Below are 55996 nucleotides of genomic sequence, written 5' to 3' on the forward strand. Positions count from 1 at the left end.
CAGCGGTGCGCCTGGCAACGTGATGATGCGGGTGGTCCAGAACCGCCCCAGCGTGGCGATCACCCAAACCCGCCCGGCCTGCAGCAGCACGAACAGAGCGAGCAACCAGCCGTTGATCGGCTCGTCCGCCGGCACGACGGCGAACAGCAGCGCCAGCCACCCCGCATGCAGCCCGACGAACAGCGGGTAATGGGCGGCCCCGACTTCCTGGGCGCCCTCGGCCAGCAGACGGCGCGTGTTGCGCTGGGCGACAACAAGTTCGCCAAGCCGCTGGGCCGCGACCAGCAGCAGGATGACGTGGGGCCAGCCCAGTGGCAGCGTCTCCATTCCAAGCGCTCCTAAAGGTCGATTTGGGCCAGCGCGGCGGTGAAGCCGGGGCCGAGCGCGCTCATCAGGTGGGGCCCGCGGGCACCGGACGTGATGCGTCGCTCCAGCACGAACATCACGCTCGCCGCCGACATGTTGCCGCAACGGCGCAGCACCGCCCAGGCGTCGTCCAGCCCGGCGCACACCGGCGCGCAGACCTCCTCCAGGGCATTCAGAACTTTGGCGCCGCCAGGGTGGCAGATCAGCCCGGCGAGGTCGCCGCGAGCCAGCCGCCGCCGCTCCAGGAATCCGTCGAGCACCGGCTCCAACCGGTTGCGGATCAGCGCCGGGATGCTCTGGCTGAAGATCACGCCGAGCCCGTCGTCCTCGACCCGCCAGCCCATCACGTCCTGCGTTCCCGGCCAGGTGTGCTCCGCGCCATCGACAAGGCGCGATCCTTCCCCGTCATCATCGGCGCGCAGAACCGCCGCGGCGGCGCCGTCCGCGAACAGGGCGCTGGCGACGACGTTGGTCGGGGTCGCCTCCGCCGAGCGGAAGGCCAGCGTACAGAGTTCCACCACCAGGAACAGCACCGTCCGGCCCGCCATGGCCTGGGCGATCTGCCCGGCGCGGGTCAGCCCCAGCACGCCGCCGGCGCAGCCCAGACCGAACAGCGGCAGCCGCACCGTGTCGGGACGGAAGCCCATGCGTTCCAGCAGAAGCGCCTCCAGGCTGGGCGTGGCGATGCCGGTGGTCGAGGCGCAGACGATAGCGTCCACGTCCTGCGGCCGCAGGCCGGCACGGGCCAGCGCCTGCCCCGCCGCCTCTTCCAGCAGGGACAGGGCACCGTCGCGGAAGGCGGCGGTGCGCTCCGGCCAGCCGCGCGGTTCCATATACCAATCGATGGGCATGACGGCATGGCGCGTCTCGATGCCGGTGTTGGCGAAGACCGGCACCAGCCGCTCGAAGTCGCGCATTCGCGGCCCGAAAACCGCCCGCGCGACGTCGAGCGCCTCGTTCTGGCTGAGACGATGGGGCGGCAGGGCCGTGGCGAGCGAGAGGATGCGGGGGGTATGGTTCATCCTCAGCGATGTGATGCGCGCGGGGGTGGCGGACCAGCCCCCCGGAGGGAGTTCCTTCGCTTGCTCTCCCGCGACTCTTTCCTGCCGTCCGATACGTCGATGTGGATTGAGCAGGAGCCATGTCCTGTATCACTATACCGGGCGGCGGATTTGCAGGGGTGGGACGGTGGATCGGAACGAGCAGGACAGCCAGAGCACGGTGGACGAAAGCACGTCCCACCGGCCCGCCGGCATCGGCCTGATGGGGCGGCTGCGCGCCTATTTCCTGGCGGGCGTTCTGGTGACGGCGCCGATCGCGGTCACGGTCTATCTCGGCTGGTGGCTGCTGGCCTTCATCGACGGGCATGTGCGCCCGCTGATCCCCTCCGCCTACAACCCGGAAAACTACCTGCCCTTCTCCATCCCCGGCATCGGGGTGCTGACGCTGATCATCGTGCTGACCCTGATCGGCGCCTTCGCCGCCGGCTATGTCGGGCGGCTGGTGGTGCGCATCGGCGAAGGCGTGGTGGAGCGCATGCCGGTCGTGCGCTCCGTCTACGGGGCGGTGAAGCAGATCGTCGAGACGGTGCTCGCCAAGAAGTCCAAGGCCTTCCGCGAGGTGGTCCTGGTGGAGTTCCCGCGCCACGGCATGTGGTCGCTGGGCTTCATCACTGGCGGCGCCCATCCGGAGATCCAGAAGATCTCCGAGGAGGAGATGGTGCACGTCTTCATCCCCTGCGCCCCGCCGACCGCCGGCTATCTGGCGATCCTGCCACGGCGCGAGGTGACCGTTCTGGACATGACGGTGGAGGACGGGCTGAAGCTGGTGATGTCCGGCGGCATCGTCACCCCGCCCGACCGCAAGCCCCCGCCGCAGCTTCACAAGCTGGATCGGGAGCGCAAAAGCGCCTGACGATCACCAGCACCCTCAACCCGCTCAGTAGCTCACACGGATGCCTTCACGGTATTGCTGAGCGGATTTCGCGTCCTCGAAGGCACCAATTCCGCCCTTCTGCATCGCTTCCCACGCCGCCATGACCTCTTCGCGCAATTGAACCCGCTGGCCCATCACCGGAGCGTCCGTCCTGGCTTGCGATGCAGGAAGGGAGATCGAGGGAAACAACGAATCGTCCGACGTGAATTCACGGTCCTGCGCAACCGTATGGGAGGATGGCTGCCCCGTCCGCTCGGCAATCAGAGAAGCCGCATCACGCTCTCCGAGGGAGCGAAGGGCCTTGTCGATGGACGACAGGTCAACCCCGGCATCCTTCAACTTGTAAGCCGCATCGGCTTCCTTGCGTGTGTACGCCATCCGCGAATCGGCGGGCTGCGTGATGCTGAAGCCTTGGAAGGTATCCAGAATCATACGCTGGTTACCGGATTGAGCAAGCAACAGCGCCGGGTTGGTGCCCTGCGCCATCAGTGAGGTCGATATCTCCCCATACTGCTCTGACGCTCCCTGACCACGCTGATCCAGCAGGGACAGCTTTCCCATAAGCTCCTCTCGCTTTGCGCTGGTCGCGCTGAGAGCCTTTCTGAAATCATCCGACGTGGTGTCGTCGCTGGAGAAAAGCCCCGCATTATCATTGTGAGCCATGCGAAACGTCGCCGAGTACGCCGTGAGACGGGACTCTTTAAGCCGCTGTTTGAGCGCATTATGGACGTCTTCGCCGGTCAGCTTGCCGCTGTCGACCAACGACGACAACTGCGTCCGTGTTTCAGCAGACAGCGCATTGAACGCGGTCAAAGACTCATCGCGCAGAGAAGAGGCCAGAGGGCTCAACGACACACTGTCCGCAATCCCTCCGGTGGTCCCACCGATCGCCCGCCCTGTTCCGCCTCCTGACGCCGACGAAGCGGACGGAGACGGAACGGAAGACGATGTGCGTTGGATTGATCCGCCCAGTTGTGAGGAGACATCGGAAATGCTCATCGCCGGATTCCTCGCCAGTTAGGAAAAGTGGCATTGTACTAATTATAAACAAAAATGATCATGAAGACACCATTCATGCGCAAATTCACATGCATATGCGTTAATAAACTCAGGCCATATTTCGCCAAACTCAAACATTGATCAACGCCCAGCCGACAAGGCGTTTTGCATTTCTCACGCGACCTGCGTATGAGCGTTGATCAATATTGTTGATATTCAATTACTCTCTTCCAAGAATCACTCAGGTGAACAGGCTGTTCCATGACGAGTGCGCGAGAGCGCCCCAGCCGCTGACGAGCGATCCGTTGACTGCGGCTCCCTCAATGGTACCAACACCATCGTTTCCGAGATTCGTCAGCATTCCGCGAATCATGATACCATTGTCGAAGCTGCCATCGTTAAGCTCGCCACTCTGGTAAATGTAAAATGTGGATCGATCATCGCCCCAAGTCACCGTGAGCGAAGTGGCATTCACCATGTAAAGAAAGTCAAAATTATTGAACTCATTCCCTGAGAGATCATCAACAACGGTAATTCCGCCAAGAGAAAAGTCGTGATAGTACAAATCATCACCAGAGCCGCCGTATAGCGTATCGGCATTGCTCAATCCGGAAGCTGTTCCTCCGCCGAGGAGCGTATCGTTGCCGTTGTTCCCGTAAACACGATCCCGTCCCCAGCCGCCATCAGCATAATCGTTTCCATCATCGGCGTAGATCCAGTCATCTCCGCTGCCGCCGTATATTTCGTCGTTTCCTTGAAGGCCAACAATACTATCATCACCGGCGGTTCCAGGAAGATAATCTGCGCCCGCCGTTCCAATAATCACAGCCATGACGAACTTCTTGTTCAATTTATTATTCCATTGATGAGAGTTCATGATTAGCCGACAGGACGACAATTCTCAATAGAAAAATATAAAAATGCACTAACCCTTAGTTATCTAATCATTAGATACCAATACAAATTTTTTGAATATTTTCATATGCATTGCATTTCGTTGAAGGAGTGTAGGCGAGCATTTCCCTGCCGACTTGGCAGCGGTGATGCACTGAAAAAGAGGCACTCTTTGGGGATCCGGCGACGGGCAGGCTCGCGCGAAAAAGCGCGCGCACCTCAGGCTTGAGAAGCTTGCCGGAGAACAGACTTGGTGCGCCGATCAAGATTTTGATCGGACCGGGCAAAATCAATGGTTTGCGCCCATGAAAACAGGGTCTTGTTCTGCGCTCCTACCCCGATCGCAACGTCTTTGCGGCGGCATCCCGCTCGAACAGGTACAGCAGGGTGCGCAGCGCCTGACCGCGCTCGCCGGCCAAGTCCGGATCGCGGTCCACGATCAGCTTCGCGTCGTCGCGGGCGGCGGCCAGCAGATCGCCGTGCACCGCAAGATCGGCCATGCGGAACTCGGGCAGGCCCGATTGGCGGGTGCCCAGCACCTCGCCCGCGCCGCGCAGCCGCAAATCCTCCTCGGCGATGACGAAGCCGTCCTCGGTGTCGCGCATCGTCTTCAGGCGGGCGCGCGCCGTTTCCGTCAGTTGCGGGTCGAACATCAGCAGGCAACTGGACGGCTTCTCTCCGCGTCCCACCCGGCCGCGGAGCTGGTGAAGCTGGGCGAGGCCGAAGCGCTCGGCGTGCTCGATCACCATGACGGTGGCTTCGGGCACGTTCACGCCGACCTCGATGACCGTGGTGGCGACCAGAACATCCAGGTTGCCGGCCTGGAAGGCCGCCATCACCGCGTCCTTGTCCGGCCCGCGCATCTTGCCGTGCACCAGCCCCACCCGGTCGCCGAAGGTGGCGCGCAGGAAGGCGTGGCGCTCCGTCGCGGCGGCGAGGTCGGTCTGTTCCGATTCGTCCACCAGCGGGCAGACCCAATAGACCCGCGCGCCCTCCTGCACTTTGCGGTGGATTCCGTGCACCACCTCTTCCAGCCGGTCGAGCGCGATGGTTACGGTCTGGATCGGCTTGCGCCCCGCCGGCTTCTCGGTCAGGCGCGACACGTCCATGTCACCGTAGGCGGTCAGGGTCAGCGTGCGCGGGATCGGCGTTGCCGTCATCACCAGCACGTCCACCGCCCGCCCCTTGGCGGAAAGCTGGAGCCGCTGGTGGACGCCGAAGCGGTGCTGCTCGTCGATCACCGCCAGCGCGAGGTCCTTGAAGGCGACGTCCTCCTGGAACAGCGCGTGGGTGCCGACCAGCAGCGGCAGCTCGCCCGAGGCCAGCCGGTCCAGCACGGCCTGCCGCGCCTTGCCCTTGTCGCGCCCGGTCAGCAGGGCGAGGTCCACCCCCGCCGCCTTGCACAGCGGGGCGAGGCTTTCGGCGTGCTGGCGGGCGAGGATCTCGGTCGGCGCCATCAGGGCGGCCTGATGGCCGGCCTCCACCGCGTTGAGCATCGCCATCAGCGCGACGACCGTCTTGCCGCTGCCGACGTCGCCCTGGAGCAGGCGCAGCATCCGCCGCTCCGCCGCCATGTCCTCGTAGATTTCCTCCAGCGAGCCGGCCTGGGACTTGGTCAGGGAAAAGGGCAGCGCCGCGGCCACCCTGGCGCGCAGCCGCCCGTCTCCCAGGATGACGCGGCCCGACAGGCGGCGCTGCTGCATGCGGACCAGCGTCAGGGCGAGTTGGTTCGACAGCAGCTCGTCATAGGCCAGCCTTCGGCGGATCGGGTTGGTCGGGGCGAGGTCGGCCTCGTCCTCCGGCGTGTGGGCGCCGCGGATCGACTCGTGCCAGGTCGGCCAGCCGTTGCGGGAACGCCACGCGGCGTCCTGCCATTCCGGCAGTTCCGGCACGTCGTTCAGCATGGCCCGCACGGCCTTGCGCAGCGTCTTGGCCGGAAGCCCGGCGGTCATCGGATAGACCGGCTCCACCGCCTCGATCTCGTCTTTCAACTCCAGCGGGACCACGGCATCAGGGTGGGTGATCTGCGGCGTGTCGTGGAACCACTCCACCTTGCCGGACACCACCACCGTCTTGCCGACCGGCATCTGCCGTTCCAGCCAATCGCCCTTCACATGGAAGTAGATCAGCTCCAGCACGCCCGTCTCGTCGGTGCAGCGCACCTTGTAGGGATGGCGGGAATTGTGCGGGGCGGCGTGCGAATCGATGCGCACCGTCATGGTGGCGATCCGCCCATTCGGCGCCTCGGCGATTTTCGGGGCGTAGCGGCGGTCGATGACACCGCAAGGCAGGTGCCACAGCAGGTCCACGACCTGCGGACCGGCAAGCTTTTCGACGAGCTTGCCCAGCCGGGGACCGAGGCCGGGGAGCGCCGTCACCGGGCGGAACAGGGGGAAGAGAACGACGGGACGCACGGGAATGGAGTCTCGGCAGCGGGGATACGGGGCCTGTGGCACCCATTCAAGCCCGCCGAGGGGGCTCCGCGTCAAGCGCGGCGGCTTCCGAATAGGCTGGGTGGGGAAAAGAAGACGGCGGTGTGCAAGGGGTTTGGGGGGAAGCCTGGGCGGGGGACGCCGATCCAAGGCTAAAACCCGATGCACACCGCCGCAAGAAACGATCCGAGGGTATGCGGGAACATTCCGGATCGTGTGTGGCCGGCGGCGGGAACCGCCGGTGGATGACTCGCCAGTAATCAAACGTCGTCAATGACTGTAGTTCTAGCGCCCACCGTCTGACCCCAGCGTTGCGGGATCATGAAATCGGTTTCATGAATCGCCCTTCAGCGCGCCGCGGCCAGCAGGGCGTCGATGTCCACATGCTCCTCCAGCCGGGCGGCGATGCGGTCGAGCGCCTGTTCCACCGTCGCGGCGTAGGATTGGCCGGACGCCGTTCCCCCCAGCCCCGTCAGGAAGGCGGCGCGGAATCCGTCCGCCCCGAACAGGCCGTGCAGGTAGCAGCCCATCACCCGCCCGTCGACGGACACCGCGCCGTCCGTCCGCCCGTTCGCCAGGGCCAGCATCGGGCGGGCGCGGTCCGGCCCCTCCGTGCGGCCCATGTGCATCTCGTAGCCGGCGACCGCAGCCCCCGTGGCGTTGTCCGTGCCGGCCGCCTCCTCCAGCACCTTCGGCCCCTTCAGGACGGTGTCCACCTCCAGCAGCCCCAGCCCCTCGGCCTCGCCCGGCGGCCCCTCGATGCCGTCCGGGTCGGCGATGCGGCGGCCGAGCATCTGATAGCCGCCGCAGATGCCCAGCACCCGCCCGCCGCGGCGGCGGTGCGCCGCCAAGTCAATGTCCCAGCCCTGGGCGCGCAGCACCGCCAGATCGGCGATGGTCGCCTTGCTGCCCGGCAGGATGACCAGATCGGCGTCACCCGGCAGGGGCTGGCCGCGCGGCACCATGGACAGGGCGACGTCCGGCTCCTGCGCCAGCGGGTCGAAATCGTCAAAGTTGGCGATGCGCGACAGCATCGGCACCGCGACGCGGAGCCGCCCCCCGGACCGGGTCTTCCAGGTGTCCAGCGCCACCGCGTCCTCCGCCGGCAGCAAGGCGGCGTCGGCCAGCCAGGGCACGACGCCGAAGCTCGGCCAGCCCGTGCGCTCCGCGACGACCGACAGGCCGCCGTCGAACAGCCGCACGTCGCCGCGGAACTTGTTGATGAGGAAGCCCGCCACCAGCGCCCGCTCCTCCGGCGGGATCAGGGCGTGGGTGCCGACGAGGCTGGCGATCACCCCGCCGCGGTCGATGTCACCGACCAGCACCACCGGAACGCCCGCCGCCGTGGCGAATCCCATGTTGGCGATGTCGCCAGCCCTGAGATTGACCTCAGCCGGGCTGCCCGCCCCCTCGACCACCACCATGTCGGCTTCGGCCTTCAGCCGCGCGAAGCTGTCGAGCACGGTCGGGAGAAGCTGCCCCTTGCGCGCCTGGTAGTCGCCCGCCCGCGCCGTGCCCGCCACGACGCCGCGCACCACCACCTGGGACCCGACGTCCGACTGCGGCTTCAGCAGCACCGGGTTCATGTGGACGGACGGCACCACCCCGCAGGCCCGCGCCTGCAACGCCTGGGCGCGCCCGATCTCACCGCCGTCGGCGGTGACGGCGGCGTTGTTGGACATGTTCTGCGGCTTGAAGGGCCGCACGGTCAGGCCGCGGCGGACCAGCGCCCGGCACAGCCCGGCCACCAGCAGCGACTTGCCGACGTCGGAGCCGGTGCCCTGCAACATGATCGCGCGCGGCATGGCTCAGAACTCGATGCCCGGCTGGGCCTTGATGCCCGCCTGGAAGGGGTGCTTGACCAGCGTCATCTCGGTCACGAGGTCGGCGGCCTCGATCAGCTCCGGCTTGGCGGTGCGGCCGGTGACCAGCACATGCAAGCCCTCGCGCCGCCCGGTCAGCACGGGAAGCACCTCCTCCACCGGCAGATAGCCCATGCGCAGGACGATGTTCAGCTCGTCCAGCACGACGAGCCCGTATTTGGGGTCGGCCAACAGTTCCTGCGCCTTTGCCCAGGCGGCCTTGGCGGCAGCGATGTCGCGCTCGCGGTCCTGGGTCTCCCAGGTAAAGCCCTCGCCCATCGTGTAGAAGTCCACGAGGTCGTCGAAGCGCTCCAGCGCCACCGTCTCGCCGGTGGACCAGGCGCCCTTGACGAACTGCACCACGCCCACCCGCATGCCGTGCCCGGCAGCGCGCAGGATCAGGCCGAAGGCGGCGGTGGATTTGCCCTTGCCGTTGCCGGTGTTGACCATCAGCAGGCCCTTCTCCTGGGTCTTGCTGGCCATCACCCGGTCGTGCAGTGCCTTGCGCCGCTTCATCTTCTCGGCGTGGCGGGCGTTCTGATCGGCATCGTTCCGGTCGGCGTCTTCGGTCATGGTGTCTCTCCCTTCAGCAGCAGCGGCAGCCCGGCGGCGACGAAGGCCACCCGCTGGGCCATGGCGGCGATATCCTGATGCAGCCGCCCCGCATGGTCGCGGAAGCGGCGGGCCAGCGCGTTGTCCGGCACGATGCCCAGCCCCACCTCGTTGGAAACCAGCACCACCCGCCCCTCCACCGCCGCCAGGGCGGCCAGCAGCTCGGCGGAGCGGGCGGGCACGTCGGCATCGGCCATCATCAGGTTGGACAGCCACAGCGTCAGGCAGTCGACCAGCACGCCCGTCCCGACACCGGCGTGGCGACGCAGCGCGCCGGGCAGGTCGAGCGGTTCCTCCACCGTCGTCCAGCCAGGGCCGCGGTCCTCCTTGTGGCGGGCGACGCGGTCGGCCATCTCGGAGTCCCAGATCTGGGCGGTGGCGATGTAGACCCGCGGGCCGGGCGATGCGGTCACCAGCCCCTCGGCGTAGCGGCTCTTGCCGGAGCGGGCGCCGCCCAGGACGAGGGTGATGTCGGTGCTCATGACGGTCGGGCCACCTTGACGCTTGCGAGATGGACGCTTGCACGGAACCGGATGGTTAGCGCAGTTGGCGCCCCGGCGCAAACCGCCATGCCGGTTGTCCTCCCCCGCCACCCTCCCGTACCATCCGCCCGCCACCTTTCCTCCCGAACGAACCCGGAGCCGCCGACCGTGACCGCCCCCAACCGGCCCCGCCCGGCCCTGGCCCGCGCCGCAGCGTTTCTCCGCCGTCTCACCGGCAAGCTGTTCCGCCGCGGCGCGCCCGTCCCTCCGCCCCCGCCGAAACCGGTGCCGGTAACAGAGCGGATGGAATCCGGGGTCTTCACCGGCGACTCCGGCTCGCTCGCCTACCGCCTGTTCGTGCCGAAGGGAGCGGCGGCGGGACCGCGCCCGCTGCTGGTCATGCTGCACGGCTGCACCCAGTCGCCGGAGGACTTCGCCGTCGGAACCCGCATGAACCGGCTGGCCGAGGAGGCCGGCTGCCTCGTCCTCTACCCGGAGCAGGCCCCCGCGGCGAACGACAAGAAGTGCTGGAACTGGTTCAACCCCGACCACCAGCGCCGCGACCGCGGCGAACCGGCGCTGATCGCCGGAGCCACCCGGCAGGTCCTGGCGAAGCAGGGGGCCGACCCGCAGCGCGTCTACGTCGCCGGAATTTCGGCGGGCGGCTCCGCCGCGATGGTGTTGGCGACGACGCACCCCGACCTGTTCGCCGCGGTGGGCGTCCATTCCGGCCTGCCCTACGGCTCGGCCAGCGGCGTGCCCTCCGCCCTGCTGGCGATGAAGGCCGGCTCCTCGCCCGGTCAGCGCCCGGCGGCGGGGGCTCCGGTGGTTCCGGCCATCGTCTTCCACGGCGACGCGGACAAGGTCGTGCATCCGCGCAACGGCGACCATGTGATGGCCCAGGCCACCACCAACGCGGAGGGGCTGACCGCGCAGACCGAGGACGGACAGGCACCCGGCGGGCGCGGCTTCAAGCGCACCATGCACAAGGACCGCGATGGAGCGACGCTGTTCGAGCAGTGGATCGTCCACGGCAGCGGCCACGCCTGGTCCGGCGGCAGCCCGGACGGCACCTACACCGACCCACAGGGACCGGACGCCGCGCGGGAAATGCTGCGCTTCTTCCTGTCCCACCGGCACGCCGAGCCCGCAAAAAGCGCGTGAGTCCGTGGTTACCACTTTTGCACAGCCGAATTCGCACCACCCGTGCCATAAACTTCCTCAGCACCCACCAGCCCACCGATCCGCCCATGCGCGTCACCGCCCCCCGCCTCGCCGCTCTCGGTGCCCTCGCGTTGTGCCTGTCGGCGTCACCGACGGCCCAGGCCGCCAACGTCTCCGCCGGACAGGCCGAGGCGAAGGAGGCCGCCAAGTCGCTGGGCAACTGCACGCCTGCCAAGGTGGAGGTGATGAGCTACGTCACCGGCCGATCCGGCCAGACCGTGTTCAAGGTGGGCTGCACGGAGGACAAGGACACCTTCGTACTGGTGCAGTGCCGGTCGCGAATCTGCACGCTGCTGCGCTGATTCACGGCTTTTTAATGAGGTTCGCCTGGAATCGGACTCGAACACGGGACGGGGTGCAAGGGGTGATGAGGCTCGCTCAGTCAATCGCGATGGTGGCGCTGGCGGCCCTTCCGCTGGGCGCCTGCGGCGGGCCGATGATGGTTGCCAGCATCGGCGCCGATCTCGCCTCCGTCACCAGCACCAAGAAAACGCTCGGCGATCATGTGGTGTCCGCGGCGACCGGGCGCGACTGCTCGTCCGTGTCCTTCTCGGAAACCGGACAGTATTGCCCGGAGAAGGTCTACGTCGACCGCTCCCGCCTCTATTGCTACAAGACGCTGGCCGACGTGGATTGCCACCATATCCCCGATCCGCACCGCAACGGCCACACCGCCCTGGCGAGCCCGCCGCCGGACATCCGGCCGGAACCGCGGCAGCCGGGCTGGATCGAACGGATGATGACCGCGGCGGAGCAATAAGCCCGGCACTGCAAATCCGCGCGCCGGGCCTCAGCGCATCTTCTTCGCCACGAAGGCCTTGGCGAGGGTCATCATCGCCTTTTCATGGGTAACGCCGCCCTGCCCGCCCTTGCCGGCGGGAACCACCATGGTGGCTGACTTGACCGGAGCGGGCGACGCGGCGCGGCCGCGCGGCGCCGGCGCATCCTCACCGGGATCGCGGCCCAGGCGGCTCAGCACGTCGGCCAGCGCCTCCTTGCTCAGCGCCGAATCCGCGGAACCACGGGACCGGCCCGGCTGCGCGGGCGCCGACTGGCTTGGCGCCGAGGGGCGGATGCCCCGCTCGATCGCCGCGGCGGCGATGGCTTTCAGGAAAGGCTGCGAGATGCCCAGCAGGAGCTGCGGGTCCTCGGCCGCCCAGGCCATCAGCAGCTTCTGCGCGGTCGCCCGGCTCCCCTTGGCCGCCACCAGCGCGTCGCGCACCTTGCCGTCCACATAGGAATTCGCCATCGCCACACGCCTCCGACCGCCGCGGACACCCATCCGCGCAACAGGGCGACTCTCCGGCGGCAAGGGTTAACAAAGGGTTGCAAAGGCGGCTCTCCGAACGCGGCGGGACGCCCAACGGGCAGGGCGGTTGCGCGGCGGGGCGGGAATGGGGGATAGTGGGCCTATGCTGATCGAAACCTACGCCGACCTGATCTGCCCCTGGTGCTACATCGGAAAGCGGCGGCTCGCCCGCGCGCTGGCCGACCGGCCCCGCGTCCAGGTGGAATTGCGCTGGCAGCCCTTCCAGCTCAACCCGGACATGGCGCCGGGCGGCATGGAGCGCAGCGCCTATCTGGCGGCCAAGTTCGGCGGCACGGAGCGGGCCCGCCAGATTCATCTGGTGGTCGAGGAAACGGCGGAGCGCGACGGCCTGCCGCTGCGGCTGGATCGCATCCGGCGCACGCCCAACAGCTTCGACGGGCATCGGCTGATCCGCATCGCCGCCCGCCACGGGCTGGGCGACCGGATGGCCGACGCACTGTTCCACGCCTACTTCGTGGACGGTCTGGACATCGGCGACCGCGACACGCTGGCCGCGACCGCCGCCGGCCTGGGCTTCGATTTCGCAGAGATCAAAAATCTATTGAACGGCGATGCGGAGACCACGGCGGTCTTCAACGCCGACGCCACGGCGCGTCAGCTCGGCCTTCAGGCGGTGCCCTGCTACATCTTCAACCGGCGTTACGCGCTGTCCGGCGCGCAGGAGCCCGCCAGCTTCCTCCCGCTTCTCGACCTCGGGGTGGAGGAGCAGGAAGGCGTGACCGCGGCGGCCGATTGATGATCCGCGTGACTCCCCGCATCAGCCTGGACGAGAGCGAGCTTCAGGAAAGCTTCATCCGCGCCTCGGGCCCCGGCGGCCAGCACGTCAACAAGACGGACAGCGCGGTCCAGTTGCGCTTCGACGTGGCGGCCTCGCCGAACATCCCCGACGACGTGAAGGCACGGCTGGTCCGGCTGGCCGGTTCGCGCATGACGGCGGCGGGCGTGCTGATCATCGTCGGCGACACCTACCGCAGCCAACTGCGCAACCGCGAGGACGTGCGCGAGCGTCTGATCGACCTGATCCGCGACGCGACGGTGGTGCCGAAGAGCCGTCGCCCGACCAAGCCGACCCTTGGCTCCAAGAAGCGTCGCCTGGAGGCCAAGGGTCAGCGGTCCGACATCAAGCGTCTGCGCTCCGGCAAGCCGGAGGATTGACGCCGCTTAATACGTGGTCTTCTGCCTATTCAGCGAGATCATGTTCCCGCCATACTGGAACTCCGGCAGGTTGGCGAACTGGTCCTTGGTGAGCTGGGTCGCCACGAGGGCGTCCTGCTGCTGGTTGTAGCGGACGTTGTCGATGTCGAGCGCCACGTTCCGCCCGCCGATGCCCATGATGCCGCCGGTGGAGACCACGAGTTGGCTCGGACGGTTGCTGCGGTTGAACAGCACGTCCTCGACCTGCCCCACCTTCTGCCCGTCATAGGCGACGACCGACTTACCCAGCATGGCCTGCGGCTCGATCCGCGAGGCGGTCTGGAGCGATTGCTCGGACATCGGGCGGGATGCCTGCTCGCTTCCCCCACCGAACCAGCTCGACGTCTCGGCGCAGCCTCCCAAAGCCAAAAGCGCGACCGCCGACAGGACCGGAACAGCAACCTTACGCATAGCCCCCTCCTTCTGACGAGATAACCACGCGGGTTTAAACAGGCCGTCGACCGCAATCGTCACGGTGTCTTGCGGCGATCGCACCCGGTGCGCCGGAACGCGCCGCGTCCGGCCGCGTTCTGCACTCTCTCAACTCTCCCCCGAGGCTCCGCAGATCATGGCCGAAGACACCGCCCGCCGGTTGCAGGCCCGCCCCATTCCGGTGCCGAAGGCCGCCCCGCCCGCCTCCACCCAGACGACGCTGCTGGTCATCGCGCTGGTGGTGGCGACCCTGTATCTGGGAAGCGACATCCTGGTCCCCATCGCGCTGGCGGTGCTGCTGACCTTCGTCCTGGCGCCCATCGTCAGCCGGCTGGAGCGGCTGCGTCTGGGCCGGGTGCCCTCGGTGCTGGCGGTGGTGGTTCTGGTCTTCGCGGGCATCGCCGGCTTCGGCATGGTGGTCGGCGGGCAGATCGCCGACTTGGCCAATAACCTGCCCAGCTATCAGCAGAATGTGCATGCCAAGCTGGCCTCGCTGCGCTCCAGCGCCGCGTCGGCGGGCAGCGGCGGCGTCGTCCAGCAGGCCACCGAAGCCTTCCGCGACCTGAAGCAGGGGCTGGACCAAGTGACCGGCGATGGCGCGCCCGCCGCGCCCGCCAACGCCCTGCCCGCCCCCGGCGCCGCTCGGGAGCCGGTGCCGGTGCGGATCGAGCAGGACGGCTCCGACGCTCTGACCATCATCAGCGACGTGCTGGGGCCGGCCATGGCGCCGGTCGCCACGGCGGGCATGGTGCTGGTCTTCACCATCTTCATGCTGCTGCAACGGGAGGATCTGCGCGACCGGCTGATCCGGCTGGCCGGGTCCGGCGACCTCAGCCGCACGACGGAGGCGATGAACGACGCGGGCGAGCGGGTCAGCCGCTACCTGCTGATGCAATGCGTGGTCAACGTCACCTACGGCCTGCCCATCGGGATCGGGCTATGGCTGCTCGGCGTGCCCAACCCGCTGCTCTGGGGGATGCTGGCGACGGTGCTGCGCTTCATCCCTTTCCTGGGACCGGCGATCGCCGCGGCCTTCCCGATCCTGCTGTCCTTCGCGGTCGATGCGGGATGGACCCTGCCGCTGCTCTGCATCGCCCTGTTCGTGGCGGTGGAGCTGTTCTCCAACAACGTGGTGGAGCCCTGGCTCTACGGCTCCGCCACCGGCCTGTCGTCGCTGGCGATCATCGTGGCGGCGGTGTTCTGGACCACGCTGTGGGGACCGGTGGGCCTGCTGCTGGCGACGCCGCTGACCGTCTGCCTCGTGGTGCTGGGGCGGCACGTGCCGCAGCTTCATTTTCTGGAGGTGATGCTGGGCGACCGCCCGGTCCTGCCCGACGAGGCCAAGCTGTACCAGCGCCTGCTCGCCCGCGACCCCATCGAGGCCATGGAGATCGCTGAGGAGAGGATGAGCAAGGGCGGGCTGGTCGAGGCCGGTCACGGCCTGCTGATCCCCACACTGTCGCTGGCCGAACAGGATCGCCAGCGCAACCGCCTGAACCCGGAGGGACGGCAGGCGGTGGCCGAGGGCATGGTGGCGTTGCTGGACGAAATGATGGAAGCCTCCCCGCCTGCCGCGGAGGACACGCCGCTGGTGCTGTGCATCGGCGCCCGCAACGACCTGGACGAGGCGGCGGCGGCGCTGCTCGGCCATCTGCTGCGCCCGCGCGGGCTGCGCGCCGACGTGCTCCCCTGCGAGAAGGTGTCCGTCCGCTCCATCGCCGCGCTGGCGCCGACCGGGGTGTCGGCGGTGGTGCTGTCCTACCTGAACCCGTCCGCCCTGTCGCACGCCCGCCGGCTGGTGCGCCGGTTGCGCCTGCATTTCGGCCCCAACGTGCCCGTCCTCCTCTGCCTGTGGAGCGCCCACCCCGAAGCCGACGCGCCGGAGCACGCCGTCGCGCAGACCTCGGCCGACCGCGTCGCCACCAGCCTGACCGGCGCCGTCACGCAGTTGGAGGAGCTGGGCGTGCTCGCCGCCGTCGATGCGGAGAAGGCCCCGCAGGCGTGACGGTCAGGAGGACGCCACGACGGTGCAGACGCGCTTCAGCGCGTCGGCCGCGCGCTCCACATCCTCGTCGCGCACCAGCACGTAATCGGTGTCGTAGGTGGACATGGCGAAGATCGGCACCCGCGCCTGGGCCAGCGGCACTGCGATACGCGCCAGCACGCCGAACAGCGAGAAGTCCAGCGGCCCTTCCACCTTGAAGGCGCGCCAGCCGCGCTCCGCCGTCACGCCGTCCGGTACGCGGGACTCGCGGCAGAGGATCGACAGCTCCTCGCCCGTGCGGGTGGCGCTGACCAACGGGTCGGTCCAGTCGAGCCAGCCGGGCATCCCATCCCCCGGCGCCAGCCGCGCCACCGCCAGCCGGTCGGGCAGCACCGACAGGGTCAGCGGCTTGGTCTCCGGCAGCAGGGCGGCGTCCAGCGTGGCGCGGTCCACCTCGAACGGCTTGAGGATGCGCTTGGCCCTGGCTGCCAGCGACGGGATGCGCGAGCGCATGGCGCGACCCAGCATGTCCGCCGCGACCGGGCGAAGCTCCGGATCGTCCGCCGCCAGATCGACCATCGCCTGAAGCGCGGCGCTCTGCACGATCCGGCTGGCCCGGTTTTCGAACCAGCCCTCCAGAAGCGCCACCACCCGCTCGCGCTGCTCCCCGGTCAGGGTCAGGCGCGGCAGGATCGCCGCCAGATGCCAGCGCACCTCGGCCTGCTCGATCGCCGCCCCCTCGGTCAGCAGCCGGTCGGCGAAGGCGTCCAGCGGGCGGGCGTCGCCGCGCGACAGCCGGTCCAGGGCGTCGGCGGCGCGCATCCGCACCCCGGCGTCGCCGTCGAACAGGCAGGCGACCAGCTCCGGCAGGCGGGCGGGATCGGCGGCCACCGCCTCCGCCACCGTCGGAATGTTGCCGAAGGCCCGCCGGTCGCCACCGAGCGCCAGGGCCTTCGCCAGGCCCTTGTCCTTGGGCCCGATGTCCTTCGGACCGCTCTCCGTGCTCATCGCCTCAACGCCGCCCGAAGGGACGCGAGGGGATGTTCCGTCCGAACTTCGACCCGACCTTCAGCGCACTGGGGCGCGGCGGCGGAGGCGGCGGCGGAGGTGGAGGCGCCTCGCCCTTCGGCACGGCGCCGCCGCCGGCCATCTGAGCGAGATCGCTCATCAGCCGGTTGACGCCGCGCACCCGCTGGGCCTCGTCGGCCCATTCGCGGGTGTAGACCAGCTTGTGGTCGGGCCGCAGCTTCATCAGGCTGATCTGCTGGCTGATGTAGGTCAGCAGCTTGGCCGGTTCGGCGTAGCTGTTGTTGCGGAAGGTCAGCACGGCGCCCTTCGGCCCGGCGTCCACCCGCTCCACACCCGCCTGCCGGCAGAGCTGCTTGATGGTCACCACGTCCAGCAGGTTCTCCACCTCGCCCGGCAGCTTGCCGAAGCGGTCGATCAGCTCCGCCGCGAAGCCGTCGATCTCCGCCCGGTCTACCAGATCGGCGATGCGGCGGTAGAGCGACAGGCGCACCGTCAGGTCGGGGACATACTCCTCCGGGATCAGCACCGGCGTGCCAAGGTTGATCTGCGGGGTCCAGGGCTGGTCCTCCGCGCCGCTCGGCACCTGCCCGTCCATGTTGGCGCGGGCGTTGGCGACGGCCTCCTCCAGCATGTGCTGGTAGAGTTCCACGCCGACCTCCTTGACGTGGCCCGACTGCTCCTCGCCCAGAAGGTTGCCGGCGCCGCGGATGTCCATGTCGTGGCTGGCGAGCTGGAAGCCGGCGCCCAGGGAATCCAGCGTCTCGATGACGTGCAGCCGCTGCTGCGCCGTGCCGGTCAGCGGCTTGTTCGGCGCGTAGGTGAGGTAGGCGTAGCCGCGCACCTTCGACCGGCCGACACGCCCGCGGATCTGGTAGAGCTGGGCCAGGCCGAACATGTCCGCCCGGTGCACGATCAGCGTGTTGGCGTTGGGGATGTCGATGCCGCTCTCGATGATGTTGGTGGCGAGCAGCACCTCGAACTTGCCCTCGTCGAAGGCGGTCATCACCTCCTCCAGCTCGCTGGCCGGCATCTGGCCGTGGGCGGTGACGATCTTGACCTCGGGCACCAGCTCGCGCACCCGCTCGGCGACCTTGGGCAGGTCCTCGACACGGGGGCAGACGTAGAAGGTCTGGCCGCCCCGGTAATGCTCGCGCAGGATGGCCTCGCGCACCACCACGGGATCGTAGGGCAACACGAAGGTGCGCACCGCCAGACGGTCCACCGGCGGGGTGGCGATCAGCGACAGCTCGCGCACGCCGGACAGCGCCATCTGGAGCGTGCGCGGGATCGGCGTGGCGGTCAGCGTCAGGACGTGCACATCGGCGCGCAGCTCCTTCAGCCGCTCCTTCTGCTTCACGCCGAAATGCTGCTCCTCGTCGACGATGACCATGCCGAGCTGCTTGAACTGCACGCCCTTGCCGAGCAGCGCGTGGGTGCCGATCACGATGTCGGCGGTGCCCTCCGTCAGCTCCTGCTTGACCTTGGTCTGCTCCTTGGGCGTCACCATGCGGGAGAGCTGGACGATGCGCAACGGCAGCCCCGCGAAGCGGGTCGTGAAGGTCTTGAAATGCTGGCGCGCCAGAAGCGTGGTCGGCACCACCACGGCGACCTGCTGGCCGCTCATGGCGACGAGGAAGGCGGCGCGCAGCGCCACCTCGGTCTTGCCGAAGCCGACGTCGCCGCAGACCAGCCGGTCCATCGGGCGGCCCGAGCCGAGATCGGTGAAGACCTCCTCGATGACCTTCAACTGGTCGTCGGTCTCCGGGTAGGGGAAGCGGGCGGCGAACTCCTGATAGACGCCCTCCGGCGTGTAGACCGGGTCGGCCTTCTTCAGCATGCGCTCGGCGGCGATCTTCAGCAGCGCCTCGGCCATGTCCTTCAGGCGCTTCTTGACGCGGGCCTTGCGGCCCTGCCAGCCGGCCCCGCCCAGCTTGTCGAGCTGAGCGTGCGCGTCCTCCGACCCGTAGCGGGTCAGCACCTCGATGTTCTCGACGGGGACGTAGAGCTTGTCGCCGCCCTCGTAGATCAGCCGCAGGCAGTCGTGGGGGGCACCGGACACCTCAAGCGTCTCCAGCCCGTCGTAGCGCCCGATGCCGTGGTCCATGTGCACCACGAGGTCGCCCGAGGCCAGCGCCGTGTATTCGGCGATGAAGTTGGCGGCCTTGCGCTTCTTCTTCGCCGCCGGGCGGACGAGGCGGTCGCCGAGGATGTCCTGCTCGGTGATGACGGCCATGTCGGCGGAGGTGAAGCCGTGCTCCATCCCCAGCACGATCATGCCGATGATGTTGCGGTCGAAGCGGCGGACGTCCTCGATGCTCTCCGCCGGCTCCAGCCCCGGAATGCCGTGGTCGCCCAGCACCGTCATCAGACGGTCGCGGGAGCCCGCGGAATAGCCGGCCACCAGCACGCGCCGCCCGTCGGCCCGCAGGGCGCGGATGTGATCCTTCACCGCCTCGAAGACGTTGACGTCGGGCCGCGCCCGCTCCTCGGCGAAGTCGTGTCCGCGCCGACCGCCGGCGTCCAGCGTGCCCTTGATGCCCGGCGGCGTGCCGAAGGGCTGGAGCTGCGCCACGGCGTGGGCGGCGAACAGGTCGTCCCAGGCCTGCGCGTCGAGGAACATCATGCCGACCGGCACCGGCTTGTAGACCGGCGAGCCCGTCCGCTTCTCGATGACGATCATGCTCTCGCGGGAGGCGTGGAAGTCCACCACCTGCGCGATGCGCGAATCGCGCGCCTCCGTCGCCTGATGGTCCAGCGACAGGATGGCCTTGGGCATGTAGGCCAGCAGCGATTCCATCGTCTCGTGGAACAGCGGCAGCCAATGCTCCATGCCGCCGTACTTGCGCCCGGCGCTGATCGCCTCGTAGAGCGGGTCGTCGTCGGTGACGGCGCCGAACAGCTCGCGGTAGCCGGAGCGGAAACGGGCGATGCCGGCCTCGTCCAGGAAGACCTCGGACATCGGCTTCAGGTCGATGCCGTCGCGCTTGTCCGTGGTGCGCTGCGACATGGGGTCGAAGCTGCGCACGGCCTCCAGCTCGTCGCCGAACAGGTCGAGGCGCAGCGGCTCGTCGGTGCCCGGCGGGAACAGGTCAACGATGCCGCCGCGCACGGCGAACTCGCCCGGCTCGCGCACCGTCTGGGCGCGGGTGTAGCCGTTGCCGGCCAGATAGCGCTGAAGCTTCTCCAGGTCGATCCGGTCCCGCAGCTTCGCCGAGAACACCGCGTCGCGGAAGGCGGCGCGGGGCGGCACCTTCTGCACCATGGCGTTGACGGTGGTCAGCACGACCAGCGGCGCGGCGTCCGCCTTACGCGCGAGCAGGCGGGTCAGCGTGTCGATGCGCTTCGCCACGATGCCGCCGTTGGGCGACACCCGGTCGTAGGGCAGGCAGTCCCAGGCCGGGAAGACCTGCACCTCCAACGACGGCGCGAAGAAGGCCAGCGCCTCCGCCAACTGGGCGGCGCGGGTGTCGTCGAGCGCGACGTGGAGAAGTCCGGCGCTCCCCGCCCGCTTGGCGAGGTCGGCGAGGACGCGGGCGTCATGGCCGGCGGGGGCGCCGCCGACCAGAAGGCGGCCGGAGCGTCCCGGCTGCAACTGTTCGAAGCTGGGCAAGGATCGGGCCTCAGGACCCCTGACGGGGCGTGTAGCGGAACTTGGTCAACAGTTGCATGACGTCGGTGTCATGCTCGGCGGGCAACGGCTCGCGCCCGGCGTACCAGTTGTAGAGGTCGGGGTCGCTGAGTTCGAGCAGCGCCTCGTAGCGGTCGAGCTGCGCGTGGTCGAAATCCGGGACATGGGCGTCGGCGAAGCTGCCGATCAGCAGGTCCATCTCGCGCATGCCGCGGTGCCACGACCGGAAGCGCAGCCGCTTGCGCCGGTTTTCCAGGGATTCGCCGCTCTCGGACAGGGTGTTCTCGTCGCTCATGCCATCCACGCCAAAAAGCCCCGGCCCCGGAAGATAGGGGGCGGAGCGGTCCACATCCACCCCCGCATCCTGCACACCGGCACGCCCCCGCGCAAACCGAAATGCCGGACGATCCCCCGGAAGGAGCGTGATTCAGCGCGCCAGCCACGCCTCCAACCCGTCGCGCAGGTCGGCCCCCGGCGCCAGCCGGGCGAAGCGCTCGGTCTCCACCGCAAGCCCTTCGCCGATGGTCATGTTCAGCCCGCGCGTGACCGCCCCCAGGATGCCGGACACCGCCGCCGGGGAATGCCGGACGATCCGCCCGGCCAGTTCGAAGGCCGTCGGCAGCAGCGCGTCGTGGGGCACCACTTGGTTGACCAGCCCCACCGCCAGCGCCGTCGCCGGCGGGAAGGCGTCGCCGGTCAGCAGCCATTCTAGAGCCCGCTTGCGCCCGGCGTTGCGGGGAAGCCGCTGCGTCCCGCCGAAGGTCGGCATCATGCCGAGCTTGATTTCCGCCTTTGAGAAACTCGCCCGCTCGCTGGCAACCGCGAGGTGGGCGGCCTCCAGAATCTCGCAACCGCCGCCGTAGCAGATGCCGTTGACCGCGACGATGATGGGCTTGGGGAAGGACTCGATCCGCGCGCACAGGGTCTGGCCGGGCCGGAAGGCGCGCACCGCCGCCTCCGGTCCCCGCCGGACGGCCGGGGTGAACTCCGCGATGTCCGCCCCGGCGGAGAAGGCCCGCTCCCCGGCGCCGGTGACGATGATGGCCCGCACCGCCGCGTCGGCCTCCAGCGCGTCCAGCGTGTCGAGCATCGCGGCGGCCAGCGCCGTGCTGATGGCGTTCAGCTTGGCGGGGCGGTTCAGGGTGAGGGTGGCGATTCCCCCGGCGGTGACGCACAGCACTGGGTTGGGCACGGGGTTGGCGGGGTCGGCGTGTTTGGTCGTCAGGGGCATGGCGCGGTCCTTTGCCTTGCGTTTGGGATGCCCCACTGTCGAGCCCGAGCCACGCCCCTGACAAACGAGTACGCCGCGTTTTCGAGTGAGCAACGCTCACCTGAAACCTCGCCCCCGCCACGTCAAAGCGTCACCTTGACAGAATCGCGACAGTTGGTACACTGAACAGTCCCAGCCACTTTCGGTGGAGGTCGCCATGACCGACGGTTCGATCGGACGCCCAGAGCCTCTGATCCGCTCGGCCGGCGTGGTGGAGCGCACCGGCAGCGCGACCGACCGCAAGAAGCGGCGGCAGAATCGGCAGGACCTGCAACAGCAGGAGCGCGAGCAGCAAGAGCGCCGCGACCAGGACGAGGCCAACCACAAGCGCCGGCGCCTCTACGACCTGCTGTTCGACGAAATCGACGAGTTGGACACGCTGAACGCCGGGCAGCGGGCGCGCATCAAGCAGAATCTGCGCGCGCAGCTCGCCAACCGCCGCCCTCCGCCCCACCTCGCCCCCAACCTCGCCCAGCCGCCGCCGGCGGATGAGGACATCGAACGCATCGCGGCGGCGCTCCTCGAAAAGGCCGTCGCGGCCCAGTCGGTCGACCATGACCACATCGTCGGCATGGCGGTGCCGACGCACCCGGCGCTTCCGCCGGGGCAGAGCGCGGAGAATGTGGCCCTCGCCAATCAGCTCCGCGACTGCCTGGAACAGCGCACGACGACATCGCGGCGCGTTGCCGTGTATCTGCGCCTGCTTCTGACGCTTGAAGGCGCCTTCCGTCCGCATCTGGTGGTGGACGCCTGACCACAGTCCCACCGCGGGCGCGATGCGCGAATTCGGAGAAAGCCCCCCTCCGATGCGCCACTCAGGATGGTTGGACCATGCGGCACAATGGGCCTGTTGTTTCTCCGGCGGAGTCCGGGCGCGTTCCCGCGCCGTTCCCGCCGCGGAAAACCCGCTCCCGCAGGGAGGTTCCCCCGTGCCCGACACCCATCTCGCCACGCACGCCCAGCCGTCCGGCGACGCCCTTCGCCAAGCGCTCTCCACCCGTTTCCAGAAGATCCGCGCCCGCACCGCCGAACTCGCCGCCCCCCTGTCGCCGGAGGACCTGATGGTCCAGTCGGTCGCCGACGGCGCGCCGGCCAAATGGCACCTCGCCCACACGACGTGGCTGTTCGAAACCACCGTCCTGGTGCCCTGCAACCCCGGCTACCGCCCCTTCGATCCGGCTTTCCTGACCGTGTTCGCCGCGCGCGACGACCGCTTCGGCAGCCACCAGCTTCCCTCCCCCACCCTGCGCCTGCTCTCCCGGCCCAACGCGGCGGAGGTGATGCGCTACCGCGACCATGTGAACGCCGCGGTGCTGCATCTGCTGAACCAGGCCGACGAGGCGGAACTGCCGGAGATCGCCGACCGTGTGATCGTCGGCATCACCCACGAGCGGCGCCACCAGGAACGGCTGCTGACCCACATCAAGCACGCCTTCTGGAGCAACCCGCTGCGCCCCGCCTACGACCAGCCGCCGCAGGCCACGCCGGCCCCGCCGCAACCGGAACGCTGGGTCGAGCATGAGGGTGGCCTCGTCGCGATCGGGCGGACCGAGGCCGGCGCCGGTTTCGACCATGAGGGACCGCGCCACCGCGTCCATCTGGAGCCCTTCCGCCTCGCCGCCCTGCCGGTGTCCTGCGGCGCCTTTCGCGAGTTCATCGAGGACGGCGGATACGCCAAGCGCTCGCTCTGGCTCGCCGACGGCTGGGAGGCGGTGCAGACCGAGGGGTGGCAGGCCCCGCTCTACTGGGAGTGGCGCGACGGCGCGTGGCAGATCTTCACACTCTACGGTATGCGCGCGCTCGATCCCGCCGAACCGGTCTGCCATGTCAGCTGGTTCGAGGCCGACGCCTTCGCCCGCTGGGCCGGCAAACGCCTGCCGGACGAGGCCGAATGGGAAGCGCTCGCCTCCCGCTGCGACAGCATCGGCAACCTGCTGGGCACCGGCCACCGCCACCCGCGCCCCAGCACCTGCCACGGCGACGGCCCCTGGCAGCTGTTCGGCGACGTGTGGGAATGGACGCGCAGCCCCTTCACCCCCTATCCCGGCTACCGCTTGCCGGACGGGGTGGACGAAGCCGTCCATGGCCGCTTCATGATCAACCGCATGGTGCTGCGGGGCGGCAGCTGCGTCACCCCCTTCGACCACGCCAACCCGACGACCCGGCATTATCTGCGGCCGGAATCCCGCCTGTCCTTCACCGGCCTGCGGCTGGCCGAGGACAGCTGAGACATTGGAATCGTTTTAAACGGTGGCGCTGCACCGCAACAGGCTTTATAACCATAATTAAATTATGGCTTATGGAGCCTTTGATGTCCCTCGATTTGCCCCCGGTGTTCCGCCACCACGTCTTTTGTTGCGCCCAGCAGCGCCCGCCCGGCCACCCGCGCGGGAGCTGCGCGGCGAAGAACGCCCATCCGCTGTGGGAGCAGCTCGGCCAGCGCATCCAGGCCAAGGGGCTGCTCGACGTCGGCATGGCCTGGACCGGCTGCCTCGGCTTCTGCTCCGCCGGGCCGCTGATGGTGGTCTATCCGGAGGGGCTGTGGTACCGCCCGGAAACGCCCGCCGACATCGATGAGATCGTCGACTCGCACCTCGTCAACGACACACCGGTCGAACGGCTGGTGATGGTGCTGACCCGCTAAACGCAAAAGCCCCTCCGCGGCTCGGCCGGCGGAGGGGCTTTTTTTGGTGCGGAACGACGATGCTACTTGCGGAACAGGAACTCGCGGCCGACTTTCACGCGCTTCTCGCCGTCGTACTCGATGATGTCGGCGGTGGCGTAGGTCTCGGTCCAGCGCTCCGGCAGATAGCTGCCGGTGCCGATGATGTCGACGGGGGCGTTGGCCTCCGCCATCAGGCGGCACTTGGCCGGGCCGAAGCCGGAGCTGGCGACGATCTTCACCGCCGGGAATCCGGCCTCGTCCAGCTTCTCGCGCATGAAATGGATCGCCGCCGCCGACACGCCGGTGCCGATCAGATAGCGGAGCTGCGTCTCGTCGCGGTAGCCGCGGATGGAATGGGGCGCGTGCCGCTCCAGCACCGCGTAGGAGCCCGGCGGGTCCAGCCCCTCCAGGAAGCGCCCGCCGGGCGTGTCGAGCCGCACCGCCAGCTTGCCCTGCGCGGCGAGGCCGGGGAAGCGGCGGCAGACCTCCATCGCGTCGGTCACCTCGCGCCCGAAGTAATCGACCAGGACGGTCAGCGGCAGTTCGGGGAAGGTCTCGTGGAACATCTCCGCCGCCCGCACGGTCGATCCGGCGTAGCCGATCAGCGCGTGCGGCATCGTCCCCATGCCCTTCTTCTGGCCGAAGAAATGGGCGGTGGCGTCGGTGGCGTTGCCGATGAAGCCCTTGGCGCCGACCTTGCGCTTCGCCCGGTCCGACCCGACCGAGGCGGCGTAGGCCATCATCTCCTCCATCTCCGTGCCGGCGCAGTGGCGCGCCTCCATGGCGAGGAAGGCGGTCTTCGGCAGGTCGGCGCACATGGTGAAGGCGTTGTAGGCGCCGACGCAGGCGGGGCCGAGCTTCTGCAGGATGATCGTCTCGGTGTCGACCAGATGGTAGAAGGAGCCGGTGATGTAGAGGATCGGCTCGCCCGCGCCGACCCACTTTCCTTCCGGATAGTTCAGGACGATGTCGAGGTCAAACCCGCGCTCCCGCGCCACCGCCTCCAGCCATTCGATGGCGAGTCGCGGCGCGCAGACCACCGGGCGGCGCATGAAGATGGCGTAGGTGACCTTCTTGTCACCGAATTTCCCGACCGCCTCCTTGGTCCGCTTGAAGTAGGTGTCGGTCCATTCGGTGATGGCCGACGCGGGCGGATGGCTGGCGGGCGCGTGACTGGCCGGCGGCTGGTTCCTGGTCTCGTCCATGGCGATGTCCTTGTCTTCCCGCTCTTGCCCTTCGCGACGGTCACGTCCAGAGGCCGCCCCCACCGCGGGAACGGCGATCCGATAGAGAAACCAGCATTATACGCCCCGGCCCTCCGGTGGAAGAGGCTTCATCCGTCGGGGCCAACCGCCGCAAGCAACGGTGATTTACCAAAAATACGCTACGAAATCCGGCGCATTTCAAACACAAAGAAGCTGAGAAGAGATGCGCAGTTCCTTGCTGTAATGCGCTCTCACCAAAAAGTATAAAATACCTGTATTTGACGCCTTCCTTTTATCCATCCACCATACAGCCAAGAACAGGCGCCACTCCCCTTCGGCGCCGGAAAAAGCGACGAGGTCGGCATGAGCCGGACAATCCGCCAGAACACGCCGAACATTGCGGCGGCCCCCGCGACGGCAGGCCCCTCGACGCTCGACCGTCTCGGCCGCCGGGTGGTGGTCGGGCTTCTCTGCACCATGGCCGGCCTGGCCGCCGCGGGCACCGGCGGGGCCTTCCTGCTGAAGCCCGGCACGGCGCAGGCCGGGCGCGTGGTCGGTGATACGCTGCGGACCGCCGCCAACTACGCGCGCCTGCCGGCGATGATCTTCACGCTGAGCGACGGCGACCGGCTGCGCGAACTGCGGGTCCGCGTGGTGCTGGACATGGAGCCGACCGCCCCCGCCAAGACGGTGGAGAGCTACGGGCCGCGCATCGCCAGCGCCATGACCAACGTGATGCTGGACACCGACCCCGGCGAACTGCGCGGGCGCAACGGCGCCTTCTACGTCAAGGACGCGGTGATGCGCACCGCGAGCAAGGAACTCGGCGCGATGAAGATCCGGCAGGTGCTGGTCCAGGAACTCGTCATGCGCTGACCGAAGGCCAGCCCGCCGCCCCGATCCGGCGCCTCGGCGAACGCTCGACAGGCGTGCCGGAATGGGGAACACTCCTGTCCCGTTCGGATCGTGGGCCGCTAAGGCTCTTGGGATTGCAAGGAGACGGCCGTGGCCGAGTTCGATTTCGACCTTTTCACCATCGGTGCCGGCTCAGGCGGCGTCGCGGCCAGCCGGCGGGCCGCGTCCATGGGGGCCAAGGTCGCCATCTGCGAAGGCAGCCGGGTCGGCGGCACCTGCGTCATCCGCGGCTGTGTGCCCAAGAAGCTGCTGGTCTACGCCGCCCAGTTCCGCGACGCCTTCGAGGACTCCTGTTCCTACGGGTGGTCCACCACCACCCCGGCCTTCGACTGGGCGACGCTGATCGGCCGCAAGGACGCCGAGATCGACCGGCTGAACGGCATCTACATCAAGATGCTGGAGAACTCCGGGGTCACCCTGCACACCGGCTTCGGGCGGCTGATCGACCGCCACACGGTGGAGGTGGCGAACCAGCGCTACACCGCGAAGAACATCCTGGTCGCCACCGGCGGCTGGCCATCGCTGCCCAAGATTCCGGGGATCGAGCACGCCGTGACCTCCAACGAGGCGTTGCAGCTCGGCACCCTGCCCCACTCCGTCATCATCCTCGGCGGCGGTTACATCGCCGTGGAGTTCGCCGGGATCTTCCGGGGCCTGGGGGCCGAGGTCACAATCATGATCCGCGGTGAGGAGCTGCTGAACGGCTTCGACGACGACATCCGCGTCGCGCTGGCCCAGGAGATGCGCAAGCGCGGCATCACCATCCTCACCCGCACCCAGCCGGTGAAGGTCGAGGAGGGCCCCGGCGGCTTCACCGTCACCGACCAGCTCGGGCGGGAGCATTCCGCCGGCCTCGTCATGGCGGCGACCGGGCGCCGTCCGAACACGCGCGACCTCGGGCTGGAAGCCGCCGGCGTCGCGCTGGACGACGCCGGGGCGATCCGGGTGGACGAGTATTCGCGCACCAGCGTGGACAACATCTTCGCCGTCGGCGACGTGACCGACCGGATGGCCCTGACCCCCGTCGCCATCGCCGAGGGGCGCGCCTTCGTGGAGACGCTGTTCAACGACAACCCGACCAGCATCAGCTACGCCAACATCCCGACCGCCGTCTTCTCCATACCGCCGCTTGGCACCGTCGGCCTGACCGAGGCGGAGGCGCGGGCGAAATTCGCGACGGTGGACATCTACAAGGCCGGTTTCCGACCGATGAAGCACACCATGTCCGGCCGCGACGAGCGCGTCCTGATGAAGCTGGTCGTGGACGGCGAGAGCCAGCGCGTGCTCGGCTGCCACATGATGGGCATGGATGCGCCGGAAATCGTCCAGGGGCTGGGCATCGCCCTGAACTGCGGCGCCACAAAGAGAGATTTCGACCGCACCATCGCCCTCCACCCCTCTACCGCGGAAGAGTTCGTCCTGATGCGCGAGAAGGTGTCCTGACGATCGGACCTAAAACCAAAGGTCAGGAGCCTGATTTCCTGGAACGCTTCTAAGAAGCCTGTGTTGAGGGCACACGACGATGGCGGCGGCGATCACGGCGGCGGTCCAGCACCACCGCGGAAGCCGCCGCCTCCCATCCTTCATCCAGGCTCCGGGAGGGCTCCTACGCATGTTCATGCACAACAAGAACCTGATGTACACGGTCCGCGTCGCTGAACCGGACCCGAAGCTGGCCAGCCTGATGCTGGAACAGTTCGGCGGTCCCCAGGGCGAATTGGCGGCGGCCTTGCGCTACTTCACGCAGGGCCTTTCCGACGAGGACCCGGGCCGCAAGGACATGCTGATCGACATCGCGACCGAGGAACTGAGCCATCTGGAGATCATCGGCAGCATCGTCGCCATGCTGACCAAGGGCGTGAAGGGCAAGCTGGCCGAAGGCGCGGAGGAGGTCACCGACCTCTACGCCGACATCGCCAAGGGCAACGGCAGCCACACGCTGGCCCTGCTCTACGGCGGCGGCCCGGCGCTGACCAACTCCGCGGGACAGCTGTGGACCGGCGGCTACATCGACAGCATCGGCGAGCCGACCGCCGACCTGCGCTCCAACATCGCCGCGGAATCGCGGGCCAAGATCATCTATGAGCGCCTCATCAACATCACCCCGGACCCGGGCGTGAAGGACGCGCTGACCTTCCTGATGACCCGCGAGGTCGCCCACCAGAAGATGTTCGAGAAGGCGCTCTACTCGATCGAGAACAACTTCCCGCCGGGCAAGCTGCCGGGCAACCCGGAATACACCGACAAGTACTACAACATGAGCCAGGGCGACGGCGACATGCGCGGCCCGTGGAACCAGGGCGAGCAGTGGGAGTTCGTCAACGTCACCCCCGACCAGGCCCCGGTCAGCGGCGGCGACGGCAACCCCTCGGTCCGGCTGGCGGCGGAGGAGATGAAGGCCGTCAACGAGGCCGCCAAGCGCACCATGTCGCGCACCGACGTGAACCCGGTGACGGGTGCCGACCTCGGCGCCGGCCCCGGTTCCGGCAAGATGACCCCGGTCAAGTAACCCCTACCGCCCGATTCCCCTCCCCCGCCCAGCGGGGGAGGGTCAGGGTGGGGGCACGTGTCACGTTCCGGCCTTCACCACCGCCTCGTCCCGCCTTGGCCGCGTCATCAGCCACAGCAGAACCAGCAACCCCGGCACCGCCCCGCCGGTGGACAGCAGGAAGAAGCTGCTCCAGTCCATCCGTTCCGCAAGCCAGCCCGACGACGCGCCGAACAGGTCCCCGCCCAGCTTGTAGAAACTGCTGAGCAGCGCGTATTGCGTGGCCGTGTAGGCGGTGTTGCACAGGCTCGACAGGTAAGCGACGAAGGCCGCCGTCGCGATGCCGCCGCAGACATTCTCCAGCGCCACCGTCACCGCCAGCGCCGACAGGTCGTGCCCGACCTGCGCCAGCATGACGTAGCCGAGGTTCGACAGCATCTGCATCAGCCCGCCGACCAGCAGCCCGCGCAGCACGCCGATGCGCCCGACCAGCACGCCGCCGATCAGCCCGCCGATGATCGTCGCCCACAGGCCGAACAGCTTGGTGACGTTGGCGATCTCCGTCTTCTCGAAGCCGAGATCGACGTAGAAGGGCGCCGACATCACCCCCGCCAGCACGTCCCCCAGCTTGTAGCAGGCGATGAACAGCAGGATCGCGGCCCAGGCCGGACGCGTCATGAACTCCACGAAGGGCGCCACGACGGCGCCGTAGACCCAGGCCAGCAGGTCCGCCTTCCAACCCGTCAGGTGCGGGCGCGCGGCCAGCCAGTCGGCCACATGCCGCTCCCGCGCCTTGGACTCCGCGGTGTCCGCGACCTTCGGCTCGCGGTTCAGCAGGATCGTCACCATGCCGACCGCGACCAGCCCGGCCATGACGTAGTAGGCGACGTGCCAGCCGAAGAACTCCGCCAAGTACAAGGCCCCTGCCCCCGCCGCCAGCATGCCGAAGCGGTAGCCGAGCACGAGGATGGCGGCACCGGCGGCCTGCTGGTGCTCCTCCAGAACCTCGACGCGGTAGGCGTCGACCACGATGTCCTGGCTGGCCGAGAAGAAGGCGACGACCACGGCCAGCATGGCGGTCCACCACAGGTCGGTGACCGGGTTGGTGCTGCCCAGCCCGATCAGGGCCGCCATCAGCCCGGCCTGCGCCACCAGCGCCCAGCCGCGCCGCCGCCCGAACAGACGGGTCATCACCGGCAGGCGCAGCCGGTCGATCAGCGGCGCCCAGACGAACTTGAGCGCGTAGGGCATGGTGACCAGAGCGAACAGGCCGATGGCCGTCTTGCTGACGCCGCCCTCGCGCAGCCAGATCGACAGGGTGGACCCGGTCAGCGCCAGCGGCAGCCCTTCGGCAAAACCGAGGAACAGAATGGCCAGAACACGCCGGTCAAGATAGACGGAGACCGCCTGACCCCAGGAGGATGGTTTCACCCGCTCAACCCTTCCACACACCTGCGTAACCGTCTGTATAAGCCCCGGCCGGACGCCCCGGCCAGCGCGCTTTTTCGGGCGCCGTGCCGCATCATCCATTGCGGAAGTTGCGGTCGAAACTATGGAAAAATTTCCCGGCGACCGCTATACAGAGTACCCCTCCAGCCGTCATCCGGCCGGCCGGGGAACCCTTAGCACAAGGAAAGAGCGGGCGTCATGGTTGAGCGTTGGTCCCCCGACAGCTGGAGGTCGAAGCCGGCGAAGCAGCTTCCGACCTATCCGGACCCGTCCAAGGTCGAAGCGGTCGAGCAGCGCCTGTCCTCCTATCCCCCGTTGGTCTTTGCGGGCGAGGCACGCCGGCTGAAGGACAGCCTCGCCGCCGCCGCCGCCGGCAACGCCTTCCTGCTGCAGGGCGGCGACTGCGCGGAGAGCTTCGCGGAGTTCCACCCGAACAACATCCGCGACACCTTCCGCGTGCTGCTGCAGATGGCCGTCGTGCTGACCTTCGGCGCCGCCATCCCGGTGGTGAAGGTTGGCCGCATGGCCGGGCAGTTCGCCAAGCCGCGCTCCGCCGACACCGAGGTGCTGGAGGGGATCGAGCTTCCGTCCTACCGCGGCGACATCATCAACGGCTTCGACTTCACGCCGGACGCCCGCGTTCCCGACCCGGAGCGCATGATGCAGGCCTACACCCAGGCCGCCGCCACGCTCAACCTGCTGCGCGCCTTCTCCCAGGGCGGCTACGCCGACCTGCACAAGGTCCATCAGTGGACGCTGGGCTTCGTCGAGCGCTCCCCCGCCGGTGAGCAGTTCCGCGAGATCGCCAACCGGCTGGACGAGACGCTGGGCTTCATGGCGGCCTGCGGCATCACCGCCCAGACCACCCCGCAGATCCGCGAGACCGAGTTCTTCACCAGCCACGAGGCGCTCCTGCTGCCGTTCGAGCAGGCGATGACCCGCGTCGACAGCACCACCGGCGACTGGTACGACGTGTCGGCCCACATGCTGTGGATCGGCGACCGCACCCGCCAGCCGGACGGCGCGCATGTCGAATTCCTGCGCGGCGTGAAGAACCCTATCGGCCTGAAGTGCGGCCCGACGACCGACCCGGACGAGCTGATCCGCCTGATCGACCTGCTCAACCCGACCAACGAGCCGGGCCGCCTGACCCTGATCGTCCGCATGGGCGCCGACAAGGTGGCGGAGAAGTTCCCGCCCCTGCTGCGCAAGGTGCAGCGCGAGGGCCGTGTCGTCGTCTGGTCGAGCGACCCGATGCACGGCAACACCGTCAAGTCCTCCAGCGGCTACAAGACCCGCCCGGTGGAGAAGGTGCTGTCGGAGGCGCGCGACTTCTTTGCGGTCCACGAGGCCGAGGGCACCCACGCCGGCGGCGTCCATTTCGAGCTGACCGGCCAGGACGTGACGGAGTGCACGGGCGGCGCCCAGGCGATCACCGATCACAAGCTGGCGCTGCGCTACCACACCGCCTGCGACCCGCGGCTGAACGCCAGCCAAGCGCTGGAGTTGGCCTTCCTGCTGGCCGAGGAGTTGAAGCGCGCCCGCCTGAAGCGCGACGCCGACCGCCGCGCGGCGGCGGAGTAAGGCGTTTCCCTGGGGGTCCGACTGCCCCCACCCTGACCCTCCCCCGCTGTCGCAGGGGAGGGAACTGCCGCTTCGCGATAAGCACCCTCCCCTGCAAAGCGGAGGAGGGCCGGGGTGGGGGCAAGCGGCGCCAGCAGCCTCCTACCGCACCACCATCCGCTCCAGCAGCACCTCGCGCACCCGGACGGCCTGCGCCTCCCGCTTCATCACGCTCGCCACGGTGCTCTTGATCAGATTGGCGCCCTCGGCCCCGCTCAGCTGGCTTGGCTCGATCTGGCGCAGCCGATCGGCCATCTGGTCGGCAATGCGGGGGACGAAGGGCGTGGCCGGGTTCGGGGCACCGGTGGGCTCGATCTCCAGCAGCACGCGGATGTCCACTTGGCGCGCGTCGCTGCCGCCCAGCGTGAAGGTCATCGTCGGCAAGGACGCGTAGGTCTTCTGCGCCTTGCGGTCGCCGCCGCTTCGGGCGCCGGGCTTGCCGGACACCACGGTCCAGGTGCCCAGGGCGGCAAGCAGGACCAGGGCCACCGCGACGAGGACAGGCATCAACGACACCGATTCCCCATCGGAGCGCCGCAGCAGGAACCGCACCGGGCCGCCTTTCCCCCATCATTCCCCTGATGGGGCATGGGCATATTTAACGATGATTTATCCTAGATAAAAAAACGGGGCCGGTCAAAGCGCGTCGCGCGACCAGCCCCGCTTTTTTACTTGAAATCAGCGTCCGGCCTTCAGCCGCCGATGCCGCCCATGCACAAATACTTGATTTCCAAGTAATCCTCGATGCCGTACTTGGAACCCTCGCGGCCGATGCCGCTTTCCTTCATGCCGCCGAAGGGGGCGACCTCGGTGGAGATGATGCCCTCGTTGATGCCGACGATGCCATATTCCAGCGCCTCCGCCACCCGCCAGACGCGGCCGATGTCGCGGCTGTAGAAGTAGGCGGCCAAACCGAACTCGGTGGCGTTGGCCATGCGCACGGCCTCCTCCTCCGTCTCGAAGCGGAACAGTGGGGCAACCGGGCCGAAGGTCTCCTCGCGCGCCACCTTCATCGCCGGGGTGACGTCGGCAAGGATGGTCGGCTCGAAGAAGCTGCCGCCCAGCTCATGCCGCTTGCCGCCCAGCACCACGCGGGCACCCTTCTCCGTGGCGTCGCGGATGTGGTCCTCGACCTTCTCCACCGCGGCCATGTCGATCAGCGGCCCCTGCTGCGCCCCTTCCGTGGTCAGGCCGGGGCCGACCTTCAGCGCCTTCACCGCCTCGGCCAGCTTGGCCGCGAAGGCATCGTAGACTCCGGACTGCACCAGCAGCCGGTTCGCACAGACGCAGGTCTGGCCCGTGTTGCGGTACTTCGACGCGATGGCGCCCTTCACCGCCTCGTCGAGGTCGGCGTCGTCGAAGACCAGGAAGGGCGCGTTGCCGCCCAGCTCCAGAGACACCTTCTTCACCGTGCCGGCGCATTGGGCCATCAGCTCCTTGCCGATCTCGGTGGAGCCGGTGAAGGTCAGCTTGCGCACCGTCGGGTTGCCGGTCATCTCGCCGCCGATGGCGCGGGCGGAGCCGGTGACGACGCTGAGGATGCCCGCCGGAATGCCCGCCCGCTCCGCAAGCACCGCCATGGCCAGCGCGGTCAGCGGGGTGGCGGTCGCCGGCTTGATGACCATCGGGCAGCCGGCGGCCAGCGCCGGACCGGCCTTGCGGGTGATCATCGCCGCCGGGAAGTTCCACGGCGTGATGGCGGCGGTGACGCCGATCGGCTCCTTCGTCACGACGATGCGGCGGCCCGGCAGATGCTGCGGGATGGTGTCGCCGTAGACGCGCTTGCCCTCCTCGGCGAACCATTCGATGAAGGACGCGGCGTAGGCCACCTCGCCCCGCGCCTCGGCGAGCGGCTTGCCCTGCTCCGCCGTCATGATGCGGGCGAGATCCTCCTGGTTCGCCATCATCAGGTCGAACCATGTCCGCAGAATCTTCGCGCGCTCCTTGGCGGTCAGGGCGCTCCAAGCCGGCCAAGCGCGCTCGGCGGCGTCGATCGCCCGGCGCGTCTCGTCCGCGCCCATCATCGGCACGCTGCCCAGGACGCTGCCGTCGGCGGGGTTGGTCACCTCCACGGACTTGCCGCTGTCGGCGTCGATCCACCGGCCATCGACAAAGCCCTGGAATCGCAGCAGCTCGGCGTCCTTCAGCCCAAGGCGGCGGGCGGTGTCCACGGAATCATACGGCATGGTGCCTTCCTTCCCTCGTTTCTTGCGCGCGGCCGCGCGTCCGGCCGCGTGTGCGGCAGAGAGTATAGGACACCATGCCCGCTCTGCGATCCTTCGCGTGGCGGGGGCAGACGTGCGGACCGGGGATGGAACGCCGGCGGTTAGGCCGGAAGGACCGGCACGTTGTCGATCAGGCGGGCCTTGCCCATCCAGGCGGCGGCCAGAAGGCGCGCCGGACGCTCCGCCCGGGCCACCGGTTCCAGCGTGTCGGCGTCGCGCAGCTCGACATAGTCGATGGAGCCGAATCCGGCGGCGGTGATGCGCGCCCGAACCGACTCCAGCACCGCGGCGGCCTCCGCGCCACCGGCCAGCCCCGCCGCGGCCTCAAGGAGCGCGCGGTTCAGCTCCGGGGCGCGGGCGCGCTCGTCGGCGGACAGGTAGGCGTTGCGCGAGGACATGGCGAGCCCGTCGGCCTCGCGCACCGTCGGCAGCCCCTCCACCCGCACCGGGATGTCGAGGTCGCGGGCGAAGCGGCGGATGACCATGAGCTGCTGATAGTCCTTCTCCCCGAACACCGCCACGTCGGGTTGGGCCTGGAGGAACAGCTTCGTCACGACCAGCGCGACGCCGCCGAACATCTGGGGCCGGAAGGTGCCGCACAGCCCCTCCGCCGGGCCGCCGACCGAAATGGCCGTGGCGAAGCCCTCCGGGTACATCGCGCGCACCGTGGGGGCATAGAGCAGATGGCAGCCCGCCGAGGCGAGCTTGCGCGAATCCCCGGCCTCGTCGCGCGGGTAGCGGTCGAAGTCCTCGTGCGGCGCGAATTGGGTCGGGTTGACGAAGACGCTGGCGACCACCCGGTCGGCCAGTTCACGCGCGCGGCGCACCAAAGCGAGATGGCCGTCGTGCAGCGCCCCCATGGTCGGCACCAGGGCCACCGTCCTGCCGTCGCGATGCCAGGCGGCAACCTGGGCGCGGAGGTCGTCCACGCTGCGGACGACCGGCAGGGGCTGTTCCGACTCCGGCAGGCGGGCGGCGGCGAGGGAGGTCATGGCGGGTGCTCCACAGGCGTCATAAACGGCGCTGGGATAAACCGCCGGGCCGGCGCTGTCCAGTCATGGAATTAACCGGACGAGCCCGAATTTGAAATTTTTCCATCCTGCGGGTGTGCCTGCGGGCGGGTCGGACCGTGCGGTCCCCCCGCCCGCGGGCGGGGTCAGCGCATCAGCGTGACGACGACCAGATAGGTCAGGTTCACCCAGGCGCCGAGCGTGGCCAAGAGGACCAGGGTGGCCGGAGACAGCACCACCGAACCGAGGATCACGACGAGCGCCACGACCAGCAGGCCGAGGGCGAGGAGGGTCACGCGCGTATCTTCCATGTCACTGCTTCCAGGTGATTGAAAAAAATCGGATGCTGGAAGCGATAAACGAAAACCCCACACGCTGTAGCTGATCTGAATCAACTGCGGTGGTGTTCGTCTCAAAAAGGCACGCGCGACTGGGCTAAGGTACTTTGTGGTGTTACGTCCAGGCACAGGGCCACGCGACCGTCGCAGCGACCCATTACTGGCGAATTCCAACGATGTCTGGAAGAGGAGACGGTGTTTGGGATGGTGGGCGCAGTAGGGATTGAACCTACGACCCCACCCGTGTGAAGGGTGTGCTCTCCCGCTGAGCTATGCGCCCATCCCAAAGAAACAAACGTTGACACACCGCGGAGACGGCAACGCGAGGCCCGTTGGACCCCGATCTTGACCGGCTCTCGTGGTGGAGGGGATGGTACCATCCGCAAAGCCCATGAACCACCGGACTTTGGGATGGTGGGCGCAGTAGGGATTGAACCTACGACCCCACCCGTGTGAAGGGTGTGCTCTCCCGCTGAGCTATGCGCCCATCCCAGTAAAACCACGTCGGCATCAGGCTCGTTTCGCTGTCGCGTCGTCGCCGCCGTTGCGGTGAGGCGGGTTTCTAAAGGCCCCGCCCTCTCCTGTCAAGCGCCTGTTTCACACCAATATCAAAGAAGCCCTTCCGCCCCGGAGCCCCCGATGAGCCAATGGACATGACGCACCGGACCGCGCTTCCCGCCAAACGTCCCTCCGCCGCCCTCCTCGCCGGTCTATGCGCGGCGCTCGCCGGGTTGTTCTCCCTGCCCGCCCAAGCGCAGCGCTGGCAGTTGGACTACCGCGTCCATGTCGGCGGCGTGGCCGTGCTCGACGCGCGGGCGGAACTGACCCTGACCGAGGACCGCTACAGCGTCCAGGTCAACGCCGCGACGGACGGTTTTTTGGGACGCCTGTTTCCCTGGGAAACACAATCGCTCAGCGTCGGCGCGCTCCGGTCCGACGGCGTCGCTCCGATCCGCCACACCCAGTCCGGCGTCCTGCGCGGTTCCCCGCGGACCGTCACTTTGGACTACGCCCCGGACGGCAGCGTCCGCACCCAGGTCTCCCCGCCTCCGGAGGAGGAGGACCGCGATCCCGTTCCCGACGAGCTGACCCGGCAGACCCGCGACCCGTTGAGCGGCGTCTTGGACATGCTGTTGGCCGGGTTGCATGGCGAGGGATGCCAGCCCACGGTGCCGATCTATGACGGGCGCCGCCGCTATGACATGCTCTTTACGGACCGGGGAATGACCATGGTCGGGGCATCGCGCCACTCAATCTTCTCGGGCGCGGCGCGGCAATGCCGGGTGTCGCACAAGCCGATCGCCGGCTACGAGCGCTCAACGCGCCAGCCCTTCTGGCAACGCGGAGGAAACCGCGAGGAACGGCCGCCCGTCGATCTCTGGATCGCTCCGGTGGAGGGAGGCGGCCTGCCCCTGCCCGTCCGGTTGGAGACCGACAGCGGATTCGGCGGGGTGGTCGTCCACCTCACCGCCGCCCGCAAGACCGAACGGACGGCGGTGCGTTCCGCCGAGCCGGCGCCGTCACAGCTTCGTTAAAGGATCAGGCGCGCCCGACGCTGCCGCAGCCGGCGGTGGGATGATACAGCAGTTCGGCCATGGGCCGCTCGGCCAGCGCCTGCTCGCACAGGCGGTTGAATTCCGCCATCTTGCGTTGCAGGTCGCTGTGGTGGGCCATCATCCGGTCGAAGTCGGCGGTGGCCGAGTCGATCTGGCTGTTGGCCGGGTTGCGGGCGACGGTGTGGGCTTCGATGGACAGAGCGTCAGCGGACAGGGCGTCGGCGGACAGGGTCTTGCCGGTCTGGGTCTTACCGGGGAAGGCAAGGATCTGGGCCATCGGGTGTCTCCTTCGCTCACCACCATTCGATGCACCCATCCAACAACATTTACCTTTCGTTAGCCACTGTTAATCTCTCGTTAACCATGACAAGAAGGAGACCTACGGCGAAGCCCCCGCTGGCCCTGGCAGCAGGGCCGGCCAGTCAGCCGCCCAGACGCCGCAGGGCATCCGGCAGGTCGGCGATGCGGTCGAGCAGGACATCGGCGCCCAGTTCCTGCACGGGCATGCGGGGATAACCGTAAGTCATCGCCACCACCGGCACCCCGGCGGCGCGTGCGGCCGCCACGTCGTTGCGGTTGTCCCCCACCATCGCGGCGCTGCCGCCGCCCAGCGCCTCGACCACCCAGGACAGATGCCGCCCGTCCGGCTTTTTCACCGGCAGCGTGTCGCCACCGGCCAGCGCGGAGAACAGGGGCGACAGACCCAGCCTGTCCAGCAGTTTGCGGGTGATTCGCTCCGGCTTGTTGGTGCACAGCCCCAGCCTCACACCGTTTTCCGCCAGTGCCGCCAGGGTGTCCGACACACCGGGATAGAGCAGCGGGGGCTCGTCGTCACGGAAATAGGCGTCGAGATAGTCCGCCAGGGCCGTCTTCAGCGCCTCTTCGTTCAAGGCGTCACCAGTCGCGGAAAAGGCCTGCCGGACGAGGGCGGCCGACCCGTCGCCCACCATGCCGCGCACCTGCGCCTCGGTCAGGCTGGGCCGCGCGAAGCGGGACAGGGTGCGGTTCAGGACGCGGGTCATGTCCCGCGCGCTGTCGATCAGCGTGCCGTCCAGGTCGAAGACGACCGCGGAGAAGGGAATGGGGGCGGGCGCAGCGGACATCGGCAGAAGTCCCATGACAAGTCGAAGACGGGCGGATACCCCTTTCGATAGCACGGCCTTCCCCCAGCGGCGAGCCCCTGTCACGCAATCCACCGCCGGCATAGGCCCTTCGGTGCCGGCGGCGCGGGGTGCGTACACCCTCGGGCCGCGATTTGTGTATGTCAGATTGACACAAAAGTTGACTTGGGGTCCCGGCACCGGATGTGGCACTGAATGGCTGAAGACAGACGTTTTGTCCGGATTTTGATGCGCACGTTTTTCCGCCCGTCCGCCATAACCCGTTTCCAATACTGCAGGGATATCCGATGACTCCGCACCGCCCGCTCGCCTGCGTCATTCTCGCCGCCGGCAAAGGCACCCGCATGAAGTCGGACCTGCCGAAGGTCCTGCACCGGGTCGCCGGCCAACCGATGGTCGGCCATGTGCTGTCCGCGGTGAGAGCGCTCGACCCCGACCATGTCGTCGTCGTGGTCGGCCCCGGCATGGACAATGTGGCCGATGCCGTCGCCCCCTACCCCACCGCCGTCCAGCACGAGCAGCGCGGCACCGCCGACGCCGTGCGCGCCGCCTTCGGCCTGTTGGAAGGATTTGACGGCGACGTGGTGGTGCTCTACGGCGACACGCCGCTGGTCACGCCGGACACGCTGCGCGCCATGGTCGCCGCGCGGCGCCAGGCGAGCGACCCGGCGGTCGTCGTGCTGGGCATGCGCCCCGACGATCCCGGCGCCTACGGCCGCCTGATCCTGAACGCCCGCGGCGGACTGGAGAAGATTGTCGAGTATCTCGACGCCTCGGAGGAGGAGCGCCAGGTCACCCTGTGCAACGCCGGGCTGATGGCCTTCGACGGCGCGCGGATGTTCGACCTGATCAGCCGCATCGGCAACAGCAACGCCAAGAGCGAATACTACCTCACCGACGTGGTGCAGATCGCCCGCAGCAACGGCATGGCCTGCGCGGTGGTCGAGGCCGCCCCGGCGGAGGTCGTCGGCGTCAACTCCCGCGCCGAACTGTCGGAGGTGGAGAAGCTGATCCAGCGCCGCCTGCGCAAGGCGGCCATGGACAACGGCGCCACCCTGACCGATCCGGACAGCGTCACCTTCTGCGTGGACACCCGCCTCGGCCGCGACGTGATCGTCGGCCCGCATGTGGTGTTCGGCCCCGGCGTTGTCGTCGCCGACCGGGTGGAGATCAAGGCCTTCAGCCACCTGGAGCAGGTGCGGGTGGACAGCGGCGCCCAGGTCGGCCCCTACGCCCGCCTGCGCCCGGGGGCGGAGATCGGCCCGGACGCCCACATCGGCAACTTCGTCGAGATCAAGAACGCGAAGATCGAGGCCGGCGCCAAGGTCAACCACCTCACCTACATCGGCGACGCGCGGGTGGGGGCTAAGGCCAACATCGGCGCCGGCACGATCACCTGCAACTACGACGGCTACGCCAAGAGCCACACCGACATCGGCGCCGGGGCCTTCATCGGTTCCAACACCGCGCTGGTCGCTCCGGTCAAGGTGGGCGACGGCGCGATCGTCGGCGCGGGCAGTGTGGTCACCACCGACGTGGAGGGCGACGCCCTGGCCGTTGCGCGCGGGCGCCAGCAGGCTTACACCGGCTGGGCCAAGCGTTTCCGCGAACGGAAGCAAAACGAGAAAGCGAAAAAGGCGTAAGATTGCCCCGGTTGACCGTTCACCCGGCCCCGGCCATCATTCAGGAGTTGCAGGTTCATGTGTGGCATCATCGGCATCATCGGCACGCATGACGCGGCCCCCCGTCTCGTCGAGGGTCTCCGCCGCCTCGAATACCGTGGTTACGACAGCGCCGGCGTCGCCACGCTGGTCAAGGGCGGCATCGAGCGCCGCCGCGCCGAGGGCAAGCTGATCAACCTCGACGCCAAGCTGCGCGAGGCCCCGCTGCCGGGCGTGATCGGCATCGGCCACACCCGCTGGGCCACCCATGGCGGCCCGACCGAGAACAACGCCCACCCGCACGCCACCCACCGCGTGGCCGTGGTGCACAACGGCATCATCGAGAATTACCAGGAGCTGAAGACCGAGCTGATCGAGCACGGCTATGTCTTCGAGAGCGCCACCGACACCGAGGTGATCGCTCATCTCGTCACCTATTACATGGAGAAGGAAGGGCTGGGTCCGGTCGAAGCCGCCTCCGCCTCCTTCAAGCGCTTCACCGGCGCCTTCTCCCTGGTGCTGCTGTTCTCCGGCCAGGAGGACATGCTGATCGGCGCCCGCCACGGCACGCCGCTGGCCGTCGGCTACGGAGAGGGGGAGATGTATTTCGCCTCCGACGCCTTCGCGCTGGCGCCGCTGACCAACCGCATCTGCTATCTGGAGGACGGCGACTGGGTGGAACTGACCCGCACCGCCGCCGTGATCCACGACGCCAGCGACGCGGTGGTGGAGCGTCCGGTCAAGACCACCGCCCTGTCCGGCGCGCTGATCGGCAAGGACGGCTACCGGCACTACATGCTCAAGGAGATCTACGAGCAGCCGCAGGTCATCGGCGATACGCTGAACGCCTACATCAACCCGGAGACCGGCCGCGTCACCCTGCCGGAAACCAGCTTCGACATCGCCAAGGCGACGAAGCTGACCATCGTCGCCTGCGGCACCGCCTATTACGCCGGCGTGGTGGCAAAGTACTGGTTCGAGACGCTGGCCCGCCTGCCGGTCGAGGTCGACATAGCCTCGGAGTTCCGCTACCGCGAGGCGCCGATGCCCGAGGGCGGCGTGGCGCTGTTCATCAGCCAGTCGGGCGAGACGCTGGATACGCTGGAGGCTCTGCGCTACTGCAAGCGCCAGGGCCAGAAGATCCTGTCCATCGTCAACGTGCCGGAAAGCACCATCGCGCGCGAATCCGACGCGGTGCTCTACACCATGGCCGGTCCGGAGATCGGCGTCGCCTCGACCAAGGCCTTCACGACGCAGTTGACCACGCTGGCCTGTCTGGCGGTCACGGTCGGTCACGACCGCGGCGTCATCCCGGCGGAGCGGATGCAGCAGATCGCCCAGGCCCTGCGCGAGGTGCCGGCCCGCGCCGCCGACGTTCTGGCCCACGACGAGCGCCTGCACGAGCTGGCCCAGGAGGTCGCGGAGGCCCGCGACGTGCTCTATCTGGGCCGCGGCGCGATGTACCCGCTGGCTCTGGAAGGCGCGCTGAAACTGAAGGAAATCAGCTACATCCACGCCGAAGGTTACGCGGCGGGTGAACTGAAGCACGGCCCCATCGCGCTGATCGACGAGAGCGTGCCGGTGATCGTCCTGGTGCCGTCGGACAACCTGTTCGAAAAGACCGTGTCCAACGTGCAGGAAGTCTGCGCGCGGTCGGGCAAGGTGCTGCTGATCGCCGACAAGAAGGGCATCGACAAGCTGTCCGACAAGGTCCGCTGGTCGCTGGAGCTTCCGGCTTGCGACCCGCTGGTCGCCCCGCTGCTCTACGCCATCCCGGTGCAGTTGCTGGCCTATCACGTCGCCGTGCTGAAGGGCACCGACGTCGACCAGCCGCGCAACCTCGCCAAGTCGGTCACCGTCGAGTAAAGGGACCGATCGAAGACGGCTCAGCGAATGAAAAAGCCCCCGTCCACGCGGCGGGGGCTTTTTTCATTGTCCTTGCGGGGCCGGCTAGGAGGCCCACTGCCGCTTCGGGCCGACGTCGACATGAACGAAATTGCTGTCCGGGTAATAGCCCACCCCACCCCCGCGCAGGCTGAGCGCCGCGCGCTGCAGCGTGCGCAGCGGCAGGCCGGGCACCCGCAGGTCGATGGCCTTGCCCTGCATGTGGAAGCTGTTCTGGGCAACGCCGCTGCCGTCCTGTTCGCGCAGCCAGGCGTTGGATTCGGGGGAGCGATAGCCGGAAATGATGTGCACCGGCGTCTTGCTGCCGACCTTGCGGGTCAGGGCGTGCAGCAGATCGAGCAGCTTCGGGTCGATGGGGTGCACGGCCCCGGTGCGATGGTCGCGCAGCAGATGGTTGATCTCGCGCAGGCCGTCGCGCTGGTAGCGGCCCTTGGACCAGTATTCCGCCCGTACCCGCTCGCCGGTGTGGAGGTTGAGCAGGACCAACTGCCGCGGCGGGGCGCGCAACGCCGCCTCCGACACCTCCGGGGCCATCACCATCCCGGCGGCGGCCGTCGCCAGACCGATGCGCAACAGTTCCCTCCGGCCGAGCGTGGCTGCTGGGGTCGGTTGGAATTTGGCCTCGGTCATCATGCCTCCATGGGGTCCCGAACGGGGTGGCGTATGAAGCGCCCGCTTTTTGTCCGGAGCCTTTTGGCGGCAGAGCCCCCGCTTCTGTCAAGAAACCAATGGTTAACGTCTTTAAAACGCCCGTACTTCCTGGGCTTGCCGGAACGGCCATGCGACGGCCGGCAGGGCCGCGGGGTGCGTTACAGGGATGAAACACAGCGGGCAGCGTCCCCGATTCGCCCGAGTCTTCGCAGCGACCGGTCGTGACAAGCTCAAGGCAAAAAACGGCAACCATAAGGGGTACTGCCGAGACCTTTACCGTTTAGCCTTCGGTAAGGAATCTACCCCCATAGTTTGGATAGCGAAAACAACTCCCGCCAGAATCCTGCCCGTGCCCCCCGTCGCCACAGCCCCAGCGCCGGCACCCTCCTATCTTCGGCCCGATCAGTTGGCCGAAGTCCTGGACCGGCACGCCCGTTGGATCAAGGGCCAGCCAGGCGGTGCGCGCGCCAACCTGGCGCTGGCGGACCTGGAGGGCGCGGATCTGTCGCAGCGCGATCTGCGCGGCGCCCGGCTTGTCGGAGCAAAGCTGGCGCGCTGCCGGCTCAGCGGCACCAACCTGGCCGGCGCCGACCTGTTCGGCGTGGACCTGCGCGACGCCGACATCTCCCGCGCCAACCTGATGCAGACGGATCTGCGCGGCGCGCGGCTGCGCTCCGCCGATTTCTCCAACGCCAACCTGCGCGACGCCGACCTGCGCGCCGGCACGCTGGAGCCGGGGGGCTCCGCCCGCCGCGGCACCGCCTCGGAGGCCCATCTGGACCCCCAAGACGCCGAGGCCACCCGGCAGACCCACCGCACCGCCCTGGCCCGGCTTCAGGGCGGAGTCACGGTGGAGGGCGGCATACCGACCGACCTGACCGGAGCCGTCCTGGCCGGGGCCAACCTGACGGACGCCGATCTGAGCGGGGCGGTGCTTCAGAACGCCGACCTGACCGGCGCGGTGCTGACCGACGCCAACCTGTCGGGGGCGCGGCTGAACGGAGCGAACCTGACCGGCGCCCTGCTGGACGGCTGCACCTTCAACAACGCCGATCTGGTCGGCACGCGGATGGTCGATTGCGACCTCTCCCAGGCCAAGCTCGGCTCCGCCTGTATGACCCGCCCGATCGACAGCATAGGGTCGGAAATCCAGCGGGCGATCTTCGATCATGAGCGCTGGATCGACAGTGTCGGCCAGCGCGGGGAGCGCGCCGATCTGGACGGCACCGACCTCAGCCGCGCCGACCTGCGCGGCGTCAATCTCAGCGCGGCCTCGCTGCGCGGCGCCAACCTGTCCGACGCAGCGCTCACCGGCGCCCGGCTGATGATGGCCGACCTTTCGGGCGCCAATCTGGAGCGCGCCAACCTGATGGGCGCCGACCTGTCCGGCGCCAACCTCAGCTTCGCCCGGCTGACCGGGGCCGACCTGACGCGGGTCAACCTGGGACCGGCGGAAATCAAGGACCCCAGCGGGCGTCCCACCGGCCGCTCATGGGCCGCCAATCTGATGGGCGCCGACCTGCGGCAGGCCATGCTCACCGATTCCCGCATGGTGCAGGCCAATCTGACCGACGCCGATCTGGAGAACGCCGACCTGGACGGGGCTGATCTGGCCGGCGCGAAGCTGCAGCGCGCGCATCTCAAGGGCAAGGCGCCACGACGGCGCTGACCCGGCCCCCTTCGCTCCACCACCGTCATCATCCCGCAAAGGACCACGGGGCATAGTGCGGCTCCTCAATTTGCCGGACGGACCGCCATGCCCACCCTTCTCCACTTCCTTCAGCGGCGTGGTGCCTTACGCCTGCTTCCTGCCGTCATCCTGGCCCTGTTTGTCCGCCCTACGCGGGCCGAGGACCCGCGCCTGTCCGAAATCTGGCGGTGCGGCGGCGGCGACTGCCCGGGCTACGAGTACCACCCCCGCGACGGCGATCCGGAACACGGCGCGCCGGCGGGCACCGCTTTCCAGGACCTGCCGGCGGATTGGTTCTGCCCGCGCTGTGGCGCCGGAAAGCCGGATTTCCGCCGACTGGGTGACTAGGTGAAAATTACTATTGTATCTCCGCATCTTTTCAGGAATTATTGCGGCCATGGACGATACAGACCGCAAAATCATCGCACACATCCAGGCCGACGGGCGGGCTTCCTACGCCGACATCGGGACGGCGGCCGGACTGTCGGTGTCCGCCGTGAACGAGCGGCTGAAGAAGCTGCAGGCCAACGGCGTGATCCAGGGCTGGGGGGCGCGCCTGTCCCCGAAGGCCGCCGGGCTGGACGTGCTGGCCTTCGTCGAGGTGCTGCTCGACCGGCCGGAGCATGACGCGCCCTTCCGCGACGCCATGCGCGCCACGCCGGCGGTCCAGGAATGCCACCATGTCACCGGGGACTGGTCCTATCTGCTCAAGGTGCGCGTGGCTGACACGGAAGCGCTGGAGCGGTTCCTCTCCGACCGGCTGAAGGCGCTGCCCGGCGTCGTGCGCTCCCACACCGTGATCGCGCTCTCCTCGGTCAAGGAGACGCCGATCCTTCCCATCGAGTCAGACTGAAGCCTTTGGAGCATTCGCCATGGACGCCCTGCCCGCCCTGCTGAAGGGCCTGATCATCGGATTCAGCATCGCCGCCCCGGTCGGGCCGATCGGGCTTCTGTGCATCCGGCGCACCCTGGCCGACGGGCCGGCCCACGGCTTCGTCAGCGGGCTGGGTGCGGCCAGCGCTGACGCGGTCTATGGCGCCATCGCCGGCTTCGGGGTGGCCCTGGTCACCGACGCGCTGCTCGGCGCCCAGGTGGCGTTGAAGCTGGTGGGCGGGCTGATGCTGCTGTGGCTGGGCTGGAGCACCCTGCGCGCCCGTCCGGCGGAGCGCGCCGCGGACGCCCGCGGCGGCGGTGGTCTGGCCGGGGCCTACGCCTCCACCTTCGCGCTGACCCTCGCCAACCCGGCGACGATCCTCAGCTTCGCCGCGGTGTTCGGCGGGCTGGGCGTGTCAGCCGGAGACGGGAGCAGCACCGGAGTGGCCGCCCTGCTCGTCGCGGGCGTCTTCATTGGGTCGGCGATGTGGTGGTTGGGGCTCAGCGCCTCGGTCGGGGCGTTCCGGCGCCGGGTCACGCCCGCCGCCATGCTGTGGATCAACCGCGCCTCGGGCGCGGTGCTGGGAGGGTTCGGGATCGCGGCCCTCGCCTCCCTCTTGTGAAGAGGCGGGATGCGCCGGTCACCCGGAGCAACTCAGAGCAGAATGGTCACCGGGCCGCCCAGCGCGACCGCGGCGACGATCAGGATGGCCACCGCCGTCAGCTTCTCCGCCGCCGACCAGCGCTGCCAATCCTTCTTGAAACTCTTGAATTCCTGGGCCATGGCAACCTCCGCCATCCCTGACTGTCCGTGTTGAGAGCGACATTGGACGCTTCCAGTTGATGTTTGGTTAACGTCGCCCGGAAACTCTTTCATCCATCGCAATGCCACAGGTAATCGGAAGAAAAACTGATGCAAGTCAAATAGAGGGCAAAAGCGGGTACAATTTTCGGCATCCCCCATGCGGAGGCCCCCGGGCGCGTTCCGCGTCCTCCGGATGGAAGGGTTTCCACCGACGGTCCGATGCCCCAAATCCCTTTGGACACCCATCGACGCGTCGGCGCCGGACAAGCCTGACCAAGCCCACAAGACACGAGGTGCTGGCGGTGAGCGGACTGAAGATCGGATTGGCCCTGGGCAGCGGGGCGGCGCGCGGCTGGGCGCACATCGGCGTGCTGCGCGCGTTGGAGGAGATCGGGGTCGAGCCCGACGTGATCTGCGGAACCTCGATCGGCGCGGTGGTCGGCGCGGCCTACCTGACGGACCAGCTGGACGAGTTGCAGGCCTGGGCGCAGAGCATGGGCTGGCTCGGCATGCTCGGCATCATCGACCTGACCTTCCGCCGCGGCGGGCTGCTGGCCGCCGACCGCACCTTCGATCGCTTCCGCAACCACCGCACCGAAGTCACCATCGATCAGCTGCGCAAGCCCTTCGCCGCGGTCGCCACCGACCTTGGCACCGGGCGGGAGATCTGGCTGCGCGACGGGCCGATGCTCAGCGCGGTGCAGGCGTCGGCCGCCATGCCCGGCCTGTTTCCGGCGGTGCGGCGCGACGACCATTGGCTGGTGGACGGCGCGCTGGTCAACCCGGTGCCGGTGTCGCTCTGCCGCGCGCTGGGCGCGGACGTGGTGATCGCGGTCAACCTGAACAGCGAATTGTCGCCGCTGAGCCGCCCCTCGGGTCGCGGCGCCGCGAAGCTGCGCAAGGCGGCGGAGGCGAAGCCGGCCCAGATGCAGGCGTCTCAGATGCAGGAGGCCCGAATGCAGCAGGCCCAGCCCGTGCCGGAGGTGGCGATGGCTCCGGCGGGGGATGCGACCTCCCCCGTCTTCTCCACCCTGACGTCGCAGATCGCCTCCTGGATGGGGCGGCGGCCGGCGGCGCGCACGCGCTTCCTCGCCGACCAGCTGACGCGCGCTCCGGCCTCCAACGTTCCGCCCAATGTGATGGACGTGATGGCCGGGTCCATCGACATCATGCAGGACCGCATCACCCGCTCCCGCCTGGCCGGCGAGCCGCCGGACGTGCTGATCGCCCCCCGCCTCGCCCACATCGGCATCCTGGAGTTCGACCGCGCGGAGGAGGTGGTGGAGATCGGCTACGGCGCTGCCTCGATCCTCAAGCCGGCGCTGGAACTGGCCCTGCGCCGGGCGTAGCCGCGCTCAGACGGAAGCCGCCGGCCACATCCAGGTCAGCTCGTGCTTGTTGTGGTTCAGGTGCAGCACCCGCCCGCCGGGGATGGCGGCGAAGGCGCGGGCCGTCTCGTGGTCGGTCTCGGCCTGGAACTTCAGCGTGCAGATGAAACGCTTGGCCAGCCCGCTCTCCATCCACTGGTTCACCAGCCGCAGCAGGCGCGTGGGGTAGCAGATCACGTCGCAGCACAGCCAATCCACCGGACCGACGTCCTGCGGCTTCAGGCCGAAGGCGCTCTCCTGGCGGAACTCGATGCGCGGCAGGGCGGCGATGGCCGGGTCGAGCGGTGCCTTGTCGACGCTGACCACGCTGGCACCCAGCTCGTGCAGCACCCAGCTCCAGCCGCCGGGACAGGCGCCGAGGTCGATGCAGCGGTCGCCCGGCCCCGGCTGTTCGCCGAACAGGGTCAGCGCTTCCCACAGCTTCAGATAGGCGCGGTTGGGCGGCACCGTCCGGTTCTCGACGAAGGTGACCTCGCCGTGGCGGTAGGGGCTGGAGCAGCGCGCCGCCGCGACGATGGTGTTTTCGTCCAGCAGCGTCCAGGAGCCCAGCGGCGCCGTCGGCAGCGGCGACGGGAAGACCACCGGCTTGGCCGAGACATGGGGCAGGTTGTCCTGGATCAGGCTGGCCCGACGGTGATGGCGCAGCGTCCAGAGCGCCCAGTTGCGCTGGATGGAGCGGAGCGCCCGCGCGCCCTCCTTGATCGACGCGAACTCGATCCGCACCGGGTCGTGCCAGATGTTCTGTGCCCAGGCCGCCGGACGCGCCGGCCCATCGGCGAAGACCAGCCGGTCCTCCACCGCCGCCACGTCGCCCAGTTCGGCCACGAGGTCCTGAACGAAGCCCTCGGGCGCCAGATAGATGGTCTGCCCCAGAGGGGTCTGCGCCGGGGTCGCGCGGGCGGACGAAGTGTCGGATGAGTCGCTCATGCCGAGGGGCTAGCGCCCCTGGCGTTCGATTGCAAGAGTGCGGTCGAAGAAATCGGCGATCTCCGCGTTCATTCGCTCGTGGAAGGCGGCCCGGTCGAAACCCGGCGGGTCCCAGGCGGGCGGCCCGACCTCCGCCGCGATGGCGGCGGGTACGGGCATCAGGAAGGCGAAATGCCCGGCATCGCGCACGACTTCGTACTCGAACGGCACGGGCAATCGTTCACGCAGTTTCTCGACCTGGGAGCCCGCGATCTGTTCGTCCCGCTCCGCCCGGTACAGGCGGATGGGGATCGTCACCCCGGCGAGGCCGCCCTTGGAGAACGGAACGCCGACGGGCGCCATCAGGACGGCGGCACGGATGCGCGGGTCGCGCGCCGCGACACGAGCCTGCGTCTCCTCGTTCCCAAGATGACAGAACCGCTCACCGGCGGGCGGGGTGCGGCAATGGGCGGTGATGCGCCCCAGGTCCGCCACGCCGCCGGCCGCCACCAGAACCGTGTAACCACCGGCCGAGAAGCCGAAGGCGCCGATGCGGTCGCCGTCGAGCCGGCCAGCCAGATCCGGGTCTGCCAGAACGTAATCGAGCGCAGCGGAAAGCTGGGCCGGGCGGTTCCGCCACATCCGTTCCGTGCCGGCATCCCGGTCGTCGTCGAAGGCATTGCCGCGGTGATGGACCGCCGCGACCACATAGCCGCGCCGGGCCAGCGCCATGGCGGTGTCCGCGTGCCCGAAAGCGCTCCCCCCGGACCCATGAGACAGCATCACCAGCGGGTGGCGCCCCTCGGCCACCGGCGCGCCCTCCGCCACCCGGAACGTGAAGGGGCCGCGTCGCACCGGCGTTTCCGGCACGTCCGTCGGATACCACACCACCACGCGCGCGGCCCCGCCGTCCGCCGGGTTGGTGAAGGACAGCGCGCGCATGCCCACCTCCGCCGCGGCGGCCCCAGCCCAGAGGACCGCGGCCCCGATGATCAGCAGCCACCCCATTCGCAGCACCGCATCCTCCCACCACTTGAAGAAGGGCATCGACGACGGAGGTAGCCGCATGCCCCGTTCGCCAGGGCTGTGACATTCCGCCGCAATCCGCTCAAATTTGGCCGTCATGATTCAGATCAATTGACAATCATTCTCAGTCGCAGCACATTGGCCCCAGCAAGACCGCACAACATGCACCGCTGCCGGGGGCCCATGTACGTCTGCATCTGCCACGCGCTGAACGACAAGCAGGTTACCAAGGCGCTGGAGAACGGCGCCCGCACCCCGGCCTCCGTTTTCCGGCATTACGAGCGTCAGGTCCAGTGCGGCAAATGCGTGCCGATGATGCGGGACATGGTGCAAAGCCACTGCGCGAACCAATGCCCGACCTGCCCAGGCCACGCTGCGCCCCAGCGTCCCGCCACGCTGCCGGAACCGGCCAACGCCGAAAACTTTCCTTACGGCATTGCGGCCGAGTGACGGGCTTCGCTCCACTTCACCTCCTCAAATCTCTTCAACAACACGCCGCGGTCCGCACCAGCGCTCAAGCAGAATTCGGCGCCTGATTGCCGTTGAGCACGATTTTAATCCAGACGGCATGCGTGTTATTCGGGAACAGAACGGTCGTTTCGCACCATTTTCTTTCGAATGGCCCCATCCTTTAGGCTGCGACAAATCGCCATAGACTTACACTCCTGGCCCGCTTGACGGGGCGGGATCGATCGTGCAGAAAGTGTTCAACCGGATTCAAGAAATCCGAAGCATTCGGAGCGGCACGGAACGCTTCTGACTGGGCAGGATACACAAAAAGTCAAGTCCTTTGGAACTGGAATTGCTTTTCATACGTCTATGAAAGGCAACCGGATGGACTTCCTATTTTGGCGCCGCAGCAATGCATTTTTGCAATGCACAGGCCTTTTTGGTGTCCTGCGTGCGACGCCGAGCCGGAACTCCGGCCGCACATCCGGTCGAAGGGTTCCCGAGGGATCCGAAGGGAGGAGCAAGAGATGAGCCGCCGCAACCGGCACGCCCATGACACCAAATGCCGTTCCCTGCTTCAGACCACCGCCGACCGGCTCGACCGGTTGCGGTCTCAGGTGGAGCGGTTCGGTCTCGAGGGTCACGAGGGCATGAGCCGGGACGTGCTGGAGCGCACGCTGGACGCCCTGCGTGGCCAGCACAACCGTTTGTCAGCCCGCGTCGAGGCAGCGCGCATCGCCACGGACGACGCTTGGCCCTTCGCCCGGGCGATCGCCGACCAGACGGCGGCGGAGTTGACGGACGGACTTGACAGCATGGAGGCCCGCCTGAAACGCGTGGCGGCCTGACCAGCGGCGGCCGGACGGTACCGGTTACTCAGCTTTGAGCAGCACAACGATCCCCTGCCCGGCCGACGGGCTGGCCGTTGACGCGCCGGGCAGGACGATGCGCACCACCGTTCCCTCCCCGGGGACGCTGTGCAGGTCCAGCCGCCCGCCATGGGCCTCCACGAAACGCTTGGCGAGCGGCAGCCCCAGCCCGGTGCCGGAATGGGCTTTGGTCATGTAGCTGGTCACTTGACGGAAGGGCTCAAGCGCGATCTGGATGTCCTCCGGCGACATGCCGATGCCGGAATCGGTGATCGTCAAAATCACGCAGCCATCCTCGCCGCGCACCGCATCGGCCCGCACACGGCCTCCCGCCGGCGTGAACTTGATGGCGTTGGACAGCAGGTTCAGCACGGCCTGACGCAGGCGCATGGCATCGGCCATCACCGTCAGGCCGTGCTCGACGGGCACACCCTCCACCCGCACGCCCTTCGGACCCGCCAGCGCCTCCATCAGTTCCAGGCATTCCCCCAACAGCACGGCGACCGGCACCGGCTCCGGATAGAGTTCCAGCCGCCCCGCCTCGACCTTCGCCATGTCCAGCACGTCGTTGACCAACGACAGCAGATGCTGGCCGGAGGCATGGATGCTGGCGATGTAGTCGTGATGCTTCGGCGGGCTCGGGCCGAACAGACCGGACAGCAGAGCCTCGCTGAAGCCGATGATCGCGTTCAGCGGGGTGCGCAACTCATGGCTCATATTCGCCAGGAAATCGGATTTGGCCAGATTGGCGGCCTCGGCGTGCTCCTTCTCGGCCTCCAGCCGGCGGCGCTGCTCCGCCAGCATGGCCTCGCGGGCGATGCGGGCCTCGCGTTCCGCATGGCGGCGGCGGCGGACGTGGCGCGTCACCACCAGCGACAGCACCAGCGTCGCCAAGCCGGCGCCCGCCGCACCGGCCAGGATGGTGGTGCGCGTTCGGTTCAACTGGCTGCTGATCTGCTCGAACGGGACGGCCACGATGATCGACCAACCGGTCTGCTGCGACCGGTGAACGAGCACCAACGCTTCTTGACCCTCCCGCGTCGTCGCTGAAAACAGCCCCGGATTCCGTTCCATCAGCCGGGGCACCATCAGGTCCCTGACCCTTTGGCCGACATGCCGCTCCGTGTCGTGGGACCGCGCGGCGATGACCATTCCGGGATCGACGACCGACACCGTCCAGGCCGCGGGGATTCCGGACCCGCGCAGCACGGCGTCGAGCCCCTCCAGCCCGACCGCCAGCGACAGCACATGGCGGATCGGCGTTCCCTCCGGGTCATCCGGGTCCAGAACCGGCGCGCGGACGATCAGCGCCGGACGGCCCGGCGGCCCGCCCGGAGGCAGGACACCACCAACCACCGTCTTCCGCGAGGCGGCCACTTGCCGGGTGACGTCGTCCAGACGCGGCGGCGGCAAGGCAGCGCCCAGCGGGTACTGGGTGTGGAACAGAAGGGACATGTCCTCCACCGCGACCAGCCCCATCGCCAGCCAGCCCGGCTGGCTGCGCACGGCCTCCGCGGCTTCCGATTTCAACAAGGGAAGATCGTTCACCGTCCTGCGGCTCAACGCCGCCAGAAGCTCGAGAGGTCGTGCCTTGCTTTCCAGCTCGCGGTCGATCGCGACCATCACCGAACGGGCCTGAGCCGCAAGTTCCGCCGCCAGCACGTCCTGTTGCCGGAGATCCAGAATCCAGACCACCACCGCCAGGAACAGCAGCAGCGGGGCGATGGCGGCGAGCCCCAGACCAAGCGTCGACGAGGGCAGTCGCAAGGCACTCTCCGACCGTTGACTGAAACGGAATGGCGTACGGGCTGGAAAGGGAAAGGCGGCGCGCTTCTCACCCCAATGGGTCGCCCGCATCCACCCGCCTGTCAAGCCCGCCGGTTGCCGCTCCCCCTCGCTCACCCCACCGCCGCGAGGATGCGGGCGAGTTCCACCGCCGTTTTGACCCCCATCTTCTCGAAGACGTGGGCGCGGTGCACCTCGACGGTCCGCATGCTGATCCCCAACTCGTCGGCGATGACCTTGTTCAGCTTGCCGGCCACCACCAGCGCCATCACCTGCCGTTCGCGCTGGGTCAGGGTGGCCAGCCGGGCGGCCACGCCGGCCTGCCCGGCCTGCCGTACCCGCTCCCCGGCGTCGAAGGCCAGCGCCTCGATCACCCGATCGACGAGGTCGTTGTCGTTGAAGGGCTTCTCCACGAAATCGCGGGCGCCCTTCTTCAGCGCCGACACGGCGATGGGGACGTCGCCATGGCCGGTCAGGAACAGAACGGGCATCCGGCAGCCCATGGCGGCCAGCCGGTCGAACAGCTCCAGCCCGCTCATCCCCTCCATGCGGATGTCCAGGAGAAGACAGCCGCTCATGGCGGGATCGTAATCGGCAAGGAACGCCTCCGCCGACGGCCAGGAGGCCACCGGCACATTGCGCGACTGGAACAACCAGCCCATGGCGTCGCGGATCGCCTCGTCGTCGTCGACGATGTGCAGCTTCGGCTCACACATCGGCGGCTCTCTCGTCGTGGGAAATCGCCACGCCGCTCATCGGCGGTTCGGACAGGACCGGCAGGGAGAAGAGGAACACGGTGCCGCCATCCGGCGCGGGCTCGAACCACAGCCGCCCCTGGTGGTGCTCGATGATGGACCGGCAGATGTTCAGGCCCATGCCCATGCCCTCGGTCTTTGTGGTGAAGAAGGGAGAAAACAGTTTTTCCGCATTTTCGGGCGAAATGCCACAACCGCGGTCCTGGATGCGCGTCAGGAGCGCCCCGTCCAGCGCCTGCACCGTCACGCTCAGCCGGCGGCGGTCGCGGCGCGTCGCCGCCATCGCTTCGATGCCGTTGCGCATCAGGTTCACCACCACCTGCTGCAGCAGGATGCGGTCGGCTATCACAGCCGGCAGGCCACGCCCCACCTCCAGCACCAGCTTCACCCCCTGCTGGCGGGCGTCGGCCTCCATCAGCGCGACGCAATCCTCCAGCACCCGTGACAGGCAGCAGGGGGCGACGTTGGGTTCGCTCTTGCGCACGAAATCGTGGATCCGGCGGATGATCTGGCCGGCCCGCCTGGCCTGCCCGGACAGCTTCTCCAGCGCCGTCGCCAGCTCCTCGGGCCGGATGCTGCCGGCCTGAAGACGGTTGAGGCAACCGGTGCAGTAGCTGGCGATGGCCGAGAGCGGCTGGTTCAGCTCATGCGCCAGAGTCGAGGCCATTTCGCCCATGGTGATCAGCCGCGCCGTCTGCTGAAGCCGCTCCTGCTGCTGGCGGGCCAGCTCCTCCGCCCGCTTGCGCTCGGTGATGTCGAGGACGGAGCCCATCCAACCGGTGTGCCGCCCCTTGGCGTCGATCAGCGGAGCCTCGTAGATCAGAGCGTCGAACCGCTCGCCGTTGGCCCGGCGGAAACGCAGCTCGAAGCCGTTGGCCGGCGCGTTGCCGGCCAGGACGGCGCGGAAGACCTCTTCGGTGTGGGCAAGATCCTCGGGCAGCCAGTAGGGCATCACCGGCCCGGCCCCGACCAGTTCCTCCGCCGTCCAGCCGACCATCCGGCAGAAGGCCGGGTTCACGTAGATGATCCGCCCGTCGAGATCGCGGGCGCGCATGCCAACCGTCAGGCTGTCCTCCATCGCCTTGCGGAAGGCGTGCTCGGCGCGCAGCGCCTCCTCCGCCCGGATGCGCCGGGCGATGTGGCGGCGCACCGCCCACAGGCTCCACAGCGCCGAAACGGTCAGCGCGAAGATGGCGGCGATCAGGATGTTGCGCCCGAGGTTGCCGGACAGCTGGTGCAGCGTGGCGACCAGGGTCAGGCCGTGCCCCGGCGGATCGAAGGGAACGACGTGGCTGCGCCGCGGCTCCGGCATGGCGATGCGCGACTTCGTCCCCAGCACCGCTCCGTAGGGGTCGACGACCTCCAGCTGGTAGCGCTGGGCAAACCACCAGGGAACGTGATGGGTCAGCAGGGCGTCGATCGACAGCACGCCGGCGAGCGCGCCGGCGAACCGGTCCCCGCGGAAGATGGGGATGACGATCTCGAAGGCGGTGTCCGCGGCGCCCAGCCGATAAGGCGCCGAATAGGCCCGGCGGCCCGAGGAGCGGGCGATCAGGAAGGCGTCGGCGCGCGGGCTGGGGCCGAAGGCGTCGTCCAGCGCCGGCCCGTCCTCCACCGGCGGTTCCGACCGCACCGGGCGGCCCTGCGGGTCCAGCCGCACCACCCGCTGGATCGCCGGATTCACCGTCACGATGTGGCGCGCCATCACCGAGTAGTTCACCGGGGTGGTGTCCTCGCGCCCCAGCGATTCGGCGAGATATTGCAGCTTCTCCTCGTCGGAGGTGAGCTGGAAATGGAGATTCTGCTCCACCCACAGCACATCCTTGATGAGGGTGAGCGTTTCCTCCTCCCGCTCGCTGCGGTGGAGCACCCACAGGAAGACGCCGAACAGAAGGACGACCAGCGCCATCGCCACGATGGGCATCGCCTGCACCGGGCCGCGCTGGCCAAGACCGTGGGCGGTGCTGGCCGCACCGCCGCTCATGGGGGGAAGAGGTGTTGGCACGGCAACCAATGCGTCACGTTCACAGCTACGGATTTCCACAATAGCGTCGGCGGCGAAATTATCGAACAATGAAAGAATATCAAAGGCCGCACCATCAGTCCGGCCAACAACAAGTGGAGGATGACCCCTATGAAGTTCGTTTCGCTGCTGTGCGCCACCGTCGCCGCCGGCTGCCTGATGGCCGCCACCGCCGCCACCGCGCAGGAGCCGATCGTCATCAAGTTCAGCCACGTCGTCGCTCCGGAGACCCCGAAGGGCAAGGGCGCCGAGAAGTTCAAGCAGCTGGCCGAGCAGCGCACCGGCGGCAAGGTGAAGGTCGAGGTCTATCCGAACAGCCAGCTCTACAAGGACAAGGAGGAGCTGGAGGCCCTGCAGCTCGGCGCCGTGCAGATGCTGGCTCCGTCGCTGGCCAAGTTCGGCCCGCTGGGCGCCAAGGAATTCGAGATCTTCGACCTGCCCTACATCTTCCCCTGCAAGGCCGCCCTGGTGAAGGTCACCACCGGCCCGATCGGCATGCAGCTGTTCCAGAAGCTGGAGAACAAGGGCATCACCGGTCTGGCCTATTGGGACAACGGCTTCAAGATCATGAGCGCCAACAAGCCGCTGCACGCCATGGCGGACTTCAAGGGCCTCAAGATGCGCATCCAGTCGTCGAAGGTGCTCGACGCCCAGATGCGCGCGCTCGGCGCCCTGCCGCAGGTGATGGCCTTCTCCGAGGTCTATCAGGCCCTGCAGACCGGCGTCGTCGACGGCACCGAGAACCCGCCGTCCAACATGTACACCCAGAAGATGCACGAGGTGCAGAGCCACGCCACGCTCTCCGACCACGGCTATCTGGGTTACGCGGTCATCGTGAACAAGAAGTTCTGGGACGGCCTGCCGGCCGACGTCCGCACCCAGCTCGACGGCGCGATGAAGGAAGCGACCGAGTACGCCAACAACATCGCCCAGGAAGAGAA

General features: G+C 68.3%; 54 protein-coding genes and 2 tRNA genes (2 of these 56 running past the window's edge). 25 read left to right on the top strand and 31 right to left on the bottom strand.

Annotation, left to right across the window (positions count from 1 at the left end):
- Both FHW79_RS15175 and FHW79_RS15180 read right to left on the bottom strand, forming a co-directional pair.
- A protein-coding gene (locus tag FHW79_RS15175; RefSeq protein WP_183179694.1) for an isoprenylcysteine carboxylmethyltransferase family protein crosses the window boundary here: on the bottom strand, positions 1-327 show its 5' portion. The gene continues 213 nt to the left of window position 1, outside the view; the window shows 327 of its 540 coding nt (coding positions 1-327); its start codon is at positions 325-327; the stop codon falls past the left edge of the window.
- Between the two features lie 11 nt (positions 328-338).
- Complete coding sequence (locus FHW79_RS15180; protein WP_183179695.1) at positions 339-1388, bottom strand: type III polyketide synthase; 1050 nt, start codon at positions 1386-1388, stop codon at positions 339-341.
- 166 nt (positions 1389-1554) lie between these two features.
- On the opposite strand from FHW79_RS15180, the gene FHW79_RS15185 reads away from it, so the two are divergent.
- Positions 1555-2280: a DUF502 domain-containing protein gene (locus tag FHW79_RS15185; RefSeq protein ID WP_183179696.1), complete on the top strand. Its 726-nt coding sequence runs from the start codon at positions 1555-1557 to the stop codon at positions 2278-2280.
- A gap of 24 nt (positions 2281-2304) precedes the next feature.
- Here the strand turns inward: FHW79_RS15185 and FHW79_RS15190 are convergent, their stop codons facing one another.
- From FHW79_RS15190 to cobU, 6 genes are all read right to left on the bottom strand, one after another.
- On the bottom strand, positions 2305-3300 hold the full coding sequence (locus tag FHW79_RS15190; protein ID WP_183179697.1) for a hypothetical protein: 996 nt from the start codon (positions 3298-3300) through the stop codon (positions 2305-2307).
- 241 nt (positions 3301-3541) lie between these two features.
- Positions 3542-4150, bottom strand: a complete 609-nt coding sequence (locus FHW79_RS15195) for a calcium-binding protein (protein WP_183179698.1) — start codon at positions 4148-4150, stop codon at positions 3542-3544.
- A gap of 376 nt (positions 4151-4526) precedes the next feature.
- On the bottom strand, positions 4527-6608 hold the full coding sequence (gene recG / locus FHW79_RS15200; protein ID WP_183179699.1) for an ATP-dependent DNA helicase RecG: 2082 nt from the start codon (positions 6606-6608) through the stop codon (positions 4527-4529).
- Positions 6609-6973: 365 nt separating this feature from the next.
- Positions 6974-8431 (bottom strand): cobyric acid synthase, encoded by a 1458-nt coding sequence (locus FHW79_RS15205; RefSeq protein ID WP_183179700.1) that lies wholly within the window; start codon positions 8429-8431, stop codon positions 6974-6976.
- A 3-nt stretch (positions 8432-8434) separates the two neighbouring features.
- Entirely contained in the window at positions 8435-9061 is a 627-nt protein-coding gene (gene cobO / locus FHW79_RS15210) for a cob(I)yrinic acid a,c-diamide adenosyltransferase (RefSeq protein WP_183179701.1), read from the bottom strand.
- Positions 9058-9582 (bottom strand): bifunctional adenosylcobinamide kinase/adenosylcobinamide-phosphate guanylyltransferase, encoded by a 525-nt coding sequence (gene cobU / locus FHW79_RS15215; protein ID WP_183179702.1) that lies wholly within the window; start codon positions 9580-9582, stop codon positions 9058-9060. The genes cobO and cobU overlap by 4 nt, the downstream gene beginning before the upstream one ends.
- A 168-nt stretch (positions 9583-9750) precedes the next feature.
- Between cobU and FHW79_RS15220 the strand changes: the two genes are divergently transcribed.
- From FHW79_RS15220 to FHW79_RS15230, 3 genes are all read left to right on the top strand, one after another.
- Entirely contained in the window at positions 9751-10746 is a 996-nt protein-coding gene (locus FHW79_RS15220) for a PHB depolymerase family esterase (RefSeq protein WP_348984165.1), read from the top strand.
- 86 nt (positions 10747-10832) lie between these two features.
- Positions 10833-11108 carry a hypothetical protein gene (locus FHW79_RS15225; RefSeq protein ID WP_183179704.1) on the top strand — a complete coding sequence of 92 codons (276 nt, stop codon included), beginning with the start codon at positions 10833-10835 and terminating at the stop codon, positions 11106-11108.
- Between the two features lie 65 nt (positions 11109-11173).
- Positions 11174-11566 carry a hypothetical protein gene (locus FHW79_RS15230; RefSeq protein ID WP_183179705.1) on the top strand — a complete coding sequence of 131 codons (393 nt, stop codon included), beginning with the start codon at positions 11174-11176 and terminating at the stop codon, positions 11564-11566.
- Positions 11567-11596: 30 nt separating this feature from the next.
- On the opposite strand, the gene FHW79_RS15235 is transcribed toward FHW79_RS15230, so the two are convergent.
- Positions 11597-12055, bottom strand: a complete 459-nt coding sequence (locus FHW79_RS15235; protein ID WP_183179706.1) for a hypothetical protein — start codon at positions 12053-12055, stop codon at positions 11597-11599.
- 163 nt (positions 12056-12218) lie between these two features.
- Between FHW79_RS15235 and FHW79_RS15240 the strand changes: the two genes are divergently transcribed.
- Positions 12219-12872, top strand: a complete 654-nt coding sequence (locus FHW79_RS15240; protein ID WP_183179707.1) for a DsbA family oxidoreductase — start codon at positions 12219-12221, stop codon at positions 12870-12872.
- A complete protein-coding gene (arfB, locus tag FHW79_RS15245; protein WP_014240675.1) occupies positions 12872-13291 on the top strand; it encodes an alternative ribosome rescue aminoacyl-tRNA hydrolase ArfB in 420 nt (139 codons plus the stop codon). Before FHW79_RS15240 ends, arfB begins: the two co-directional genes overlap by 1 nt.
- Positions 13292-13297: 6 nt before the next feature.
- Here arfB and FHW79_RS15250 read toward each other — a convergent pair whose 3' ends face one another.
- Entirely contained in the window at positions 13298-13741 is a 444-nt protein-coding gene (locus FHW79_RS15250) for a PRC-barrel domain-containing protein (protein WP_183179708.1), read from the bottom strand.
- A 157-nt stretch (positions 13742-13898) separates the two neighbouring features.
- Here FHW79_RS15250 and FHW79_RS15255 point away from each other — a divergent pair, with 157 nt between their 5' ends.
- The gene (locus FHW79_RS15255) at positions 13899-15767 is read left to right on the top strand and encodes an AI-2E family transporter (RefSeq protein WP_183179709.1); all 1869 of its coding nucleotides are present in this window, start codon (positions 13899-13901) and stop codon (positions 15765-15767) included.
- Positions 15768-15770: 3 nt separating this feature from the next.
- Here FHW79_RS15255 and FHW79_RS32380 read toward each other — a convergent pair whose 3' ends face one another.
- The 4 genes from FHW79_RS32380 to FHW79_RS15275 all read right to left on the bottom strand — a co-directional run bounded on the left by FHW79_RS32380 (position 15771) and on the right by FHW79_RS15275 (position 21634).
- Positions 15771-16754, bottom strand: a complete 984-nt coding sequence (locus tag FHW79_RS32380) for an ACT domain-containing protein (RefSeq protein WP_211108291.1) — start codon at positions 16752-16754, stop codon at positions 15771-15773.
- A 4-nt stretch (positions 16755-16758) separates the two neighbouring features.
- Positions 16759-20385, bottom strand: coding sequence for a transcription-repair coupling factor (mfd, locus tag FHW79_RS15265; protein ID WP_183179710.1), 3627 nt, complete (start codon positions 20383-20385; stop codon positions 16759-16761).
- 10 nt (positions 20386-20395) lie between these two features.
- Positions 20396-20698 (bottom strand): succinate dehydrogenase assembly factor 2, encoded by a 303-nt coding sequence (locus tag FHW79_RS15270; RefSeq protein ID WP_038530795.1) that lies wholly within the window; start codon positions 20696-20698, stop codon positions 20396-20398.
- 132 nt (positions 20699-20830) lie between these two features.
- Entirely contained in the window at positions 20831-21634 is an 804-nt protein-coding gene (locus FHW79_RS15275; RefSeq protein WP_183179711.1) for a crotonase/enoyl-CoA hydratase family protein, read from the bottom strand.
- 196 nt (positions 21635-21830) lie between these two features.
- Here FHW79_RS15275 and FHW79_RS15280 point away from each other — a divergent pair, with 196 nt between their 5' ends.
- From FHW79_RS15280 to FHW79_RS15290, 3 genes are all read left to right on the top strand, one after another.
- Positions 21831-22427, top strand: coding sequence for a hypothetical protein (locus FHW79_RS15280; protein ID WP_211108292.1), 597 nt, complete (start codon positions 21831-21833; stop codon positions 22425-22427).
- A 175-nt stretch (positions 22428-22602) separates the two neighbouring features.
- Entirely contained in the window at positions 22603-23901 is a 1299-nt protein-coding gene (gene egtB / locus FHW79_RS15285; protein WP_183179713.1) for an ergothioneine biosynthesis protein EgtB, read from the top strand.
- An 83-nt stretch (positions 23902-23984) separates the two neighbouring features.
- Complete coding sequence (locus tag FHW79_RS15290) at positions 23985-24317, top strand: (2Fe-2S) ferredoxin domain-containing protein (RefSeq protein ID WP_183179714.1); 333 nt, start codon at positions 23985-23987, stop codon at positions 24315-24317.
- 62 nt (positions 24318-24379) lie between these two features.
- Here the strand turns inward: FHW79_RS15290 and FHW79_RS15295 are convergent, their stop codons facing one another.
- Positions 24380-25543 carry a nicotinate phosphoribosyltransferase gene (locus FHW79_RS15295; protein ID WP_145625986.1) on the bottom strand — a complete coding sequence of 388 codons (1164 nt, stop codon included), beginning with the start codon at positions 25541-25543 and terminating at the stop codon, positions 24380-24382.
- A 363-nt stretch (positions 25544-25906) separates the two neighbouring features.
- Between FHW79_RS15295 and FHW79_RS15300 the strand changes: the two genes are divergently transcribed.
- From FHW79_RS15300 to FHW79_RS15310, 3 genes are all read left to right on the top strand, one after another.
- Complete coding sequence (locus tag FHW79_RS15300; RefSeq protein ID WP_183179715.1) at positions 25907-26419, top strand: flagellar basal body-associated FliL family protein; 513 nt, start codon at positions 25907-25909, stop codon at positions 26417-26419.
- 129 nt (positions 26420-26548) lie between these two features.
- Positions 26549-27901, top strand: coding sequence for a glutathione-disulfide reductase (gor, locus tag FHW79_RS15305; RefSeq protein WP_183179716.1), 1353 nt, complete (start codon positions 26549-26551; stop codon positions 27899-27901).
- A 169-nt stretch (positions 27902-28070) separates the two neighbouring features.
- Complete coding sequence (locus FHW79_RS15310) at positions 28071-28967, top strand: manganese catalase family protein (RefSeq protein WP_114856907.1); 897 nt, start codon at positions 28071-28073, stop codon at positions 28965-28967.
- Between the two features lie 60 nt (positions 28968-29027).
- Here FHW79_RS15310 and FHW79_RS15315 read toward each other — a convergent pair whose 3' ends face one another.
- Positions 29028-30377: an AmpG family muropeptide MFS transporter gene (locus tag FHW79_RS15315; RefSeq protein ID WP_183179717.1), complete on the bottom strand. Its 1350-nt coding sequence runs from the start codon at positions 30375-30377 to the stop codon at positions 29028-29030.
- A gap of 216 nt (positions 30378-30593) precedes the next feature.
- Here FHW79_RS15315 and FHW79_RS15320 point away from each other — a divergent pair, with 216 nt between their 5' ends.
- Positions 30594-31979, top strand: a complete 1386-nt coding sequence (locus FHW79_RS15320; protein WP_109068280.1) for a 3-deoxy-7-phosphoheptulonate synthase class II — start codon at positions 30594-30596, stop codon at positions 31977-31979.
- A 141-nt stretch (positions 31980-32120) separates the two neighbouring features.
- Here the strand turns inward: FHW79_RS15320 and FHW79_RS15325 are convergent, their stop codons facing one another.
- From FHW79_RS15325 to FHW79_RS15350, 6 genes are all read right to left on the bottom strand, one after another.
- A complete protein-coding gene (locus FHW79_RS15325) occupies positions 32121-32525 on the bottom strand; it encodes a flagellar basal body-associated FliL family protein (protein WP_211108293.1) in 405 nt (134 codons plus the stop codon).
- A gap of 185 nt (positions 32526-32710) precedes the next feature.
- Positions 32711-34204 carry an NADP-dependent succinate-semialdehyde dehydrogenase gene (gabD, locus tag FHW79_RS15330; RefSeq protein WP_247884391.1) on the bottom strand — a complete coding sequence of 498 codons (1494 nt, stop codon included), beginning with the start codon at positions 34202-34204 and terminating at the stop codon, positions 32711-32713.
- Positions 34205-34344: 140 nt separating this feature from the next.
- Positions 34345-35235, bottom strand: coding sequence for a pantoate--beta-alanine ligase (panC, locus tag FHW79_RS15335; protein WP_183179719.1), 891 nt, complete (start codon positions 35233-35235; stop codon positions 34345-34347).
- 164 nt (positions 35236-35399) lie between these two features.
- Positions 35400-35564: a hypothetical protein gene (locus tag FHW79_RS15340; protein WP_014240656.1), complete on the bottom strand. Its 165-nt coding sequence runs from the start codon at positions 35562-35564 to the stop codon at positions 35400-35402.
- A 232-nt stretch (positions 35565-35796) separates the two neighbouring features.
- Positions 35797-35871 (bottom strand) — tRNA-Val (locus FHW79_RS15345).
- A 132-nt stretch (positions 35872-36003) separates the two neighbouring features.
- A tRNA-Val gene (locus FHW79_RS15350) sits at positions 36004-36078 on the bottom strand.
- Between the two features lie 166 nt (positions 36079-36244).
- Between FHW79_RS15350 and FHW79_RS15355 the strand changes: the two genes are divergently transcribed.
- Positions 36245-37126 carry a DUF3108 domain-containing protein gene (locus FHW79_RS15355; protein WP_247884392.1) on the top strand — a complete coding sequence of 294 codons (882 nt, stop codon included), beginning with the start codon at positions 36245-36247 and terminating at the stop codon, positions 37124-37126.
- Positions 37127-37130: 4 nt separating this feature from the next.
- Here FHW79_RS15355 and FHW79_RS15360 read toward each other — a convergent pair whose 3' ends face one another.
- Together FHW79_RS15360 and gph are read right to left on the bottom strand one after the other, a co-directional pair.
- On the bottom strand, positions 37131-37424 hold the full coding sequence (locus FHW79_RS15360; protein WP_183179721.1) for a hypothetical protein: 294 nt from the start codon (positions 37422-37424) through the stop codon (positions 37131-37133).
- 145 nt (positions 37425-37569) lie between these two features.
- Positions 37570-38250 carry a phosphoglycolate phosphatase gene (gene gph / locus FHW79_RS15365; RefSeq protein ID WP_183179722.1) on the bottom strand — a complete coding sequence of 227 codons (681 nt, stop codon included), beginning with the start codon at positions 38248-38250 and terminating at the stop codon, positions 37570-37572.
- A gap of 305 nt (positions 38251-38555) precedes the next feature.
- On the opposite strand from gph, the gene glmU reads away from it, so the two are divergent.
- Positions 38556-39911 (top strand): bifunctional UDP-N-acetylglucosamine diphosphorylase/glucosamine-1-phosphate N-acetyltransferase GlmU, encoded by a 1356-nt coding sequence (glmU, locus tag FHW79_RS15370; RefSeq protein ID WP_183179723.1) that lies wholly within the window; start codon positions 38556-38558, stop codon positions 39909-39911.
- A gap of 57 nt (positions 39912-39968) precedes the next feature.
- The gene (glmS, locus tag FHW79_RS15375; protein WP_183179724.1) at positions 39969-41795 is read left to right on the top strand and encodes a glutamine--fructose-6-phosphate transaminase (isomerizing); all 1827 of its coding nucleotides are present in this window, start codon (positions 39969-39971) and stop codon (positions 41793-41795) included.
- Between the two features lie 84 nt (positions 41796-41879).
- Here the strand turns inward: glmS and FHW79_RS15380 are convergent, their stop codons facing one another.
- Positions 41880-42464 carry a DUF882 domain-containing protein gene (locus tag FHW79_RS15380; protein WP_247884393.1) on the bottom strand — a complete coding sequence of 195 codons (585 nt, stop codon included), beginning with the start codon at positions 42462-42464 and terminating at the stop codon, positions 41880-41882.
- A gap of 427 nt (positions 42465-42891) precedes the next feature.
- Here FHW79_RS15380 and FHW79_RS15385 point away from each other — a divergent pair, with 427 nt between their 5' ends.
- The 4 genes from FHW79_RS15385 to FHW79_RS15400 all read left to right on the top strand — a co-directional run bounded on the left by FHW79_RS15385 (position 42892) and on the right by FHW79_RS15400 (position 45671).
- The gene (locus tag FHW79_RS15385) at positions 42892-44154 is read left to right on the top strand and encodes a pentapeptide repeat-containing protein (RefSeq protein ID WP_247884394.1); all 1263 of its coding nucleotides are present in this window, start codon (positions 42892-42894) and stop codon (positions 44152-44154) included.
- Positions 44155-44241: 87 nt separating this feature from the next.
- Positions 44242-44523, top strand: a complete 282-nt coding sequence (locus tag FHW79_RS33520) for a rubredoxin (RefSeq protein ID WP_183179727.1) — start codon at positions 44242-44244, stop codon at positions 44521-44523.
- Between the two features lie 49 nt (positions 44524-44572).
- Positions 44573-45028 (top strand): Lrp/AsnC family transcriptional regulator, encoded by a 456-nt coding sequence (locus FHW79_RS15395; protein WP_183179728.1) that lies wholly within the window; start codon positions 44573-44575, stop codon positions 45026-45028.
- A gap of 19 nt (positions 45029-45047) precedes the next feature.
- Positions 45048-45671 carry a LysE family transporter gene (locus tag FHW79_RS15400; RefSeq protein WP_183179729.1) on the top strand — a complete coding sequence of 208 codons (624 nt, stop codon included), beginning with the start codon at positions 45048-45050 and terminating at the stop codon, positions 45669-45671.
- Between the two features lie 32 nt (positions 45672-45703).
- On the opposite strand, the gene FHW79_RS33265 is transcribed toward FHW79_RS15400, so the two are convergent.
- The gene (locus tag FHW79_RS33265; RefSeq protein ID WP_282183997.1) at positions 45704-45832 is read right to left on the bottom strand and encodes a hypothetical protein; all 129 of its coding nucleotides are present in this window, start codon (positions 45830-45832) and stop codon (positions 45704-45706) included.
- Positions 45833-46146: 314 nt separating this feature from the next.
- Here FHW79_RS33265 and FHW79_RS15405 point away from each other — a divergent pair, with 314 nt between their 5' ends.
- On the top strand, positions 46147-47202 hold the full coding sequence (locus tag FHW79_RS15405; protein WP_183179730.1) for a patatin-like phospholipase family protein: 1056 nt from the start codon (positions 46147-46149) through the stop codon (positions 47200-47202).
- Positions 47203-47208: 6 nt separating this feature from the next.
- Here FHW79_RS15405 and FHW79_RS15410 read toward each other — a convergent pair whose 3' ends face one another.
- Positions 47209-48168 (bottom strand): SAM-dependent methyltransferase, encoded by a 960-nt coding sequence (locus FHW79_RS15410; protein ID WP_183179731.1) that lies wholly within the window; start codon positions 48166-48168, stop codon positions 47209-47211.
- A gap of 9 nt (positions 48169-48177) precedes the next feature.
- The gene (locus tag FHW79_RS15415) at positions 48178-49215 is read right to left on the bottom strand and encodes a prolyl oligopeptidase family serine peptidase (protein WP_183179732.1); all 1038 of its coding nucleotides are present in this window, start codon (positions 49213-49215) and stop codon (positions 48178-48180) included.
- Positions 49216-49335: 120 nt separating this feature from the next.
- Between FHW79_RS15415 and FHW79_RS15420 the strand changes: the two genes are divergently transcribed.
- The gene (locus tag FHW79_RS15420; RefSeq protein WP_247884395.1) at positions 49336-49623 is read left to right on the top strand and encodes a (2Fe-2S)-binding protein; all 288 of its coding nucleotides are present in this window, start codon (positions 49336-49338) and stop codon (positions 49621-49623) included.
- A gap of 527 nt (positions 49624-50150) precedes the next feature.
- On the top strand, positions 50151-50471 hold the full coding sequence (locus tag FHW79_RS15425; RefSeq protein WP_183179733.1) for a hypothetical protein: 321 nt from the start codon (positions 50151-50153) through the stop codon (positions 50469-50471).
- Between the two features lie 24 nt (positions 50472-50495).
- On the opposite strand, the gene FHW79_RS15430 is transcribed toward FHW79_RS15425, so the two are convergent.
- The 3 genes from FHW79_RS15430 to FHW79_RS15440 form a co-directional block, all read right to left on the bottom strand.
- On the bottom strand, positions 50496-52259 hold the full coding sequence (locus tag FHW79_RS15430) for a sensor histidine kinase (RefSeq protein WP_183179734.1): 1764 nt from the start codon (positions 52257-52259) through the stop codon (positions 50496-50498).
- 131 nt (positions 52260-52390) lie between these two features.
- On the bottom strand, positions 52391-52993 hold the full coding sequence (locus FHW79_RS15435; RefSeq protein WP_183179735.1) for a response regulator: 603 nt from the start codon (positions 52991-52993) through the stop codon (positions 52391-52393).
- Positions 52986-55016 carry a PAS domain S-box protein gene (locus FHW79_RS15440; protein ID WP_183179736.1) on the bottom strand — a complete coding sequence of 677 codons (2031 nt, stop codon included), beginning with the start codon at positions 55014-55016 and terminating at the stop codon, positions 52986-52988. Before FHW79_RS15440 ends, FHW79_RS15435 begins: the two co-directional genes overlap by 8 nt.
- Positions 55017-55166: 150 nt before the next feature.
- Between FHW79_RS15440 and FHW79_RS15445 the strand changes: the two genes are divergently transcribed.
- Positions 55167-55996 carry the 5' portion of a TRAP transporter substrate-binding protein gene (locus FHW79_RS15445; protein ID WP_183179737.1) on the top strand. The gene runs 181 nt beyond the window's last position, so 830 of the gene's 1011 nt are visible here — the first part of the coding sequence; it begins with the start codon at positions 55167-55169; its stop codon lies off the right edge, out of view.

It is taken from the genome of Azospirillum sp. OGB3, from assembly GCF_014192915.1.
Lineage (GTDB): Bacteria > Pseudomonadota > Alphaproteobacteria > Azospirillales > Azospirillaceae > Azospirillum.

Coding starts and splice junctions, on each gene's coding strand:
- FHW79_RS15180 (WP_183179695.1), bottom strand. CDS start 1,388: ATGAACCATACCCCCCGCATCCTCTCGCTCGCCACGGCCCTGCCGCCC.
- FHW79_RS15190 (WP_183179697.1), bottom strand. CDS start 3,300: ATGAGCATTTCCGATGTCTCCTCACAACTGGGCGGATCAATCCAACGC.
- FHW79_RS15205 (WP_183179700.1), bottom strand. CDS start 8,431: ATGCCGCGCGCGATCATGTTGCAGGGCACCGGCTCCGACGTCGGCAAG.
- cobO (WP_183179701.1), bottom strand. CDS start 9,061: ATGACCGAAGACGCCGACCGGAACGATGCCGATCAGAACGCCCGCCAC.
- cobU (WP_183179702.1), bottom strand. CDS start 9,582: ATGAGCACCGACATCACCCTCGTCCTGGGCGGCGCCCGCTCCGGCAAG.
- FHW79_RS15225 (WP_183179704.1), top strand. CDS start 10,833: ATGCGCGTCACCGCCCCCCGCCTCGCCGCTCTCGGTGCCCTCGCGTTG.
- FHW79_RS15230 (WP_183179705.1), top strand. CDS start 11,174: ATGAGGCTCGCTCAGTCAATCGCGATGGTGGCGCTGGCGGCCCTTCCG.
- FHW79_RS15235 (WP_183179706.1), bottom strand. CDS start 12,055: ATGGCGAATTCCTATGTGGACGGCAAGGTGCGCGACGCGCTGGTGGCG.
- FHW79_RS15240 (WP_183179707.1), top strand. CDS start 12,219: ATGCTGATCGAAACCTACGCCGACCTGATCTGCCCCTGGTGCTACATC.
- arfB (WP_014240675.1), top strand. CDS start 12,872: ATGATCCGCGTGACTCCCCGCATCAGCCTGGACGAGAGCGAGCTTCAG.
- FHW79_RS15250 (WP_183179708.1), bottom strand. CDS start 13,741: ATGCGTAAGGTTGCTGTTCCGGTCCTGTCGGCGGTCGCGCTTTTGGCT.
- FHW79_RS15255 (WP_183179709.1), top strand. CDS start 13,899: ATGGCCGAAGACACCGCCCGCCGGTTGCAGGCCCGCCCCATTCCGGTG.
- FHW79_RS32380 (WP_211108291.1), bottom strand. CDS start 16,754: ATGAGCACGGAGAGCGGTCCGAAGGACATCGGGCCCAAGGACAAGGGC.
- FHW79_RS15270 (WP_038530795.1), bottom strand. CDS start 20,698: ATGAGCGACGAGAACACCCTGTCCGAGAGCGGCGAATCCCTGGAAAAC.
- FHW79_RS15275 (WP_183179711.1), bottom strand. CDS start 21,634: ATGCCCCTGACGACCAAACACGCCGACCCCGCCAACCCCGTGCCCAAC.
- FHW79_RS15280 (WP_211108292.1), top strand. CDS start 21,831: ATGACCGACGGTTCGATCGGACGCCCAGAGCCTCTGATCCGCTCGGCC.
- FHW79_RS15290 (WP_183179714.1), top strand. CDS start 23,985: ATGTCCCTCGATTTGCCCCCGGTGTTCCGCCACCACGTCTTTTGTTGC.
- FHW79_RS15295 (WP_145625986.1), bottom strand. CDS start 25,543: ATGGACGAGACCAGGAACCAGCCGCCGGCCAGTCACGCGCCCGCCAGC.
- FHW79_RS15300 (WP_183179715.1), top strand. CDS start 25,907: ATGAGCCGGACAATCCGCCAGAACACGCCGAACATTGCGGCGGCCCCC.
- FHW79_RS15310 (WP_114856907.1), top strand. CDS start 28,071: ATGTTCATGCACAACAAGAACCTGATGTACACGGTCCGCGTCGCTGAA.
- FHW79_RS15320 (WP_109068280.1), top strand. CDS start 30,594: ATGGTTGAGCGTTGGTCCCCCGACAGCTGGAGGTCGAAGCCGGCGAAG.
- FHW79_RS15325 (WP_211108293.1), bottom strand. CDS start 32,525: ATGCCTGTCCTCGTCGCGGTGGCCCTGGTCCTGCTTGCCGCCCTGGGC.
- gabD (WP_247884391.1), bottom strand. CDS start 34,204: ATGCCGTATGATTCCGTGGACACCGCCCGCCGCCTTGGGCTGAAGGAC.
- panC (WP_183179719.1), bottom strand. CDS start 35,235: ATGACCTCCCTCGCCGCCGCCCGCCTGCCGGAGTCGGAACAGCCCCTG.
- FHW79_RS15340 (WP_014240656.1), bottom strand. CDS start 35,564: ATGGAAGATACGCGCGTGACCCTCCTCGCCCTCGGCCTGCTGGTCGTG.
- FHW79_RS15355 (WP_247884392.1), top strand. CDS start 36,245: ATGACGCACCGGACCGCGCTTCCCGCCAAACGTCCCTCCGCCGCCCTC.
- FHW79_RS15360 (WP_183179721.1), bottom strand. CDS start 37,424: ATGGCCCAGATCCTTGCCTTCCCCGGTAAGACCCAGACCGGCAAGACC.
- gph (WP_183179722.1), bottom strand. CDS start 38,250: ATGTCCGCTGCGCCCGCCCCCATTCCCTTCTCCGCGGTCGTCTTCGAC.
- glmU (WP_183179723.1), top strand. CDS start 38,556: ATGACTCCGCACCGCCCGCTCGCCTGCGTCATTCTCGCCGCCGGCAAA.
- glmS (WP_183179724.1), top strand. CDS start 39,969: ATGTGTGGCATCATCGGCATCATCGGCACGCATGACGCGGCCCCCCGT.
- FHW79_RS15380 (WP_247884393.1), bottom strand. CDS start 42,464: ATGACCGAGGCCAAATTCCAACCGACCCCAGCAGCCACGCTCGGCCGG.
- FHW79_RS33520 (WP_183179727.1), top strand. CDS start 44,242: ATGCCCACCCTTCTCCACTTCCTTCAGCGGCGTGGTGCCTTACGCCTG.
- FHW79_RS15395 (WP_183179728.1), top strand. CDS start 44,573: ATGGACGATACAGACCGCAAAATCATCGCACACATCCAGGCCGACGGG.
- FHW79_RS15400 (WP_183179729.1), top strand. CDS start 45,048: ATGGACGCCCTGCCCGCCCTGCTGAAGGGCCTGATCATCGGATTCAGC.
- FHW79_RS33265 (WP_282183997.1), bottom strand. CDS start 45,832: ATGGCCCAGGAATTCAAGAGTTTCAAGAAGGATTGGCAGCGCTGGTCG.
- FHW79_RS15410 (WP_183179731.1), bottom strand. CDS start 48,168: ATGAGCGACTCATCCGACACTTCGTCCGCCCGCGCGACCCCGGCGCAG.
- FHW79_RS15415 (WP_183179732.1), bottom strand. CDS start 49,215: ATGCGGCTACCTCCGTCGTCGATGCCCTTCTTCAAGTGGTGGGAGGAT.
- FHW79_RS15420 (WP_247884395.1), top strand. CDS start 49,336: ATGCACCGCTGCCGGGGGCCCATGTACGTCTGCATCTGCCACGCGCTG.
- FHW79_RS15425 (WP_183179733.1), top strand. CDS start 50,151: ATGAGCCGCCGCAACCGGCACGCCCATGACACCAAATGCCGTTCCCTG.
- FHW79_RS15435 (WP_183179735.1), bottom strand. CDS start 52,993: ATGTGTGAGCCGAAGCTGCACATCGTCGACGACGACGAGGCGATCCGC.
- FHW79_RS15440 (WP_183179736.1), bottom strand. CDS start 55,016: ATGAGCGGCGGTGCGGCCAGCACCGCCCACGGTCTTGGCCAGCGCGGC.